General features: G+C 41.3%; 55 protein-coding genes and 4 pseudogenes (1 of these 59 running past the window's edge). 29 read left to right on the top strand and 30 right to left on the bottom strand.

The genetic code is table 11. The annotated features are described in order from the left end of the window. The first annotated feature begins 331 nt into the window (after window positions 1-331). The 3 genes from H6G26_RS07105 to H6G26_RS07115 are packed head-to-tail and all read left to right on the top strand — an operon-like array spanning window position 332 to window position 1,327. On the top strand, window positions 332-592 hold the full coding sequence (locus H6G26_RS07105) for a hypothetical protein (protein ID WP_190728587.1): 261 nt from the start codon (window positions 332-334) through the stop codon (window positions 590-592). A gap of 10 nt (window positions 593-602) precedes the next feature. After that, on the top strand, window positions 603-881 hold the full coding sequence (locus H6G26_RS07110; protein ID WP_190728588.1) for a hypothetical protein: 279 nt from the start codon (window positions 603-605) through the stop codon (window positions 879-881). Further along, complete coding sequence (locus tag H6G26_RS07115; RefSeq protein WP_190728589.1) at window positions 878-1,327, top strand: type II toxin-antitoxin system VapC family toxin; 450 nt, start codon at window positions 878-880, stop codon at window positions 1,325-1,327. Before H6G26_RS07110 ends, H6G26_RS07115 begins: the two co-directional genes overlap by 4 nt. A gap of 155 nt (window positions 1,328-1,482) precedes the next feature. On the opposite strand, the gene H6G26_RS07120 is transcribed toward H6G26_RS07115, so the two are convergent. The 4 genes from H6G26_RS07120 to H6G26_RS07135 all read right to left on the bottom strand — a co-directional run bounded on the left by H6G26_RS07120 (window position 1,483) and on the right by H6G26_RS07135 (window position 5,487). Beyond that, complete coding sequence (locus H6G26_RS07120) at window positions 1,483-2,277, bottom strand: DUF262 domain-containing HNH endonuclease family protein (RefSeq protein ID WP_190728590.1); 795 nt, start codon at window positions 2,275-2,277, stop codon at window positions 1,483-1,485. 314 nt (window positions 2,278-2,591) lie between these two features. Beyond that, window positions 2,592-3,998, bottom strand: a complete 1,407-nt coding sequence (locus tag H6G26_RS07125; protein ID WP_190728591.1) for an NAD(P)(+) transhydrogenase (Re/Si-specific) subunit beta — start codon at window positions 3,996-3,998, stop codon at window positions 2,592-2,594. Continuing rightward, window positions 3,995-4,288, bottom strand: a complete 294-nt coding sequence (locus tag H6G26_RS07130) for an NAD(P) transhydrogenase subunit alpha (RefSeq protein WP_100900811.1) — start codon at window positions 4,286-4,288, stop codon at window positions 3,995-3,997. Before H6G26_RS07130 ends, H6G26_RS07125 begins: the two co-directional genes overlap by 4 nt. Before the next feature lie 32 nt (window positions 4,289-4,320). Next, window positions 4,321-5,487, bottom strand: a complete 1,167-nt coding sequence (locus H6G26_RS07135; protein ID WP_190728592.1) for a Re/Si-specific NAD(P)(+) transhydrogenase subunit alpha — start codon at window positions 5,485-5,487, stop codon at window positions 4,321-4,323. A 761-nt stretch (window positions 5,488-6,248) separates the two neighbouring features. On the opposite strand from H6G26_RS07135, the gene H6G26_RS07140 reads away from it, so the two are divergent. The 7 genes from H6G26_RS07140 to H6G26_RS07170 all read left to right on the top strand — a co-directional run bounded on the left by H6G26_RS07140 (window position 6,249) and on the right by H6G26_RS07170 (window position 10,423). Continuing rightward, window positions 6,249-6,761 carry a DUF2808 domain-containing protein gene (locus H6G26_RS07140; protein ID WP_190728593.1) on the top strand — a complete coding sequence of 171 codons (513 nt, stop codon included), beginning with the start codon at window positions 6,249-6,251 and terminating at the stop codon, window positions 6,759-6,761. Between the two features lie 118 nt (window positions 6,762-6,879). Next, on the top strand, window positions 6,880-7,014 hold the full coding sequence (rpmH, locus tag H6G26_RS07145) for a 50S ribosomal protein L34 (RefSeq protein ID WP_099102484.1): 135 nt from the start codon (window positions 6,880-6,882) through the stop codon (window positions 7,012-7,014). Window positions 7,015-7,039: 25 nt separating this feature from the next. Further along, window positions 7,040-7,462, top strand: coding sequence for a ribonuclease P protein component (gene rnpA / locus H6G26_RS07150; RefSeq protein ID WP_190728594.1), 423 nt, complete (start codon window positions 7,040-7,042; stop codon window positions 7,460-7,462). Beyond that, complete coding sequence (locus tag H6G26_RS07155) at window positions 7,449-7,841, top strand: PH domain-containing protein (protein ID WP_109009000.1); 393 nt, start codon at window positions 7,449-7,451, stop codon at window positions 7,839-7,841. Before rnpA ends, H6G26_RS07155 begins: the two co-directional genes overlap by 14 nt. Window positions 7,842-8,010: 169 nt before the next feature. After that, the gene (gene yidC / locus H6G26_RS07160; protein WP_190728595.1) at window positions 8,011-9,162 is read left to right on the top strand and encodes a membrane protein insertase YidC; all 1,152 of its coding nucleotides are present in this window, start codon (window positions 8,011-8,013) and stop codon (window positions 9,160-9,162) included. After that, complete coding sequence (locus tag H6G26_RS07165; protein ID WP_190728596.1) at window positions 9,159-9,686, top strand: R3H domain-containing nucleic acid-binding protein; 528 nt, start codon at window positions 9,159-9,161, stop codon at window positions 9,684-9,686. The genes yidC and H6G26_RS07165 overlap by 4 nt, the downstream gene beginning before the upstream one ends. Before the next feature lie 209 nt (window positions 9,687-9,895). Continuing rightward, window positions 9,896-10,423: a DUF177 domain-containing protein gene (locus tag H6G26_RS07170; protein ID WP_190728597.1), complete on the top strand. Its 528-nt coding sequence runs from the start codon at window positions 9,896-9,898 to the stop codon at window positions 10,421-10,423. Window positions 10,424-10,606: 183 nt separating this feature from the next. Here the strand turns inward: H6G26_RS07170 and H6G26_RS07175 are convergent, their stop codons facing one another. After that, entirely contained in the window at window positions 10,607-12,775 is a 2,169-nt protein-coding gene (locus tag H6G26_RS07175; protein WP_190728598.1) for an NACHT domain-containing protein, read from the bottom strand. A gap of 9 nt (window positions 12,776-12,784) precedes the next feature. After that, window positions 12,785-13,237 carry a hypothetical protein gene (locus tag H6G26_RS07180; RefSeq protein ID WP_229560147.1) on the bottom strand — a complete coding sequence of 151 codons (453 nt, stop codon included), beginning with the start codon at window positions 13,235-13,237 and terminating at the stop codon, window positions 12,785-12,787. Between the two features lie 305 nt (window positions 13,238-13,542). On the opposite strand from H6G26_RS07180, the gene H6G26_RS07185 reads away from it, so the two are divergent. The 3 genes from H6G26_RS07185 (at window position 13,543) to H6G26_RS07195 (ending at window position 17,555) form a co-directional block, all read left to right on the top strand. Further along, window positions 13,543-15,054, top strand: coding sequence for an AAA family ATPase (locus H6G26_RS07185; RefSeq protein WP_190728599.1), 1,512 nt, complete (start codon window positions 13,543-13,545; stop codon window positions 15,052-15,054). A 119-nt stretch (window positions 15,055-15,173) separates the two neighbouring features. Continuing rightward, window positions 15,174-15,680 carry an SH3 domain-containing protein gene (locus H6G26_RS07190; RefSeq protein WP_190728600.1) on the top strand — a complete coding sequence of 169 codons (507 nt, stop codon included), beginning with the start codon at window positions 15,174-15,176 and terminating at the stop codon, window positions 15,678-15,680. A gap of 591 nt (window positions 15,681-16,271) precedes the next feature. Next, window positions 16,272-17,555, top strand: coding sequence for a peptidoglycan-binding protein (locus H6G26_RS07195; protein ID WP_347242440.1), 1,284 nt, complete (start codon window positions 16,272-16,274; stop codon window positions 17,553-17,555). Here H6G26_RS07195 and H6G26_RS07200 read toward each other — a convergent pair. Further along, window positions 17,552-20,578, bottom strand: a complete 3,027-nt coding sequence (locus tag H6G26_RS07200; RefSeq protein ID WP_190728601.1) for an SMC family ATPase — start codon at window positions 20,576-20,578, stop codon at window positions 17,552-17,554. The genes H6G26_RS07195 and H6G26_RS07200 overlap by 4 nt on opposite strands. 407 nt (window positions 20,579-20,985) lie before the next feature. Further along, a complete protein-coding gene (gene hflX, locus H6G26_RS07205) occupies window positions 20,986-22,755 on the bottom strand; it encodes a GTPase HflX (protein ID WP_190728708.1) in 1,770 nt (589 codons plus the stop codon). Between the two features lie 162 nt (window positions 22,756-22,917). Between hflX and H6G26_RS07210 the strand changes: the two genes are divergently transcribed. Beyond that, window positions 22,918-23,547: a Uma2 family endonuclease gene (locus H6G26_RS07210; RefSeq protein ID WP_190728602.1), complete on the top strand. Its 630-nt coding sequence runs from the start codon at window positions 22,918-22,920 to the stop codon at window positions 23,545-23,547. 58 nt (window positions 23,548-23,605) lie between these two features. Here H6G26_RS07210 and H6G26_RS07215 read toward each other — a convergent pair whose 3' ends face one another. From H6G26_RS07215 to H6G26_RS07235, 5 genes are all read right to left on the bottom strand, one after another. Continuing rightward, window positions 23,606-23,797, bottom strand: a complete 192-nt coding sequence (locus H6G26_RS07215) for a tetratricopeptide repeat protein (protein WP_242053633.1) — start codon at window positions 23,795-23,797, stop codon at window positions 23,606-23,608. Between the two features lie 3 nt (window positions 23,798-23,800). After that, the gene (locus H6G26_RS07220; protein WP_190728603.1) at window positions 23,801-24,010 is read right to left on the bottom strand and encodes a hypothetical protein; all 210 of its coding nucleotides are present in this window, start codon (window positions 24,008-24,010) and stop codon (window positions 23,801-23,803) included. 27 nt (window positions 24,011-24,037) lie between these two features. Then, a complete protein-coding gene (gene cofG, locus H6G26_RS07225) occupies window positions 24,038-25,015 on the bottom strand; it encodes a 7,8-didemethyl-8-hydroxy-5-deazariboflavin synthase subunit CofG (protein WP_190728604.1) in 978 nt (325 codons plus the stop codon). Between the two features lie 88 nt (window positions 25,016-25,103). Beyond that, window positions 25,104-25,868, bottom strand: coding sequence for a beta-carotene ketolase CrtW (crtW, locus tag H6G26_RS07230; protein WP_190728605.1), 765 nt, complete (start codon window positions 25,866-25,868; stop codon window positions 25,104-25,106). Window positions 25,869-26,174: 306 nt separating this feature from the next. After that, entirely contained in the window at window positions 26,175-26,366 is a 192-nt protein-coding gene (locus H6G26_RS07235) for a chlorophyll a/b-binding protein (RefSeq protein ID WP_190728606.1), read from the bottom strand. Window positions 26,367-26,697: 331 nt separating this feature from the next. Between H6G26_RS07235 and H6G26_RS42400 the strand changes: the two are divergent. After that, window positions 26,698-26,775 (top strand): annotated as a pseudogene (locus tag H6G26_RS42400) (short-chain dehydrogenase); the annotation flags it as partial. Between the two features lie 43 nt (window positions 26,776-26,818). On the opposite strand, the gene H6G26_RS07240 reads toward H6G26_RS42400, so the two are convergent. The 4 genes from H6G26_RS07240 to H6G26_RS07255 form a co-directional block, all read right to left on the bottom strand. After that, window positions 26,819-27,268, bottom strand: a complete 450-nt coding sequence (locus tag H6G26_RS07240) for an SRPBCC family protein (protein ID WP_190728607.1) — start codon at window positions 27,266-27,268, stop codon at window positions 26,819-26,821. Window positions 27,269-27,287: 19 nt separating this feature from the next. Next, the gene (locus H6G26_RS07245; protein WP_190728608.1) at window positions 27,288-27,476 is read right to left on the bottom strand and encodes a CPXCG motif-containing cysteine-rich protein; all 189 of its coding nucleotides are present in this window, start codon (window positions 27,474-27,476) and stop codon (window positions 27,288-27,290) included. Between the two features lie 91 nt (window positions 27,477-27,567). Further along, the gene (locus H6G26_RS07250) at window positions 27,568-29,223 is read right to left on the bottom strand and encodes a radical SAM protein (protein ID WP_190728609.1); all 1,656 of its coding nucleotides are present in this window, start codon (window positions 29,221-29,223) and stop codon (window positions 27,568-27,570) included. Between the two features lie 171 nt (window positions 29,224-29,394). After that, on the bottom strand, window positions 29,395-29,649 hold the full coding sequence (locus H6G26_RS07255; RefSeq protein ID WP_190728610.1) for a SemiSWEET transporter: 255 nt from the start codon (window positions 29,647-29,649) through the stop codon (window positions 29,395-29,397). 305 nt (window positions 29,650-29,954) lie between these two features. Here H6G26_RS07255 and H6G26_RS07260 point away from each other — a divergent pair, with 305 nt between their 5' ends. Further along, on the top strand, window positions 29,955-30,674 hold the full coding sequence (locus H6G26_RS07260; protein WP_190728611.1) for a Swt1 family HEPN domain-containing protein: 720 nt from the start codon (window positions 29,955-29,957) through the stop codon (window positions 30,672-30,674). 235 nt (window positions 30,675-30,909) lie between these two features. After that, window positions 30,910-32,730 carry a tetratricopeptide repeat protein gene (locus H6G26_RS07265; RefSeq protein WP_190728612.1) on the top strand — a complete coding sequence of 607 codons (1,821 nt, stop codon included), beginning with the start codon at window positions 30,910-30,912 and terminating at the stop codon, window positions 32,728-32,730. An 89-nt stretch (window positions 32,731-32,819) separates the two neighbouring features. On the opposite strand, the gene H6G26_RS07270 is transcribed toward H6G26_RS07265, so the two are convergent. After that, window positions 32,820-34,034: an FAD-dependent oxidoreductase gene (locus H6G26_RS07270; protein WP_190728613.1), complete on the bottom strand. Its 1,215-nt coding sequence runs from the start codon at window positions 34,032-34,034 to the stop codon at window positions 32,820-32,822. A gap of 262 nt (window positions 34,035-34,296) precedes the next feature. Here H6G26_RS07270 and H6G26_RS07275 point away from each other — a divergent pair, with 262 nt between their 5' ends. Further along, window positions 34,297-35,007, top strand: a complete 711-nt coding sequence (locus tag H6G26_RS07275) for a pentapeptide repeat-containing protein (protein ID WP_242053623.1) — start codon at window positions 34,297-34,299, stop codon at window positions 35,005-35,007. 293 nt (window positions 35,008-35,300) lie between these two features. On the opposite strand, the gene H6G26_RS07280 is transcribed toward H6G26_RS07275, so the two are convergent. Beyond that, window positions 35,301-35,999: a Uma2 family endonuclease gene (locus tag H6G26_RS07280; protein WP_190728615.1), complete on the bottom strand. Its 699-nt coding sequence runs from the start codon at window positions 35,997-35,999 to the stop codon at window positions 35,301-35,303. A 113-nt stretch (window positions 36,000-36,112) separates the two neighbouring features. Between H6G26_RS07280 and H6G26_RS07285 the strand changes: the two genes are divergently transcribed. The 4 genes from H6G26_RS07285 to H6G26_RS07300 all read left to right on the top strand — a co-directional run bounded on the left by H6G26_RS07285 (window position 36,113) and on the right by H6G26_RS07300 (window position 42,667). Further along, entirely contained in the window at window positions 36,113-37,687 is a 1,575-nt protein-coding gene (locus H6G26_RS07285; protein ID WP_190728616.1) for a type II CAAX endopeptidase family protein, read from the top strand. A gap of 748 nt (window positions 37,688-38,435) precedes the next feature. Next, window positions 38,436-38,711, top strand: a complete 276-nt coding sequence (locus H6G26_RS07290; RefSeq protein ID WP_190728617.1) for an NINE protein — start codon at window positions 38,436-38,438, stop codon at window positions 38,709-38,711. 795 nt (window positions 38,712-39,506) lie between these two features. Beyond that, window positions 39,507-41,966: a heavy metal translocating P-type ATPase gene (locus H6G26_RS07295; RefSeq protein WP_190728618.1), complete on the top strand. Its 2,460-nt coding sequence runs from the start codon at window positions 39,507-39,509 to the stop codon at window positions 41,964-41,966. Between the two features lie 203 nt (window positions 41,967-42,169). Next, complete coding sequence (locus tag H6G26_RS07300; RefSeq protein ID WP_190728619.1) at window positions 42,170-42,667, top strand: FHA domain-containing protein; 498 nt, start codon at window positions 42,170-42,172, stop codon at window positions 42,665-42,667. A 73-nt stretch (window positions 42,668-42,740) separates the two neighbouring features. On the opposite strand, the gene H6G26_RS07305 is transcribed toward H6G26_RS07300, so the two are convergent. Beyond that, the gene (locus tag H6G26_RS07305) at window positions 42,741-43,088 is read right to left on the bottom strand and encodes a hypothetical protein (protein WP_190728709.1); all 348 of its coding nucleotides are present in this window, start codon (window positions 43,086-43,088) and stop codon (window positions 42,741-42,743) included. Window positions 43,089-43,411: 323 nt separating this feature from the next. Between H6G26_RS07305 and H6G26_RS07310 the strand changes: the two genes are divergently transcribed. After that, window positions 43,412-44,332, top strand: a complete 921-nt coding sequence (locus tag H6G26_RS07310; RefSeq protein WP_190728620.1) for a TIGR01777 family oxidoreductase — start codon at window positions 43,412-43,414, stop codon at window positions 44,330-44,332. Between the two features lie 84 nt (window positions 44,333-44,416). On the opposite strand, the gene H6G26_RS07315 is transcribed toward H6G26_RS07310, so the two are convergent. The 3 genes from H6G26_RS07315 to H6G26_RS07325 form a co-directional block, all read right to left on the bottom strand. Next, complete coding sequence (locus tag H6G26_RS07315; RefSeq protein ID WP_190728621.1) at window positions 44,417-44,662, bottom strand: hypothetical protein; 246 nt, start codon at window positions 44,660-44,662, stop codon at window positions 44,417-44,419. A gap of 135 nt (window positions 44,663-44,797) precedes the next feature. Continuing rightward, window positions 44,798-45,220 (bottom strand): hypothetical protein, encoded by a 423-nt coding sequence (locus tag H6G26_RS07320; RefSeq protein ID WP_190728622.1) that lies wholly within the window; start codon window positions 45,218-45,220, stop codon window positions 44,798-44,800. A gap of 134 nt (window positions 45,221-45,354) precedes the next feature. Continuing rightward, entirely contained in the window at window positions 45,355-45,711 is a 357-nt protein-coding gene (locus tag H6G26_RS07325; RefSeq protein ID WP_012407303.1) for an iron-sulfur cluster assembly accessory protein, read from the bottom strand. Between the two features lie 328 nt (window positions 45,712-46,039). Here H6G26_RS07325 and H6G26_RS07330 point away from each other — a divergent pair, with 328 nt between their 5' ends. Beyond that, on the top strand, window positions 46,040-47,680 hold the full coding sequence (locus tag H6G26_RS07330; RefSeq protein ID WP_190728623.1) for a hypothetical protein: 1,641 nt from the start codon (window positions 46,040-46,042) through the stop codon (window positions 47,678-47,680). Window positions 47,681-47,926: 246 nt separating this feature from the next. Here the strand turns inward: H6G26_RS07330 and H6G26_RS07335 are convergent, their stop codons facing one another. From H6G26_RS07335 to H6G26_RS42405, 3 genes are all read right to left on the bottom strand, one after another. Continuing rightward, on the bottom strand, window positions 47,927-48,169 hold the full coding sequence (locus H6G26_RS07335) for a hypothetical protein (protein ID WP_242053624.1): 243 nt from the start codon (window positions 48,167-48,169) through the stop codon (window positions 47,927-47,929). Between the two features lie 86 nt (window positions 48,170-48,255). After that, the gene (locus H6G26_RS07340; RefSeq protein ID WP_190728624.1) at window positions 48,256-48,489 is read right to left on the bottom strand and encodes a hypothetical protein; all 234 of its coding nucleotides are present in this window, start codon (window positions 48,487-48,489) and stop codon (window positions 48,256-48,258) included. Window positions 48,490-48,573: 84 nt separating this feature from the next. Further along, the gene (locus tag H6G26_RS42405; RefSeq protein WP_242053625.1) at window positions 48,574-49,338 is read right to left on the bottom strand and encodes a hypothetical protein; all 765 of its coding nucleotides are present in this window, start codon (window positions 49,336-49,338) and stop codon (window positions 48,574-48,576) included. Window positions 49,339-49,592: 254 nt separating this feature from the next. Between H6G26_RS42405 and H6G26_RS07350 the strand changes: the two genes are divergently transcribed. Further along, complete coding sequence (locus tag H6G26_RS07350; protein WP_190728710.1) at window positions 49,593-50,720, top strand: succinylglutamate desuccinylase/aspartoacylase family protein; 1,128 nt, start codon at window positions 49,593-49,595, stop codon at window positions 50,718-50,720. Window positions 50,721-51,067: 347 nt separating this feature from the next. On the opposite strand, the pseudogene H6G26_RS07355 reads toward H6G26_RS07350, so the two are convergent. The 3 genes and pseudogenes from H6G26_RS07355 to H6G26_RS07365 all read right to left on the bottom strand — a co-directional run. After that, a pseudogene (locus H6G26_RS07355) lies at window positions 51,068-51,508 on the bottom strand (DUF4351 domain-containing protein); the annotation flags it as partial. A gap of 157 nt (window positions 51,509-51,665) precedes the next feature. Continuing rightward, window positions 51,666-52,125 (bottom strand): annotated as a pseudogene (locus H6G26_RS07360) (hypothetical protein); the annotation flags it as partial. Between the two features lie 384 nt (window positions 52,126-52,509). Next, window positions 52,510-53,592 (bottom strand): ATP-dependent 6-phosphofructokinase, encoded by a 1,083-nt coding sequence (locus tag H6G26_RS07365; protein WP_190728711.1) that lies wholly within the window; start codon window positions 53,590-53,592, stop codon window positions 52,510-52,512. Window positions 53,593-53,871: 279 nt separating this feature from the next. Here H6G26_RS07365 and era point away from each other — a divergent pair, with 279 nt between their 5' ends. The 3 genes from era (at window position 53,872) to H6G26_RS07380 (ending at window position 56,269) form a co-directional block, all read left to right on the top strand. Beyond that, window positions 53,872-54,846, top strand: coding sequence for a GTPase Era (gene era, locus H6G26_RS07370; RefSeq protein WP_190728625.1), 975 nt, complete (start codon window positions 53,872-53,874; stop codon window positions 54,844-54,846). A 105-nt stretch (window positions 54,847-54,951) separates the two neighbouring features. Continuing rightward, window positions 54,952-55,629, top strand: a complete 678-nt coding sequence (locus tag H6G26_RS07375; protein ID WP_190728626.1) for a response regulator transcription factor — start codon at window positions 54,952-54,954, stop codon at window positions 55,627-55,629. Window positions 55,630-55,636: 7 nt separating this feature from the next. Then, window positions 55,637-56,269 (top strand): YdeI/OmpD-associated family protein, encoded by a 633-nt coding sequence (locus H6G26_RS07380; RefSeq protein ID WP_190728627.1) that lies wholly within the window; start codon window positions 55,637-55,639, stop codon window positions 56,267-56,269. Between the two features lie 787 nt (window positions 56,270-57,056). Here the strand turns inward: H6G26_RS07380 and H6G26_RS07385 are convergent. Next, window positions 57,057-57,158, bottom strand: a pseudogene (locus H6G26_RS07385) (DUF3611 family protein); the annotation flags it as partial. A 144-nt stretch (window positions 57,159-57,302) separates the two neighbouring features. Between H6G26_RS07385 and H6G26_RS07390 the strand changes: the two are divergent. Beyond that, on the top strand, window positions 57,303-57,671 hold the 5' portion of the coding sequence (locus tag H6G26_RS07390; protein WP_190728628.1) for a TspO/MBR family protein. Its footprint extends 105 nt past the window's final position; 369 of the gene's 474 nt are visible here — the first part of the coding sequence; it begins with the start codon at window positions 57,303-57,305; its stop codon lies off the right edge, out of view.

Here is a 57,671-nt window from a genome sequence, read left to right on the forward strand (position 1 = left end):
AACACCTATTTTATCGTAGAGTAAGTTAGCGATCGCCTATTGAACCTAAATTCGTCAAACCCACTTACAGTAAGCATTTACGTTTTGCGGATGAGTCTAATGAAACTTTCCGGGTAAGGCGATTACCTATATAAGTTAAGTTCATTAATTGTTGGTGTAACTTAAGGTAGCGATCGCACCGTAGAGATTTAGCGATCACTCTTTTTAAAGAACTACAGAGGCGCAGAGTACACAGAGGAAGAAGAGGGGCATCGCACGCTGAAGATTTTGCAGGCGATCGCTTATTATAATTTTACTAGCATTAGTAATATAAGTTGCTCTATGAATTAATATGGAAACTAAAGAAATTCTCCAAGCACTCCCAAACCTGAGCATAAGCGATCGCCTGAAGATAGCTGAGTCAGCCCTGCAATTAGTTCTTCAAGAAAAACACTCACTTACCAAAGATGAGCAAAAACGCCAATTAACACTAGCTGCAACGACAGCTATTGCAGATTATGCACCTGGTAGTGAATTAAGTACATTCTCAAACTTAGAGGGAGAAGACTTTTGCTATTATCCAGATGAAAACTTCTACAACTCAGGGAATTAGGAGACAACAAATGATTATACAGCTACAATTAAAACCAGAAATAGAGGCTCGTCTCATTGCTGAAGCTGCTGCACAAGGTTTATCAGTAGAAGCTTATCTTGCATCTCTGATTGAAAACAGTTTAACGAGCCATGAAGAAAGTTTTCTTTATCAAGTATCAACTCATGAAGAATGGGAAGCTATATTAACAGATTTAATAAATAGTCCTGCTTTTTCTTTAGCGCCAGTACTTTCAGACGGAGCGATTAGTCGAGAGAGTATTTACACCAGAGAAGATGAAATGTTATGAGTTATTTGGTGGATACTAATATTTTGCTGCGTTTGGTGCAGAAGAATAGCCCAATGCACTTTGATACTCAAAGAGCCATATTGATGCTCAAGAGACAAGGGGAACTATTATATATTATTCCACAGAATCTCATTGAGTTTTGGGCTGTTGCTACAAGACCAATTAATAGTAATGGTTTAGGTTTATCCACGGCTCAAGCAGTAGAAGAAACTGATAAACTTAAGAAGATATTTATACTACACCTTGATATACCTGCTATTTTTAGTGAATGGGAATCTCTAATTATTAAATACCAAGTCATGGGAAAAAAGGTGCATGATGCACGTTTAGTTGCGGCGATGATAACACACCAGATTACACATCTACTTACATTTAATATTGATGACTTTAAACGTTTTTCTGAAATTGTAGTTGTTGATCCACGCAGTATTACACCACAATCTTAATTATATTGCCAGAGCGTTCGCACTGTGGATATTTGGCGATCGCTTTTTTTAACGAACCGCCAAAACACCAAGGAGTCAGATTTGAGGTGAGCGCATTTTGGCTAGTATGTGGCGATCATTTTTTGTATCACGCAAAGGTACACATACATATTTGATTAATGAGATAAACCTTCTTTTTTTAAGACAAATCCTATACCTAAAAATTCTATTTTTTCTTGTTCATTTCCTATGCTAAATTGCCATCTTTCTTCCATAAAGTTTAGTAAATCAATACCTCTTTTAAGTATCTCCTTAGCTGTCCAATGTTCATAATTGGCTACTTCATTTTCAGAAAAAGACCCATATCTATATCCAATAGTATTTATTTCATTACCTTTTTTTGCAAGGAAAGATTTATTACTAAAGCTAGAGTTTTTAGCTGATGAAAGAGGTAATAAGTTACCGAGAGAATTTTTTAATATATTTTTTTCTTTAGGTGTATAGTTTTGAAAGTTTGTCTTTAAAAATTCATAACTTGGATTATCTTTTTCATAACCAAAGATATACGATATAGAAATGCCGCCATCTTTTGAATCAGAAATATATTTTTTGCGAATCTCCTCAATGGTATTATAATTTAATTTAGTATTTTTATCAGTACACTCAATCAATCCTTGAATGAGAATTATTGAAGTTGTTAATCTCTGTTGACCATCAACAATATAATAAGCGTCATAACCTTTGGACTGTATTATCCATGAATCATTTTGCCACTGATTGATAACCTCATTAGAAACCTCTTCTAAAGTTAAAACTCCTAAATAATGATTTTTTTTATCTCCGAGCTGTTCTAAATCATTCCAAAAATCTTTAAGTTGCTTCAGATTCCAAGCATATCCTCTCTGGTAGTCTGGTATTCTATATAGTTTTTCTGTAAAAATTTTAGATAGTGAATATAATTCTTTGTCCATAAATTATTTATCCTGCACCAAGATAGGTAGTTAAATTAGTTAGCGGTTCTTTTGTGTAACTTTATACTTTATAAACTTAAAATTACTGTTTTGTCAAAATCCAAGAGATAATTTTGACTGCAAAATTATATTCAACATATGCATTAGCCTTTAATTAGTACAAAATTAGTACGTTTTTATTAAAGTCTTCTTTGCGTCTTTACGTAAAACAATCTCCAAAAAACTTGCCTCAGAAGCATCACACCCCCAAGGCAAGCCAACTCTCTAATTGTTTCTTTACTCCGCGCTCTCTGCGCCTCTGCGGTTCGTTTCTCTTAAAGTTGCTTCACTTCCGAAACCAACTTCGCCACCATATCCTTAGCACTACCAAAAAGCATCGTAGTTTTATCTTTGTAGAACAACTCATTATCTACACCGGCAAAACCCGTACTCATCCCGCGCTTAATCACAATCGTCTGCTTCGCCCGATCTACTTCCAAAATCGGCATACCATAAATCGGGCTATTTGTATCACTCCGCGCTGCCGGATTTACTACATCATTTGCCCCAATTACTAAAGCCACATCTGCTTGATCAAACTGGGGATTAATATCATCCATGTCGTACAACTGCGTATAAGGCACATTTGCCTCCGCCAGCAACACATTCATGTGCCCCGGCATTCTACCAGCAACGGGGTGAATGGCATACTTGACATCAACGCCCATTTTTTCTAACTGATCTGACAATTCCCGGACGCTATGTTGCGCTTGGGCAACTGCCATACCATAACCAGGCACAATTACCACAGAACGGGCATAACCCAACATCATCGCTCCTTCTTCAGGATCAATGCTGCGGACGCTTTGATCGATCGCACCACCACTAGCAGCACCACCACCAGAACTAGAACCTGTACCAAAAGCGCTGAACAGCACACTAAATAAGGAGCGGTTCATCGCCTTACACATAATTTCGGTGAGGATTAAGCCAGATGCTCCTACCAAAGCACCAGCGATGATTAACATATTGTTCATCACCACGAACCCAGCCGCCGCCGCCGCAACACCTGACAAGGAGTTCAACAGCGAAATTACCACCGGCATATCGCCGCCACCAATGGGGATGACGAACATCACACCCAGAACCAATGAAACGCCAACCACTCCCAAGAATATGGGTAAGCTATCGGGTGTGATGATTAAGTAGGCACTACCTACTATATAAGCACCCAGAAGCAACAGGTTAAATGGTTGCTGGAATGGAAATGTAATCGGCGAACCGCTAATTAAACCTTGCAATTTAGCAAAGGCTAAAAAACTACCTGTGAAGGTAACGCCACCGATTAACACGTCCAACAGGATGGAAATGTTGACATCAAGGGGTATCGGCTGAGAACTATCTAATAACCGCCAGAATTCGGCAACGGCTACTAATGCCGAAGCCGCACCGCCTAAACCGTTGAGTAATCCCACCATTTGGGGCATTTCGGTCATTTGGACTTTGTAGGCAACGATCGCACCAATTCCCGATCCAATAGCCAAGCCCAACAATATCATCTCGTAGTTCAACACATGCTGATCCAGCATTGTCGCTGCGATCGCCAGTAGCATCCCTACAGCCGCTACGATATTACCGTTTCTCGCTGTAGCAGGTGATCCCAGCTTTTTCAAGCCCAGAATGAATAACGATGCAGCGACTAAGTACGTCAGCTGAATGCCAGTTGGTAAAAAGTCGCTCACGCTTTAATCTCCTTCTTCTTGAACATTTGCAACATTCTATCTGTCACTAAAAAACCACCCACAACGTTGACTGTTGCTAATACCACAGCAATCAAACCGAGAATTACTGACACACTTGTGTCTCTCGCGCCAGCAGCAACTATTGCTCCAAGTACCGCAATGCCAGAAATCGCGTTTGAGCCTGACATTAAGGGCGTGTGTAGAGTCGGTGGGATTTTGTTGATGACTTCAAAGCCGATAAAAGATGCCAAAACAAATACAAACAAAGCAGCAAGTAATGCCTCTGTCATGCTTGAAAAACTCCTTATGTTAATTTGGGCTACTAACCTGCTCCAACGCCGCTCAAAGCTTGTAGTGCATCCCGCACTCGTTGATTGCGAATTTCACCAGCGTGGGTAACGCAAGCTGCATCAACGATGTCGTCGCCAAAGTCAACCTGCAAAGTTTTGTCTTTAATTAGCAGTTGCATCAATGACGTAACGTTCTTGGCATACAATTGGCTGGCGTGAATTGGCATCGATGATGGGAGATTAATGGGGCCGATAATTGTTACGCCGTTCCATACAATATCTTTACCGGGTTCGGTGCAGGCGCAGTTACCACCCTGTTCAGCGGCCAAATCTACAATCACTGAACCTGGTTTCATCTGTGCCACCATTTCTTCTGTGACGAGCCGTGGTGCTTGTCTTCCAGGAACTTGGGCGGTGGTAATTACGACATCAGAATTTTTGATGTGTTCAGCAACAACTTCTTGAGTACGTTGTTTGCTAGCTTCAGAGATTTCCTTGGCGTAACCACCTGCGGCGACGGTTTCTTCATCTAATTTGACTTCAACAAATTTTGCCCCTAAGCTTTGCACTTCTTCTTTGACGGCGGGACGGATATCAAAGGCTTCTACCACTGCTCCCAAGCGTCTGGCAGTAGCGATCGCTTGCAATCCGGCTACACCAGCGCCCATAATAAATACTTTCGCTGGAGCGATCGTACCTGCGGCTGTGGTTAACATCGGGAAATATTTCGGTAATGCAGCTGCGGCAATTAATACTGCTTTATAACCTGCTAATGAAGCTTGCGAGGACAAAGCATCCATACTTTGCGCCCTGGTAGTACGGGGAATCATTTCCATACTCAAGGCTGTGACTTTCCGATTTGCTAGTTGCTGTGCAACAACAGGATTTCCCAAAGGATTGAGGAAACTGACTAATATAGCCCCTTCCTTTAACAAATCAACTTCTGAGCGTCCATCTTCTCGTTCTTGAGGTGGACTGACTTTCAGCAAAATATCTGTTTCGCCCCATAATTTGGCAGTATCGCTGATTATTGTGGCTCCTGCCGCTTCATAGTCAGGATCGTTGAAAAAAGATCGTTCTCCTGCACCTGCTTCTACCCAAACTTCCAAACCTTGTTTTACCAATCGAGCAACGGTGTCAGGAATTAATGCCACACGACGTTCACAAACTTCAATTTCTTTAGCAACTGCTATTCTCATGAAATCTCCTGAAGATAAATACCTAATCTCTGCCAAGTAAGCGATTGCCTAGATGAGGGATATCCCGCACTCATAGTACTTAGACGGCAAAATCACCCATGACTTTTACTTGTAGATTGAACCTTGAAACTTTCCTCTCCCACTCTTAACTATCCAGGCAAAGCCTGGCTTTGCCGTTCGCAGATGTCATATTCTCAGATAGTTGCAAACAGGGTTACGTATTGCACATCCTAAATTGATTCCCAAATTTTGCATCTTTATCTTCAGCTTGTTTTCGGGATTGAGAAATTTTGGTATTCCTTTCTTATAGAGCAATATTGACCAAATTTTGAACGCTTTATAATTTCCCAATCAAATTTTAATGATTACGACTTTGATTCCAACTTATTTTAATCAATTTAGCCCAACTTAACTGGCGATCGCTGATGCCACACCTCAATTTTTATAACAAAATTCTCAAATTTAGATACACTTATACATATTTAGAAACACAATCCAATCCCAACTGTATTTCTATTTAGTTCAAAATTTTACCAACCTAATCATCAAATCAGCAGTCTGTAAGAGTAATAAAGTAAATAAATTATATGTTAAATTTGCAACTAAGTAGTATTATTTGCCACCCAAACATCAAGGAGGATGGCACTTTTTATTGTTACTGAACGTCAATTGTTAGGAAGTGAGTAGTAAACTTTAGTAACGAATACTAACACACGGTTATTTAGATAACAGATTTATATTTTGGTAGAGGAAGCCCAATTATGCGACGTTTACTTTCCGCTTTAGCCGTGACTAGCTGTTTAATGACTGCATTTCCAGCGCTGACTTGGGCGCAAAGTTTACCTGGGTTTACGCTGTTTAGCGGCATCAAACAAGAAAATCAACTCCCCTTCCGGTTAGATTTTGGTGGACAAGCTAATGGTTGGGATAGATACATATTGAGGATTCCAGCCCAAAGAATGAAATTGGCTGTTGGTCAATTTGCCATTACCTATCCTGATTATTACAAAGGAACTTTTGACCAGAAAAACATTCAAGTCCGAGTCAAAGGCAAAGCAGTTCCGCTTTCTGAGGTGAAGTGGGACAAAGAAGGTAAGCTGATTAATATTTTTCCCCAAGAGCCGGTACCAGCAGGTAGTGGAGTTGAGGTAGTCTTATCTAACGTGAAAAACCCAGCCTTCGGCGGAATTTACTATTTTAACTGTCAAGTTCTCTCGCCTGGCGATGTGCCACTACTGCGCTATATGGGAACATGGATTTTAAGCATCACTTAAGAGTGCTGAGTGGGTCTAAGCAATTCCCTATGCTCAATTCCCAATTCCCAATTCCCAAATAAAGTGATAAAATTGGAGATTGTGAGTTTTTATAAAAATCACTTAAGAGGAGAACAGTATGAAAAGAACACTGGGCGGTACTAGCCGTAAGAGAAAAAGAACCTCTGGTTTTCGCGCTAGGATGCGGACACCAGACGGCAGAAACGTGATTAGTGCTAGGAGAAAAAAAGGGCGTCACCGTCTGAGCGTTTAGGGCATATTAAGCTATAAGAGCATCTGTGGCTTTGCCTAAAGCAAATCGGCTAAAATCCCGCAAGGATTTTCAGGCAGTTTTCCGGGAAGGGATTCGGCGTCATGGTTCTTATTTAACATTGAGAGCCTTAAAGCCTCTATGTTTGACAAAACCTTCTTTGGACACTGCCACCCAAACAACACAAGCAACTGACTCAGCAGATATTGCCAGCACCCGCATTGGCATTTCTATAAGCACAAAAGTAAGCAAAAGGGCAGTGGTTCGCAATCGAATCAAACGGCAAATTACTTCTGCTTTACATAATTTGCTGCCTAAATTATCACCAGGATGGCGGCTAGTGTTCATTGTCAAACCCACAGCAGTAGAATCTAAGTGCGTAAGCCCACAATTTCTGCAAGAATTAGAGCAGTTGTTGGCACAAGCTGAGGTGTTCGATGGGAATTCGTGAAGATGTTTATTATGAAGGTGGCCCCCATATTGGGGATTTGATTGTTAACCTGTTGATTGGACTAACCATTGTCGGGATACCATTAACAGTTGGGGCAATTGTCAGAGCATTGTGGCTGCGTTTCCGCATCACCGATCGCCGGATTACCGTGACGGGAGGTTGGCAGGGACGCGATCGCACTGACATAATTTATTCAGAAATCGTTAAAGTTGTCACAGTTCCCCGTGGCATTGGCTTATGGGGAGATATGGTGCTAACTCTAAGAAACGGCAGCCGTCTCGAACTGCGTGCAATTCCTAAGTTTCGAGAAGTCTATGACTACATTAACGAAAGAATTGCTGCGAAAAATCCCGAATATAGCGCTGCTGCTAACAAGTGATGGGAGCAAGCAAGGGGAGAAAGGGAGAAAAACCAATGCCCAATGCCCAATGCCTAATGCCCCATTTGAATGTGCGGCTATCCGTAGCGAAGGGTAGTCGCACATAATTTATGATTTAGATAAACTTAGATTCAGTCAGTTTACAGTACCTCAGGTTGAATTCAGAATAATGGATTTTGGTATCGGCTTTCTCTCGAACAACGTGATGCTGCCAATCATAGATTTTTTCTATGGTATTGTGCCTAGCTACGGATTGGCGATCGTTGCTTTGACCCTGATAGTCCGCTTCGCGCTCTATCCCCTGAGTGCTGGCTCAATTCGCAATATGCGGAAAATGCGAATTGTACAACCTCTGATGCAGAAGCGGATGGCAGAAATTAAAGAGCGCTATAAGGATGAACCGCAAAAGCAGCAGGAGGAAATGGTCAATGTTCAAAAAGAATTTGGCAACCCCTTAGCAGGCTGTTTTCCATTACTAGTGCAAATGCCGGTTTTATTAGCGCTGTTTGCTACTTTGCGGGGTTCGCCTTTTGCAAGTGCGAACTACAGCGTTAACCTGCAAATTCTTCCCGCAGAACAAATCGAACAAATTCAACCGCAAGCCTTTGCCACTGCTCCCCAAAATATTTATATTGCTGATGGAGAACACGTTAAAGTAGCTGCAATCCTTCCTAGTGGTAACAAACTAGCGGTGGGAGAACAAACTAAGATCCAATATCAGACCGTTCAGGGCAAACCATTTCAGGTACTCTTAGCAGAACACCCCGAAAATAAGTTGACTCCTGATTGGAAAGTCACCAAAGGTGAAGATAGGGTAAAAATTGATGCCGACGGCAATGTAGAAGCTTTGCAGCCTGGAGAAGTCACTATTCAGGGGACAATTCCTGGACTAGCAGCAGAAAAAGGCTTTCTATTTATTGATGCCTTAGGCAGGGTTGGTGCAACTGATCCAGATGGCACAATCCATTGGGATATCGTTGCTATGATCGTGTCCTTTGGAATCAGCCTTTATGTTAGCCAAATGCTTTCTGGGCAAAATTCCAGTGGTGGCAATCCGCAGCAGGATACAGTTAACAAAGTCACCCCAGTAATCTTTTCTGGGATGTTTTTGTTCTTCCCCTTACCAGCTGGGGTGCTGATGTATATGGTGATTGGTAATATTTTCCAAACTGCACAAACTTATCTGCTCTCCCGCGAACCTCTACCAGAAGAACTGCAAAAAATCGTAGAAACCCAGGAGAAAGAAGCAGTAGTCGCAGAACAAAAGGCATTGCCTTTTGAACCAAAAAGTGCCAAGAAAAAGGCGACAGGGGGATCATGAGCAATATTCCCATGCAGCGAGGTCAGCAGTGGTTAAAAACCCTGTTGGAACTCACTGGAATACCTGCCGAAATTCAGGGTCATTTAGAAACTGCCCAATCTCAAGAGGGTGATTCCCCAGAACCAGATAACTACTGGTTAACAATTGACCAAACTAATTTGACAACAGAACAAATCCAGGTATTAATTGGTGCTGATGGTTCTGTATTAGATGCAATTCAGTATCTAGCAAATTCAGTTTTAAACCTAAGCCAACCACCGGAGGAACAAGCCTCTTACACTATTGAGTTGAATGGCTACCGAGTTAAGAGAGAAGCCGAAATTCGCGCATTAGCAGAAGCAGCAGCTGATGAAGTGCGCTTTTCTGGTAGAGAAGTGGAAATTAAATCCCTTAGTTCTGCTGAAAGGCGGCAAATCCATACATTCTTGAAGGATTTTGGAGATTTAGAAACTTTCAGTCGCGGTAAAGAGCCGCATCGTCATTTGGTTGTACGAGCAGCTTCGTTGGAAGAAGTTAGGGATTAGGAGTTATTCAATTTTAGATTTTAGATTTTAGATTTTTCTTTCAATCCAAAATTCAAAATCTAAAATTGGCAGAGTTAAGAGTTAACTGAAGCTCATAACTATATAATTTCACAATTCCTCTTGTTCCTAAAAGCTAAAATAAAGATGTAGCATCAGTATAATTGCTGCTAATAAAGATAAATTTTTAGTGAGGATGTCTCACAAATCCTATGGACGCAATTTTTATTCCGCAGCTAACTAAAGCCCCGGAGCGGACAGAGGAAGTTCAGGTTCAGGAATTTCTGCCTGGTCTAGAAACGTTGACACCAGTTCGCGGTCATGTGCGCGTAGAGCATCATGGCAATTACCTGGAAGTGTCTGCTCAAGCAGAAACAATTATTACTTGTACTTGCAACCGCTGTTTGCAGCAATACAATCGCCGCTTAGGGCTTGATACGAAAGAAATCATTTGGTTAGACGAAAATGCAAATCAGTCAGATGACTTGCCCCTAGAGCGAGAAGTGACTATGGAAGATTTGCTAGAAACCCTACCGCCCGATGGTTATTTTTATCCCAACGAATGGCTGTATGAGCAAATGTGCTTGGCAGTACCTCTGCGCCAGCTGTGTAATCGCAATTGTCCAGGTATTCCTGTAAGTAGTACTGTTGATAATTCTGATAATTCTGATAGTTCTGAAACTCCAGTTGATAACCGTTGGGCTTCTCTGGAAGCTTTGAAAAAGCAACTTCCGGGATAGACAGGTGACTTTCAACTTCGTTAACGCGCTACTAACTAATAGCGCGTTTATTTTAATGAGTCGGTTATCATAGCTTTAGGATACACAGTAAAGCCAGAAACTGAAAGCATTGAGCCGTAATAATAAACACAAACTGGCAAATAATGTTCTTTATTTATCATTATGACCTTGCTTAACTTAGTCTCAGCTAAGTGGTTGATTTAATCGTTTCCCACACTTGGTACAGAAGTTGAAAGTAACTGGATTAGTGCAATCACAATTGGTACATACTATATTTTTTTCAACTGGAGTTTGAGATGGAATGTCTCTCTTAAAATTGTTGGTTGAACTAAATTCAGTGAGTGCATTATTCCTATCAGTAGACTGATAAATTGGTTGTGAACTTGCTTGAATAAATACTGGCTCCATTTGGGCAAAATGCTCCAGCAGCATTCGATGGATAAAAATGTAACTACCTCCAACCTTTTGCAAAAAGATGTGTTCAGTCGCATAATCAAGAAAGCGGACATAGTTTCGAGGTATGCAATTCTTGGTGTAAAGAATGAGGCGTAAAGTAAAGTGTTGTAGGCAGGCTTGACCACCCCCAAACACAAGCCCAGATACAAGCCCAAACACTAAACACAATTGCAGCCATTCTTTTTTTCCGAAGATTTGTTCACCAATAAATCTCCCAAATAATCCCCCAAGTAATCCGCCAATCAATCCCATTATCAGGGCATTCTTCGCTGAGTTCCATATCCCTTGGTTAGGAATTGTTCTTATCACTATATCTGGGCCTCTCAATCCACATAACAATCCTAAAATCAGTCCATCAATTAGCCCATATAGTAAACCTAATTGCAGCCCAGTTAGAAGATCAAATGTTGTAGCGTTAACTAGTTGCAACCCAGTTTGGAGAACAAATGGAGTCTTAACTAGCTTAAAAAATAGTCCTACGATTAGCCCCAAAAGCAATCCACCTGGTAGTCCACTCTTCAAAAAGTTTTTGGCTTCTTGCCAAGACCATCTTAAAGTTTCAACTGGTTTGATTTCTGCCGTATTCCACGCTAAAGGTAGTGCAGCCGAAATTACACCAATTAATGCCCCAGGTGATTTGTGTATTTGCCAGCCGATTAACCCAGAAATGATTACTCCAATCAAAAAATTTGCAAATTTATAAAGTATTTTTTGCACTCGATTTGACAAGGATATAGGCTGTATTCTTTCGATAAAAAAGACCGTTTGAGACTTCTGAAACATCTGCTGTGCTAGCCAAATTAGCCAGCGCATTGCTTGCACTTTTGAGTATCTTGGCTCATATTTACGGCGCTTAAACATCCGTTCAATATAAGTATTAAAAAGGTGCTTTCGGCGTTCTTCTTTAGAACCTGTATTAGGTAAATCTTCAAGTTTCTTACCTTTATAAGCTAGAGTCATGACGCTTAAAGTCAGGGGAGACTTAGCTAATTCTTGCAATGTAGTGTCTTCTTGAAGCAATGTTTTTACTGCTTCTAGTTGTTCACCAGCCCTATCTAAATATTGGTTAACTTGCTGAAATGTCAAAGATTGGATGCAGATAGCACCTTGCAATTGTAAACGAGTAGAGAGAGCTTCATAATCTCGAATACGGCTTGTCACCACAATCTCAATCAGCCCATGTTCTTGCATGAATTGGTTGATGGCTTGGATGCCGATTTCCCGACGATCAATTTTCACCTCATCTAAACCATCTAGCAGCAGTAATAGTTGTTGATCTTCAATCCAAAGTTTAGCAAGTGCTTTAGAAACTTGATATGTACTATTCAATTCCTCAATCAGCCAATCAGCAATTGTTTGCTGTTTATTTCCCCAAGAAGATAAGTTCAGCACTACTGGAATAGGTTGGCTCAAATCTTTTTCGGTACGAGCAATTAATTCTTGTGCCAGCTTCAGGAGAGTGATCGTTTTACCCGCGCCGGGTTCTCCTAGAATCAATAAGGTTCGTCCTTTTCCCATCTGATTGAAGACATGAGTGACACTTTTCCCTTCAGGTAAGGTTTGCCCAGACTCATTAGGAATTTCTTGGATAATGTTAGATGGGCGCTTTACTGCGTCTAATCGTTCTTCCAGTCCCAAATCAATTAGACTTTTAGTATACAAAGATTTTTCTAGTACACCTTTAATCCAATACTGTTTGACTTTATTAAGTAAAACTTCTCGGAAACGGTACTCCTGTTTCCCTGAAGGAGGTTTTACCTGTCTTTGACCTATTAGTTTAGCTAGGCTGAAGCTTTCATTCACAGTTAGGTACTGAATTTGGTGCAAGTCCCGTCCAGCCTGTCCAACTTGAGCTTCCCGAATCAAAGCACCATCAATATTAAGATTTTGAGTCATAACCTTTTTTTATGTAAAAAGTAAAAGACTTTTAGCTGCAACTCCTAACCAAGGAGCTAATTGTTTGGCAATTGGCTCTAACTTTTTCCAAATCCCTTCGCCTGCATTAAACGTTTCGTTCGCTTCTTTGAGGACTTTACTAGCTTTTTGCAAACTTGTTGCCGCAGTGTTTTTGTCTGGTTCTTTTTCCTTAACTGCGTCGGTTGCATAATCCAGATGTTTCAGTGCTTGTTTCTTTTGGTCTTCTGGTAAATCTGAATTACGAAATATGGATTCAATTTGTGCCATTAATTCTGCAACCTCACATAAGGTCAATTCTTTCTCAGCCCCACCCTGAGTATTTTGCTGATTTTGGGTCATGTCGCCAGCTGCTTGTCCAACTTGAACACCTGAAAATTGACCACCGCCAATGTTGAGGGACATTCCTCCAGGATTTTTGGGCTGTGAATTATTTTCTGTCATTTCATTTGCTTGATAAAAACATACTTTTATTTAAGCTCTAATCCAGATTAAGCAGATAACTTTCACGAATATTAAAAAAATTTGCGTATATCGTAAGCAAATTACTACATTCATGGATGCTAAGTAAATTGATTTATTCTCAGTTTCTACCTGTAGATACAAGCTTTGCGGCAATTTTTATGTAAGTAGGTTCTTCAAGTTTCATTGCCTAATAGAGCTAGTTAAGGAGAGATATATTCGTTTTTAGTTGTGAGACACAATACAAACCTGAACAATGAGAGAAGAACAAATAACCACAGCTAAATATGAATTTCCGTGAAGAGTTTAAACTGCTGCTACGCGCCCGCTACCCTTTGATTTATATTCCTACTTATGAGGAAGAACGGGTAGAAGCAGCTATCCGGGAAGAAGCAACCAACCAGGGTAATCGCCCAGTATATACTTGGGATTTTGTCGATGGCTACCAAGGAAATCCCAATGATGTTGGGTTTGGGCGACGTAACCCGTTGCAAGCTTTGGAATTCATCGAAAAATTACCAGCCTCTGCACCTGCGGTATTGATTCTCCGAGATTATCATCGCTTTTTAGATGATGTAGCGATCGCACGCAAACTCCGCAACTTGTCCAGACTTCTCAAATCACAACCAAAAAATATTGTTCTACTATCGCCACGCATCGCCATCCCTGACGATTTAACCGAAGTGCTGACAGTAGTCGAATTTCCCTTACCCACCGCCCCAGAAATTAAAACTGAGGTGGAACGGTTACTACAAAGTACTGGTAATTCCCTTTCTGGCAAAGTTTTAGATGACTTAGTGCTATCTTGTCAAGGGCTTTCGATGGAACGGATTCGTCGAGTCTTGGCAAGAGCGATCGCTACCCACGGTGAATTGCAACCAGAAGACGTGGATCTGATTTTGGAAGAAAAGCGTCAAACTATCCGCCAAACCCAAATCTTGGACTTCTACCCCGCCACTGAGCAAATTTCTGATATCGGCGGGCTGGATAACTTAAAAGACTGGCTGATTCGCCGGGGAGGTTCATTTACCGATCGAGCGCGACAGTACGGATTACCGCACCCGCGTGGTTTAATGTTGGTGGGTATTCAGGGAACTGGTAAATCGTTAACGGCAAAAGCGATCGCTCATCACTGGCATTTACCCTTGTTGCGTTTGGATGTGGGAAGGTTATTTGGTGGTTTGGTGGGTGAATCAGAATCTCGCACTCGGCAAATGATCCAAGTAGCTGAAGCTCTTGCTCCTTGTATTTTGTGGATTGATGAAATAGATAAAGCCTTTGCCGGACTAGGTAGCAAAGGTGATGCAGGAACAGCCAGCCGTGTGTTTGGCACTTTTATTAACTGGCTAGCGGAAAAAAGCTCACCCGTGTTTGTCGTCGCCACCGCCAACGACATCCAAGCTTTACCGCCGGAAATGCTGCGTAAAGGGCGATTTGATGAAATTTTCTTTGTAGGATTGCCCACCCAAGAAGAGAGAAAAGCAATTTATGATGTTCATTTATCCCGATTGCGCCCCCATAATTTGAAAAGTTATGACATCGAAAGGTTAGCATACGAAACGCCCGATTTTTCTGGGGCAGAGATTGAGCAAACTTTAATTGAAGCGATGCATATTGGATTTAGCCAAAACCGCGACTTTGCTACTGACGACATTTTAGAAGCAGCCAGTCAGATCATCCCCTTGGCGCGAACTGCTGTAGAGCAAATTCAGCAACTCCAAGAATGGGCCGCGGCTGGGAGAGCGCGTTTAGCATCAAAACACAATCCTTTAAGCGAACGCCTCCGGCGTACTACGTAAACGCATTCGGCAGTAGCTACAATAATGAGTTAGTTAATAAATGCTAGTCAGTAGTCAACAGTTAATCATGAATTATTATTGACTACTGACTATTGACCACTGGTGATCAGGTTTTAACTATGTTGTCTGGATTAACAAAATTTATACTTGGGTTTTTCTTAGCGATCGCTGTACTAATAGGTGGCGGCGCTGCAATTGCACTCTATTTTATGAATCGTACCGGCATACCCCCTGCCAAACCCGTTTATTCTAACGATAGTCCTTCGGTGAAAGCCCAAGCTCCCAAAGCAACTGAGCCTGGAAGTAAATCTACCCTTACACCCGAGACAAAGGCTGAATCTTCTCCAAGCTCAACCTCCGCCCCCACAGAATCACCAAAGGCTACCCCATCACCAAAACCATTGCCATCAGGAGCTTACCGGGGGCGTGTTAATTGGGCTGAAGGCTTGAGTTTGCGATCGCAACCAAATCAACAAGCTGAAAAGATTGGTGGGGTGGGTTTTAATCAAAAAATTATTATCTTGGAAGAAAGCGCGGATAAAGGCTGGCAAAAGATTCGTTTGGAAGGTAGCGAACAAGAAGGTTGGGTGAAAGCAGGTAATACTGAAAAAGTTGATGAACAATAGGCATAGGGCATTGGGAGGTGGAATAGCATCATTCTACTTGTTCATAAATCTCACCAAATATCGAAACTCGCCAAAATACTATCAGTCATTGGCGAGTTTTGCCGAGATTATTACTGGATTCCAACCTGCTCAAAAACCTAGATATGTAGCACTTGCAGCTTTTTTATTTAAATAAGTTTTTATTTATTCTGATTTAGTAATTTATGAGCAAGAATTTATTTGGAAACCGATATCGTATGAGTCAGCTTTTCCTTCAAAGATGATAGTCTTGACTCATTTTATGTAAGTGTAATAATTTGTTTAGCAACCCGATCATCCCTACCGAGATTAGGTGTGTCCGTAGTTTCATCTGTTTCCCTAAGCCAGACACGCATTTCTAGAGCAATTACTTGTAAAGGATCATACATAAAACAAGCATAATACAGAGTAGCTGGTATAATTCTGTATAGCCATAACTAAAAAAGCAAGTGAAAACAGGGGTAGATAGCTACTTAACTAAGCTCGCCTCAGTCTATGAGGTATCCGAAAGCGTCAAGGGTGTTCCTGTCGTAGTTAATTTCAAATTTTTGAATTGGAAAAATATATCTACAGGTGCTGCAATGCGTCTTTTGTAGTGGGGCTAATGTTACCAGTAGCCAGAGATGTTTAAAAAAGTTGGGTTACTTTAACGGCCCGGTGACAGGTAAATTTGCTAGTTTGACTCAAAATGCTGTGATTAAATTCCAGCAAGCTAATAGAATACCTGCTGATGGGGTTGTGGGTACTAATACGCAACAAGCCTTACAACGAGCATATCAAAGTAGAACTACTAGTAGGAATACTCGTGGCGCATCGCGATCGCCAGTTGGTCAATACCCTACTCTCTCTCAAGGCAAAACTGGTGCAGCCGTGACAAGGTTACAACAGCGTTTGCGGCAGTTAGGCTACTTGAATGCTAATGCCACTGGAAATTTTGGCCCAATGACTAAAGATGCTGTAATTGCATTCCAGCGAAAGTATCGCATATCTGCTAACGGGATTGTAAATCAACAAACTTGGAACGCACTACTGGGTTATCCTCCGACTTCAGCCAGATCAAGTCTCTCGACTCAACAAGTAAAAGAACTACAAGCCCGTTTACGACAGTTAGGTTTTTTTAATACTAATCCCACTGGGAATATTGGCCCATTGACCAGAGAAGCTGTCATCCAATTCCAGCGAAATTATCGTCTACCTGTTGATGGCATCGCCAATGCCCAAGTTTTGGAGGCATTGCGTAGAGCCTCCACAGGCGGATATGCTACTCAACAACCAAGCAGAAATTATCTGACTTTAGGGGATCAGGGAGATAATGTCAGATTAGTTCAAGAGCGTTTGTCGCAGTTGGGTTTCTCTAATACCAATCCTGATGGTTTTTTCAACGATTACACCAGAGAATCTGTAATTGCATTCCAGCAATATTCTCGACTTAATTCTACTGGAAATGTAGATTGGCAAACTTGGCAAGCATTAGGGTTGAATAACTCGACTGGTGGCAATTATACTGAGGCTAATGGTTATATATTACCTGAGACTAATCGCTATGTAGTGCCTGTTAATACTGGCTATGTATTACCTGAGACTAATCGCTATGTATTACCTCCAACCAATGACTATATAGCACCTCGGATTAATGGCAACACATTAGTTGCTAATAATCCTTACAGAGTAATAATACCAATTTCTAATAATGATACTCTGATTAAAGTGCAACAATATATACCCGATGCCGTTACAGAGCAATCCAGTCTAGGAGATTATGTGAATGCTGGAGCATTTAACGATCGCGCACAAGCAGAAGCGCTAACGAAAAAGCTCCGCTCTTATGGTCTCGATGCACGGGTTAAATACAATTAAATTGACAAACTCAACTGCGAACCTTGCTGAGTTTTATTCACTTCAATCCTGGCTTGGAAAGCTTCTTTGAGGTGGGGCATATGCGTGACAGTGAGGATGCAGGCAAAATCGGAGGCGATCGCATTAATCGCTGCAATCAAGCGATCGCATCCTTCGGCATCTTGTGTACCAAAACCCTCATCTACAATTAACAATTGCAAAGCTGCTCCCGCCCGTTGTGCTAATAATTTCGCCAGGGCTAAACGGATGGCAAAGTTAATTCTAAAGGCTTCTCCACCAGAGTAAGTTTCATAAGATCGCGTTCCTCTAGAATCGGCGATTAGAATATCTAGGGTGTCTATCAGCTTGGCATTTTTCTTAGTTGATTTAGCACTACGCCCAGCTTTTTGAGTAATAAATTGTACATGAAACTGATTGCCACTTAGCCGCGAAAGCAGTTGATTTGTCTCAGCTTCCAGTTGCGGTAACACATTCTCAATCATCAGTGCTTGGATACCATTTTTACCAAAAGCTTGTACTAATTCCTGATAAACACGGCATTCCTGCTTGCAAGATTGTAATTGCTGCTGCTGTTGTTCATACTGAATTTGCAGCGTTTCTAATTGATGCGCCAACTGTTCTAAACGCCCTAATTTGGCTATTTGCTCATCGAGTTGCCGTCTGCGTATTGCTAACTGCTGCTCTAAAGCTTGAATTTGAGCAGATGGGTTAGCTGTTGCTTGTAATTGCTGGATAATGCTTTCGATTTGTCCGCCGAGTTTTTGCCGCTCCGTTACTCTGGCGCTTCTGGAATCCTCTAAGTCTTGCAATCTCGTTTGGAGTTGTGGATATTGCTGCTGGGCTGACAGCAGTTGTTGATACCGCAAATGCCAAGATTGAGCTTGGCGGACAGCCATACGCAGATTATTGTGCTGTTCGGAGCTGTAGCCAATTTCAGTAATGTGACGCTCAAGAGCCGCGATTTGTTTAGCACATTCAGAATCAGTCTGATCTTGCTGTATTTTGGCTTGTAATTGAGCAATTTGGGATTGTAATTCTGGTTTTCGGGCTAATAGTTGCGCTTGTCGCTTATTAGCATCCTTAATCTGCCCTTGTTTAATTTCTGCCCAACGCCACCGCTCAACTTCGCTGCGGGCGAGGGCGTGGTCTTGTTCATTATAATTAGCTTGTTGCAGATATTGGTCTAGCTGCCGGAGTTCGGCTTGTTTATCGGGAGCGTAATCACCAGCTTGGAGCGATCGCTCTAAATGTTGTTTTTCAGCAGCAATTTGTTGTAACTGTTGTTGGACATCAGTTGTAGCTTCTAACTGGGCTGCCAACTGTCCCCGTTGTTCCCGTAAACCATCGTAGCCAGCTAATTGTTGGGAAATTTCCCGATATTCCTGCCTAAGTACCTGAATTTCTCTGTCTGACACAGCCATTTGTTCCCGCACTACCCAAAACTGCCCTTGGGTATCCTCTAACTCAGCCTGAGTTTTTTCCACTACTCGGCTCCAGTGATGTTCGTCTAAAGGACGTTCGCATAATGGACAAAGAGCTTCAGGATTTTGCAGCATTTGCAATTTTTGCTCTAATTCTCCCAGCAGTTTTTCATAATCGCGTTGATGAGCTTGCAGGCGTTCGATAAAGTGCCGCCTTTCTTGCCCTTTTTCCTGCACTCGTTGCAGATAAACCCGCTTTTTCTCCAGTTCCTCAATCTGGATTGCCACATCCATCACTGCTTGTTGCAGTTGCGGTTGGCGGCGGTGCTGGCGTTGCAATTGGTTCTCAGTACTTTGGAGTTGTTCGAGTCGCGCTACTAAACCAGCATGAGTGCGATCAAGTTGGCTTTGTAAAGTTGCTCGTTGTTGCAACAAGGGAGTAACTTGCATTTGCAGTTGATCTAAACGAGCAACATGGTGACGGGCTGCGGTTAGTTGTGACAAAGCAGCTTCTACTTCACCTGATTTAGTCAGAGTTTGCTGAATATCTCGCTCTTGTTGCTGCAAAGCTTCGATTTGGGCTTGGGCTTGTTGCAGTTGCCGTTCGATTTCGTGAATTTGTTTAGTAAGTTGTTGTTGCTTTTGTTGGCGAGTCTGCCCAGCGCGGGTGTATTCTTCAAATTTAGCAGCAAAGGCTTCTTCTTGAGATTGGAGACTTTGATATTGGGCATATCCAGCTTTAATTTCAGCTTCTTGGCGTAATATTTTTTCTAAATCTGATAACTGAGAGTTAATAGCTGATTGTTCTTGTTGGAGGCGATCGCAATCTTGGGTAAGATTTTGGTATTGCTGCTTTACAAAGCTGAGTTGTTGTTCCCAGTTTTGGCGCTGGTGCTGGACAACTTGCAAACTTTGTAATTGAATATTATCAAAGGCTTGTACTTGTTGCAGTTGGTTGAGTTCGGCTTCTAACTCGACTCTTTGCGCTTCGGTTGTCTCGCGTTGTTGCAACTGAATTTTAATCGACTCCAAAGAACGCTCTAACTCTACTGCCCTAGCTTTGAACTGACGAGAAGATTCCTTTGCCCGTTCTTCCAAATCATCATACTGATTGAGTTTCAACAACTCCGCTAAAATTTCTTTGCGTTCCGTCGGGCGTTTGAGCATGAACTCATCTGCACGACCTTGACGTAAGTAAGCAGAATTAATAAATGTATCGTAATCGAGCTTAATGTGTTCTAGAATCAAATCTTGGGTTGCTCTTACCCCTTTGCCAGTGAGTGAGCGAAACCCAGATGGTATTTCTATTTGAAATTCAAGAACGCTAGTACCTCCCCGAATTCGGGTACGAATCACCCGATATTTTTGCTGGTTGCTTTGAAAAGTAAAATCAACTCGAACTTCTTTTGCGCCAGAATAGATCACATCATCTTCAGCAGTGGCGCGGCTTTCACCCCAAATGGCCCAAGTGATTGCTTCCAAAAGTGAAGATTTACCCGCACCATTGGAACCCGAAATACAAGCCGTATGCAAACCACGAAAATCTAAAGTTGCATCACGGTAACTAAGAAAGTTTTTGAGGATAAGTTGTACTGGGATCATTCACGCTATAGCGCCACATCTACTTTTAATAGTTAACAGTACAGATGCACTGTTTGTTAGTTTAGCTATCTAGATATCAGGTTTCTAGTTTTGAAGACTTCAATTTTACAAAATTTAACAATAGGTTGAGTCAATTTTTCTTGTTGCGTGAAGAAGTTTTGCTATCTTTAGAGAAAAATGAAACTTATGTGGAGGTTTGTTGTTATTTTTGCTCTTATCTGAAAGAAAAACATTCATAGAAGAGTGGCAATACTGCGTAGGTTTTGCCTAAAGAATCATTCTGATGTAGGTTGGGTTGAGGAATCAATACCGTTCGGTTAAGAAGAACCATAGATATTTAGGGTAAATGCCGTAGTTAACATAACCACGGCATTCTTAACTATATTTCCAAGATTTATTGTCAATCTTTACCCACAGTCAACAGCATATTCAATCAGCTGGGCAAGGCGCTGACGTAGGGTTTCTAATCCCAAGCGCTCACTGGCTGAAATAAATACTGCTAAAGGAAATTCTTCCCTAGCTAGAGCTAGTGTCTCACTATTGGCTTGATCAATCTTGTTAAAAATAACTAGCGCGGGGCCAGGAGTTATTGGCATTTGTGCCAAGATTTCTCTGACTGAGCGAATATGACGCAACCAAGCGGGGTGAGACAAATCCACCAAATGTAGTAGGGCATCAGCTTCTGTGACTTCCTCCAAAGTGGCGCGGAAGGCATCCATTAACGATGCAGGCAGTTCATGTATAAACCCTACTGTATCTGTAATCAGAATTTCTTGGTGTTCATTTGTTTCACCATAAGGAATCACCAGGCGGCGCGTTGTGGGATCAAGAGTCGCAAATAACTGGTCGGCTGTATAAACTTCTGCATTCGTGAGAGCATTCAATAAGGTAGACTTTCCAGCGTTGGTATATCCAACTAAAGCCACTGAAGGAACTTCTCGATGCTGTCGTCGCTGCCGTAACCGCGAACGATGGGCTTGTAACTGGTTCACTTCTTTTTGCAGGCGGGAAATACGCTGCCCAATGGCACGGCGTTCAGTTTCCAGTTTAGTTTCACCAGGGCCACGAGTCCCAATACCACCACCTAATCGGGACATGGTGCGACCTCTACCAGCCAGTCGCGGTTGCATGTATTCTAACTGGGCTAGTTCTACTTGCAACTTACCGGCACGAGATTGAGCGCGTTGGGCAAAGATATCCAAAATCACTTCGGTGCGGTCAACCACCCGAATACCAATTAGCATTTCTAAATTGCGGACTTGGGAGGGTGAAAGGTCGCGGTCGAAGACGACGAGATTAACTCCTAGGGTTTGAGCAGTTAGGGCAATTTCTTGCACCTTACCTTCACCAACTACTGTCTGGGGATGAATGCGCGATCGCTTTTGTTGTATTGTCTGTAATACATCTCCTCCAGCAGTATCAACTAAACGTGCCAATTCCATGAGGGTGTCCTGGAATTGTAGGGGAGTTATTTCACTGGTCATCAGCCCAACAATTAGCACGCGATCGTGATCAGAATCTACTTCCTGGGCGATAAATTCGCGCTGAAATTCCGCTTCCAGATTTTCTACTAAGTCTACTAAATCCTGCTCTGCCAGATCATCCAAGCTCAGAGGTGGCGATATATTCCAACTTGGGGATTGGATTTGTTTAGAGTGAGCGAAGCCGAATTGGCTTTCCTCTACTTTGACGGCAGCAGGACTAGGAATCAGGGTGCGAGAGTCTTGGGGTGTCAGATGAGCTAGATAAGTTTCTTTGACATACCCGGTAGCACCGCCTCCCCGCCGTGTAAATCCCGTTCCGGTAATGTTTAAAACAACTAGCGCATCTAAGCGTTGCAGTGCCATAGCCGTGAGTGCCGCTTCATTAGGCGGTTCTGGCTTGAGATGTGTGGCAATACAACGAATACCACTGAGTCGTTCTGCACCGTAACGGGGCAATTCCATCGGTGGTATTTGCGTTTGACGTGGTGTGCCTACCCCAACGCGAATCACTTGTCCGCGACGGTTGACGTAAGTGCACACAGGCTGATTGATTTCTGTGCTAATTGCTGCCAGACGCTGGGAAAACTCGGACGTGGTGATGCGATCGCCCGGTATACGCTGGTGATACAGCCGCTGTAGTTGCTTCAGCTGGCTGGATTTCAAACCTTGAAGATTTCCAAAAATAGTTTCTATAGGCGTTTATGACCAGTAAAATGGCCCCCCGAATCCTTATATGTCTATTTTACAACAGGGTTTAGGCTCCTATCTATCTCCTTTGAGGGATGCATTGTGAATTAGTTCGCGGGGGGTATGGATTTGACGCTATTTTGGTGGTAGTAATCCACAAATCGAGCAATGGTAACAACACGCGCCGCCTCACAACAAAGGGCTGTTTTGAGAAATATCAGCTGGCAGACTTTTGAAACTATGCTAGCTGAAATTGGAGAGGATAGAGCCTCTCGAATCAGCTATGACCAAGGAACGCTGGAAATTATGACCCCACTGATGCCGCATGAACATTGGAATTGTTTGTTGAAACTGCTCATTTTCGTTTTGGGTGAAGAGTTGAATTTAGAGATTTTTCCTACAGGTTCAACGACTTTGAAACGGGAAGATTTGCGGCGTGGCGCGGAACCAGATAGCAGTTACTATATTCGCAATGAAGCGTTGGTGAGGAACAAATCAGAAATTGATTTGAACCATGACCCAGCACCAGATTTAGTAGTAGAAATAGATTTAACGAGTTCTTCGCTGAATAAATTCGATATTTATGCGTCTTTAGGTATTATAGAAATTTGGCGTTATGACGAAGGTGTGCTGTATATTTACCAACTGCAACAAGGGCAATATATAGAGTGTAATTATTCGCCAATTTTTGCACAATTGCCTTTAATTGAAATTGCTCGATTTTTAGAAGAAAGCCAAAGTATTGGCGTGATGAAAATGACGCGTAATTTTCGAGAATGGGTGAAGGAACAAATCTAAGTATTTAGTACTGTATCGGCATCGCTACATTAATTTAGTATTTATAGCATTTATTGAATCAATGCTTGAAACCGCTCATCTTCACGGATACATCAAAATCAGAGTCGGTTTTTGCCCATTCACGATATTCATTAGGACTTAGATTAATTGCTTTTTGTAAATTTTCTAATATCTGTTCAATATTACCTTGAAGTGCATAAATGTAAGCTTTGTTGTACCAAGCTTCGTGGTCATCTGTTTTAAATTTCAGTGCTTAGTCGTAGGATGCGATCGCTTTTTTGTAATCTTGTCCAGCAAACTGAGAAATTTGTGCTTCTACATTTAAACTTTCTAAAGATACCTCAGCCAGCGCCAAATCTTTTAAATCATGCCAACCCTCTTTTAACCAGTTGAGCAAAATTCTGGGAGAGGCGCTATCTTTATAATAGCTAAGAGAATATCTGTATACTGCGCTCAGAGTCAAGTCCGGTGCTACACGGATAAAACCTACCTACAGAAAAACTGGTGTTAGAGTTTTTCGCCAGCGCTTCACTGCTATTTGTAATTCAACCGACAACCAACTATCAAATTGCGGGTAAACTGGCGATCGCGGCACCAATTCCCACCCAGCAGGTTGTAAAATTTCTCTCAATGCCTGTTCCTGAATATGGGGATAATCGGGATTTACTTCATCTCTTGGCCCAATTCCACCCAAGTCTCGCGCACCAGCTTCGATACAAGCGAGTAACCATCGGTCATCCTTAACTAAATTAGGCGGAATTTGAATAGTAATATCTGGCGGTAAAATCTGGCGCGCCCTAAAAATGACTTCTGGTAACTGATGAGGATCAAAAGGAGGTGCATCAAAAGTTTGTTGATGTCCAGGACTATGAGGTTGCAGGATAACTTCTTGAATGTGATGGTAACGTTGGTGCAAGTTAGATATAGCTTCTAAAGTTTCCCACCAATCATTTACAGTTTCTCCAATTCCCAAAAGTAACCCAGTTGTAAAGGGAATCTGCAACTCTCCCGCCCATTGTAATTGTTGTAAACGAACTTCTGGTAATTTACTGGGTGCGTGGCGATGTACAGTATTTAACAATGTTGGTGTTAACTGTTCCAACATCAGCCCCATTGAAACATTCACACGTTTCAGCTTTTGCATTTCCTCAAAACTCAGGGGGCCTGCATTCGTATGCGGTAAAAAACCCATTGAAAGCGCTAACTTGCACAAATCATAAATCCGCGCAAACCACGCCTGACGCATTGGCGAATAGGGATGCACTTCACCGCAGAGGATGAGGATTTCACAGACTTTTTCTCTTTGAAGTGGTTGTAAAATACTTTCTGCATCTGAAAGACTCATCCAGGGGCTTTTACCCGGTTCGGTACGAAAGTTGCAGTAACTACAGCGATTAAAGCACTCGTAAGTAGGAACGATTGTATAAGCGGGGCTATAGGTGACAAGACAGCAATTATTAATTGGCATAAGCAGGATAATCTATTAGTAAAAATAATGTCTTGTTTAAACTATATAGATTACTGTGTGACTGTTGCTGCCATTTGCCACTATTATGCTAGTATTTTGCTTTGTAAACTTCTGGTAACTGCCACCAACAAACATTGGGATATTCGTGATGTTCTTCGTGGTAGCCAAAATGATAGCACGTGATAAATGACCACCAAATAGGACGGCTAATTGTTCGGGCACGATGAGGTTGAACATAACCCCCTATTGGTTCACTATGGGGTAAAAAAGTCCCGAAATAGAATAATTGTAATGAACTTAAAAGGGAGGGTAGCACCCAAAAGTAAGTTAAATTATCACTTGGTATATGGAGTATGTAGTTAGCAAAGTTATAAATACTAGTCAAGGCTATTATTTGTCCCCAACTCCAGTAACCTTTCATAAAATGAAAATACCAAGCAAAGAAATTTTGGTGTTTTCCATTATGAAAATCCGGGTCTATTTTACTTGCTGGATTATGGTGGTGTAACCAATGTTTTTTCAATAATTTTTGATATGGTAAAAGACCATAAAGAGATAGGGTCAATGTTCCAATAAAATGATTGATCTTGGGGTTCTGAGGAAATACTACCCCATGCATGGCATCATGAGATGTGATAAATAATCCCGTATATAAAAATGTCTGCCAAAGTATAACAGGCAATAACATCCAAAATTTTAGCTTGGAGATGTCAACAGAAAGTAATAAACTCAGGCTAATTACCCATGTACTAACAATGACAATAGCAATGAAAAGTCCCTTAAACTGAAATTTACTTTTCACTACTGGAGACTGTTTTGTTTGATGACTGGATGGTTCTTTTAACTGGATCACGCTTTTACTTTGCCTAGTATTCAGGTGAAAATTTCAAAAATATAGTCATGACAAAAACAACTAACCGATAAACTCTGTTAGTGATCAATTTTTTACATTCGACAACGCTAATGCTCTAAGTATATGTAGAAATATTAAGATACTTTAACTAGTATTGCACAAGCAACTGTATTTTAAAAACTGTTTACGGTTGGAAGGCTGTATTATATGAGTAATGGCACCGGACAGTTTAGTATTTAATATAACCAGTGGCTTGATACTTTGAAAGTCCTAAGCCTGCAAAAAGATCGCCAATAGGCAGGGAGTTTAGGAAATGAGGTGAAGTACGTCCCGCACTACGCTATAACCATTGAGATCCCAAAGTAGGTAAGCTAGAAAACCAATCATAGCCAAGCGACCGTTCCAAAGCTCAGACTGAGGAGTTAGCCCAAGTTCACCAGCATTCCGGTCTTTGCCATTGTATGCAGTTTCTGTTTTATCACTAGGAGAAAGTGGCATTGTTAAATTTCCTTAAGTAGGCTAATTACTTTGTTTATATTACTTAACTTACCTGTTTGGCGCTATCTGTCTATAGTTTCAAAGTAGAAGCAACTCTAAAGAATGAGATTTTAAGGCAGTTCAGGAAATACTTATCTAACAAAAGTTTAATGATAGATTTTATTAGACTGTAGAGTAGAGGTATTTTTACCAAACAACTGCTCAAGAAGACTTAATACTATCAGTCAAAAAGTATTTTGGATATGATAAAAAATCTAACGAAAGTTAGATAGTTTCTAGAGTGTTATTACCCAAAGTAATAGACAGTAAAGAGGTTTTTCAAATTTTAAGTATGGCTACTACGGTACTGATTACAGGTGCTTCTAAAGGCATTGGCAAAGCAACGGCTCTTTTATTTGCGAGACAAGGGTTGAAGAGTCAGGATAATCAATTTTTGCTACCAGCACATTGTGCTATTGTGATTCACATTCTCGTTTCGTTACATAGTGGCGATAGCGAAACATTGCTTCTAGTTGCACTTGCACTAACCAACCACTGGCAAATTCAACTGTTCCTCCGCCAGGCATACAGAAGGAGATAGCATCAGTCAGCCTAGTTTTGCCAGCTTCAGGTTCAAATTCATGTCGATGTACCCAAGACTCAAAGGGGCCAGATATTTGTTCGTCGGTAAACAGGCGATATTTTTCATATTCAGTATGACGCGCTAACCAAGTTAAGGGTAATGGGCCGAGAAACAGGCGAAATTCTGTGATAGCGCCTACATTTAGCCCACCCTCACGACGAACCACTTGGACTGGTTGCCAAGGTGGATTCAACAGTTGCAAAATATCTGGCCGTTCGTGAAATTTCCAAACTACTTCTGTTGGCGCATTAATTACTGAGGAATGTTTAAAGTGCAACATGGAAAGAAAAACCTAAAATTCAACTTTCGGATTCTGTATCAATTTCGATATCTAAGGTATCTTCATCAACCCGGACATACAAAATATTTGGGTTACAGCAAACTTGACAATCTTCAATATAAGATTGCTGTCCTCCAGCACTCAAATCAATAAAAGTTAAGTTCGGTTCGCCGCAATAGGCGCAGTAATACTCAGCTGTGTTTTGCATCAAGTTTTCAGGATTGGGAATTGGGCATTGGGCATTGGGAATTGGGAATTGGGCATTTTAATCTTAGTCCTTAATCCCCAGTCCCTAGTCCCTAGTCCCTACTGCCCAGTAACGGCTGTAATTCCTTTGGAGATGGATTGATATAACTCTGAGCATCAGCCAAATGCTTTAGTAGTGTAGACTGTGATAAAGGCCCTTGCAAGTGACTCCAGGGTAATATTTGGTCTGTTGACCATTCGGCGTGGACGTAGAAATCTAAGTCGGGGATTTGTCCCTTGAGTTGTTTGAAAGCACGTTTGTAGCTACCCAAGGAGTCGCCAAAGTCACGAGTCAGTTGAAGAAGTTGGGATACTCTGCGATCGCCTCTCGACAACAAAGCTTGTATAATCGACCAATTATAGCTTTCTGGGCGAAATTCTATACCCTGTGGTTTTAGCTGTTTTTGCAAAAACTGCAACCGCTTTTCGGCTTGGCGATTCACCCCAAACCATTGAAACGGTGTGTGTGCTTTGGGTACAAAGGTACTGCATCCGTATGTTAACCGCAATCCCGGCGCAGCTTTTTTGATATTACGCATCATCACCACAGTTTGCTCTAAATCCTCTGTTTCTTCACCGGGGATTCCTGCCATTCCGTAGAGTTTCAAGCTTTTCAATCCGCCAGCTTTAGCATTTATCGCCGCTTGGATAATTTCGTCGTTATGCAGCTTTTTGTTGACGATTTGGCGGATTTTCTCGGAACCACTCTCTACAGCAATGGTAAGCGATCGCGTGTCTCGTTTCGTCAAAATTTCTGCTAACTTGACTGTTACAGTATTGGTTCGTACTGAGGCAATACTGAGACGGACGTCATCGTACTTCGGTTGACTAATATAATCCAGCAAAGTCTCAAATTCTGGGTGCTGAGTTACAGAAGCGCCCAATAATCCTAGGCGATTTGTGACTTCTAAACCTCTTTCAATGGCTGGAATTAATGAACTTTCAAGACTAGCTGTTCTAAAAGGCAGTGTGAGATAACTCGCCAAACAAAAGCGGCACATTTCTGGACAACTTCTCACCACTTCCACCATGTAAATATTTTCCCATGCGGCTTTTTCGGTGACTACAGTCGAAGCTGATAGAGTATTTCCCCGATAAGTCTGCTTTTGCACCACTGCGGGAATTCCAGGGGAAATTGGTTTAATTGACTTTACTGCACCATCTACGCTGTGATATTCGACTGCATACAAACTGGGAATATAAATTCCTGGGACTTGTGCAAGTCTTTTTAGTTGAGTTTGTCTAGAAGCATTTCTGACTTCTTTGTACGCCTCAATGAAATTTCCTAGGAGGTCTTCGCCATCCCCCAGTAAAATTACATCAAAAAAATCTGCAAAAGGTTCGGGATTCGCTGTGAGAACGGGCCCACCACCAAAAATTATCGGATGAGAATCATCACGAGAAGTTGCCAGAATGGGAATTTCTAAAGATTCCAGCAAACTTAGGATATTCACATAATCCAGTTCCCAGGAAATTGAAAATCCCATAATTTCCGGGGTTCTGGGGAGTTGTTCGTGAGTATCTGTAAACAGGCGACTAACCTGCACATCATCACGCGTAGCCAAAGTTGCCCAAACTACCTGATAGCCGAGGCTAGTGATGCCTACGCTGTACTCATTGGGAAAAGCGAAGATGATGGGGATAGCGTTGGTATCTGGGTTAGCGGGGGTGAAAAGGAGGCGTTCAGAGGTAAATACAGATGATGTCACAGATGTTGTTAGGGGTGTTTAAATAATGGAGTCTCATAGAATTCGCACCTACACAGGCAAAAACCATTCCTTCTCTTTTCTACGAGATGGGACGCGAACGTGGGTTTTATTTTAGTCCGCGCAGGCTGACGAGAGTTTGTCTAGGCGAGATTTATAATCGCTAGGGTTTCTTTATCTATATTTAATTTTAAGCCATAAAATTATCAAGTTAAAAAACAATGTCACACTATTAGCCAGAATAATTGGTAAAGCTTGTAAATAAATTCCATAGATTAACCACAAAAAAACACCAATTATGAATGTAATCAGCGTCACCATAGAAACATCTTTTGCTGATTTTGTTCGCCACGTTTTAAACATCTGTGGCAAAAAAGATATTGTGGTTATTGTGGCAGCCGCTAATCCTATAATTGTTAAGAAATCCATATTTAACTATTTATATTAAGTTGCAGCAATACAATATATAACAATCATATCTTATGTTTAAAAAATACTTGTTTAAACGAACTGTAAAAAACCAAGATAATCAAATATCACAGATAAATAAGTACTTAAATAAGGTTGATATTAGCTCATGAAAAATTTAAGTTTCTATAAATTAAAGAAATAAGTTTATTCTGGATTAATGACCTCATTTTACTTGGCTTCAATATTTATATATTGCTAATATAATATTAATCAATGTTTGTTTAAGCCTTATGAAACATAAACGATAACTCATAGAAGCATTATTGTCTGGTTTATCTAGTATGGAGGATTTTTATGACTCTCCAGATGTTATTTGTCGGCACTTTTCAAATTGGATAGATAGTATTAGACAAATACTTGCTGGTGCTGATATGAATGATGAATTAAATAGTTTTAACAAAGCACTAAACGGTACAGTTTATTCAGATGATGGGTCTTTATGGGTAGCGATGTCAATTGCAAAAGCTACACTTATAGGAATTCTTAATAAGTTAGAAACTACTGAAATATTTAATACACCCTATCTTAATGATGAAGATGTATTAGGTGCCGACAAAATGTCTAGTTTGTATGTAATTCTCCACTGTTACGAAAATTCAGTTCGTTGCTTTATTGAAAAAATACTTTCAAAGGCACTTGGAGACAATTGGTGGGAAAAAGTTGCAAATACAGAAATGTTAAAGAAAGTACAAAGAACCAAAAATAAAGAAATAAAAAACAAGTGGGTTTCCCCAAGAGGAGGTACTTCACCACTTTATTGCATTGATTGGGGTGATTTGGCAACATTGATTAGAAATAATGACAAATTATTTTTACCTTACATTGGAGACATTCATTTTATTGATAATAGATTTGCACAACTAGAGGATTTGCGGAATATTGTTGCTCATCATGGTATTTTACCATCTGAAGATGATTTCCAAAGAGTGTTTATTTCTTTCAGAGACTGGTGTCGTCAAATAGGACAGCATAAAAATTTGTAAGAGGATACCTGAAAAATAAAAATTTTATGCTGAAATAATACCTGCGGTTGCTCTTATTTGTAGTGCTTACTGCTGTTTAATTCGCCTGAAATACGTCGCATTGATCTGGGCTAACAGAAAATCAGGAATTAAAATCTTAGCAAGAGGCACAATAGTAGCTGGAACGATTTTCAAAACATATCGTACAAAATCTCGTTGCCTGAAAGCTAGAGAATGTCGAAATCCAAAAAATTATATGAATGCTGAAGAATTATTAAACCAAGGATTAAATCACAATTCGCAAGGGGATTATCAAGGGGCGATCGCAGCTTATACGCAAGCAATCAAACTCAACCCTAACTATGGCGAAGCCTACCATAATCGAGGCATTATTTTAAGTAGTCAACTTAAAGATTATCGTAATGCGATCGCTTCTTTCAACCACGCTATAGAAATCAATCCCAATTTTGCCACAGCCTATTATCACCGAGGTAATGCACGTTACTTTTTAGCCGATTACGAAGGAGCGATCGCTGATTATAACCAAGCATTACAAATCGATCCAAATCTCGCCCAATCTTACCACAGCCGGGGTAATGCCTACTTTGCCTTAGAAAAATACGACAAAGCGATCGCTGATTATATCCAAACAATAGAAACTAGTACCCAGTTAGCTGATAATATCAATATTGATATTGCCAATGCTTATCATAATCGGGGTGTAGCTTGTTTTGAGAGCGGCGATTATCAAGGAGCGATCGCTGATTTTCAACAAGCTTTACAGTGGCATCCCGATTTTGCCGCAGCCTACAGCAATCGAGGTAATATTCACCATATATTAGGAAATTATCACGAAGCGATCGCTGATCACGACCGGGCATTACAATTAAATCCGAACTTGGCAGAGGCTTATCATAACCGAGGTAACGCTCACTACTCTTTAGCAGAGTATCAAAGTGCGATTGCAGATTACAACCGCGCCTTAGAAATTAATCCCAGGTTTGCCGGAGCATATTACAATCGGGGTTTGGTTCTTGCTTATCTTAAAGAATATCACCGAGCAATTGAGGATTTTAACCAAGCATTAAAGTTCAATCCTGATGATGTGCAAGCCTATTCTGAGCGAGGTCTTGTGCGTAGTACTCTTGAAGACTATGAAGGTGCGATCGCAGATTATGACCAAGCATTACAAGAAAATCCGACTTTAGCTTTAGTATACGGCTTTCGGGCGAATGCTCGTCGCCGACTAGGAGACTATCAAGGCGCAATTGAAGATAGCAATCGCCTATTACAACTCAACCCTAGTTTAGCTGAAGGATATTGCGATCGCGCGGCGGCTCGTCGTTCTTTAGGTGATCATAAAGGAGCAATTAAAGATTACGATCGGGCATTGCAATTAAATAATAACTTAGCCGCAGCTTATTATGGGCGGGGGATTGCCCGTGAAGCCCTGCAAGATTTACAGGGAGCAATTGATGATAACACCCAAGCAATAGAGTTGGTTCCTGAATTTTCGCAAGCGTACTGCAATCGAGGAAATGCTCGTCGTCTTTTGGGGGATGAACAAGGAGCGATCGCAGATTATAATCAGGCATTAGAAATTAATCCCGATTTAATTGAAGCATATTACAACCGAGGTTCAACCCATTATGCTTTAGAAGAATATGAAAGTGCGATCGCAGATTACACCCAAGCGTTGCAAATAAATCCCCAATCTGCTGCATTTTACAGCGATCGTGCTAATGCCCGCTATGCCCTAGAAGATTATCAAGGGGCAATAGAAGATTACAGTCGGGCGATCGCGATCGACCCCAGCTTTGCTGAAGATTGGTACAATCGGGGTCGTAGCCGTTCTTTATTGGGAGACTTGCAAGGAGCGCTTACAGACTTGAACCTTGCTTTACAGCGTCAGCCTCATTGGGCTTCAGCTTACATCCTTCGGGCAGATGTCTACCGAAATCTGGGAGACTCCCAAAGAGCAATTGCGGATTTCCAGAAATCCGCAGACTTGTATTACCAAGAAGGAAATATTCAGTATTATCAACAAATTATTGACCTAATTGAACAGCTTCAATAAAGGTATTGGGCATGGAGCATGGGGCAGGGACATCATTATTCTTCCCCTGCCTCCCCTGCTCCCCTTGCTCCCCCTGCTTCCCCTACTCCCTACTCCTCAAACCGAAAGCGTTCCATGAAGCGGCGGTCAATCCAATCTTTGTAACGCCACAATAGTTTGTGAGGTGGTAAAGTAAAGATGCCTTTGGTTGCGTAGGCGTAGCCCATCGCAGATATCGCTCGTCCGTCTCCTGTACCAATTAAACTTAAATATTGTTTCTGTGGCTTATAGGGTTTGAGCGATTTACCTAATAAAATTCGTTGCAAATTCTCAAACAAAGGTTTACCTTGTCTAACAGCAAACACTCCAGCTTTTGGACGCGGATGATTTACTATTGTGGCAACGTCACCAGATGCAAATACCTGGGGGTGCGTTTGAGATTGCAATGTGTCCTCTACCAAAATAAAGCCTTGCTCATCAGTTCCTAGTCCAGCCGTTGTTAACCATTCGGGTGCTGATGCTTGTGTTACCCAAAAAATTTTATTACACTCTATTGTCAAGCCAGATTCACATTTAATCTCAAATATTTCTTTAGTTTCTTTGTGAGTTGTAGGTGCAAGTTTACACACAGTTTCCCTAAGATGTAGCTTAATACCTCGCTCGGTTAAAATTTGCTGAATTTGATGGCGTACTGATGAATGGTAATTGGGCATTAGTTCCATGCCACGCTGGAATAAATGAATTTCCAGATTTTGAATTGGTTGTTGAGTTTGACGTAAAATGCGGTGTATATGAGATTGCATTGACAGAGCCAATTCTACACCACCAGCACCACCACCCACGATCGCAATGCTAATTGGTTTTTGAGGATTTTTACCTACAGCTTCAATTAATTCATACCAATGTTCCAATAGGTGCGATACTGGTTTAGCTGCGATCGCATATTCTGCTGCACCTGATACAGACACTGTGGCCGGAGTGCTGCCAATATCAATAGACAGCACATCAAAATCTACCACAAGCCCGTTAGCACACAGAACTTTGTGATTTTCCAAGTCTAGGGCAACTACTGTGTCAATATATAACCGTGCTTGAGCAAAGTTCGCTAAAGGTCGCAAATCAATATGACAATCATCGTGGCTATAAAATCCAGCAATGTGTCCTGGTAACATTCCAGAGTAGGCTGTATTTTTTGCTGCGGTAATCAACGTCAAACGGATACCGGGTAAAGGCTTTCTCCCAAACATCTTCAGCGCAATTGCATGGCTGTGACCGCCACCAATCAGCACTAGGTCTTTAACTATAGGCTGTAATTTTAGCTGCATTGAAGTAGTTAATAACAATAGTATTCGAGTTATGAGATTTTTCGTCTTCGCGTAGCGTCTCTGGTAAAAGAAGGCTATCCTTTATAATTAGTGGTTTTCATAAATGATTCTGAATGCTCTATCACTAATTAGGTATCAATCAAATTAATTACGATTAGGGTTAATTGATAGTGAAGATGAAGAGTAGTGAGTACAAGTAATTTTTGAAACCTAATTTCATCACTTAAAAATGTTTACAGGAATTATTAATGCTTTTCATAGCATGAAAAATATTTTACAGACAAATAATAGTCAGATATCAAGAATCTGTCTGAGGATATATGATTTACAAGAAAAGGTTCAACAAACTCAGCATCAGTCGCTAAAAGAGCGTTTAAAAATAGCAATTGAACAACTAGGGAATAAGACAATAGAAATCAGTCTAGCTATAATTAATGATTTAGAGCAAATTGCCCAAAATCATCCACAGTATCACTGGACAATCATGGACATACTTACTACTTTTGTCCGAGAGAACGCTCCTTCTATACCCCAAGAGAAATTAACGAGCAACCTGTCAACAAAAATTCGTGTAGATATTCAAGCAGCCCTTACCGTTATCGCTAGAAGAGATGTAAACAAAGACCCAGAGAATGAGCAACTTGATTTGAGTCATACGGATATGAGAGGCGCAAATCTCAATCAGGCGAACCTAAAACAGATAAATCTCTATCAAGCTAATCTTGCAGGAGCTAACCTCACAGAAGCTAATCTTGCAGGAGCAATTCTCAGTGCAGCTAATCTAGAAGGTACTAACTTATATTTAGCTAATCTAGAAGGAGCAATTCTTAGCGCAGCTAGTCTAAAAGGAGCTAACCTCTCAGGAGCTAACCTACATTGTGCAAGCTTATATCTAGCTAGGCTGAATGAGGTAGTTCTCAATGATACCAAACTCGGTGGGGCAAACCTTAGAGAAGCTAAATTCTCTGATTAAAAAATTAGTCTTGCAAGACGGAATTCAAAAGTAAAAAAGTTTATAGCTTAGGTTTTTACCGATTTTAAATGAGTGCCCACTTTTCGCTTTAATGTACTATAGCGGTTTCAATACAATCTGAACCTCACTCCGTATTTGCTAAAACAAACACTCCTCTCTCCTTAATAAAGCTATGATGTACACACAAGTATTTTAGAGTTGTCCGACAGCGTTTATATCCTTCTAAATACCCCGATAAATTGGGGAACTTTAAGAGGTTTTTGCCCCCTTTAAAACGATCGCACCCCACAAAATCAACTCAAACAATCTGGATCTATCCCCAACTTTCGCAATTCTTCTGCCAGCCTTTGAATGCGTTGTTCAGCAGTGGTAGCGCGTTCTTCGGCAGCGATCGCTTGTTCTTCTGGTGTTAAATATCTGACTCCTTGTTTATCATACCAATACAACCAATCCCGCGTAATTCCCTGATAAGTTCCCCGTTCATGACCGATTGCTAAACCTATCTCTGTTAACCAAACAGGATTTCCTTGCTGCAAGACATATTCCCCATTTACTAACCGATAAACTTCTAAAGGTGCTTTTCTACGGCGTTGGGGATTGTAAACAACATAATACAAAATCTCCATCTCAGCATACATTTTCTTTTTGGTGGTGTATTCCCCACGCCTTTTATGAGAAACCACCTCCAGCGCCACGATTGGCATAACTCTTTCTTCCCACAACACATAACTCAAGCGCAAGTTCTCATCAAAAACTCGCTCGACTCCTAAGCTTAAAAACCCATCGGGTACAATCGGCGGTAATTCGGGATCGTAATATATCCCCATATCAACCCCAAAAAACCAATCCATCCGGTTTGTCCATAACCAAGCGAGGATGGCTTTGAGTAAACTGGGAATTAAATCTTGTAGCTCATTGTCCACAGGTGTATAGTCCGAATCGGGCAGATCCTCGGCGGAGGGTAAGCAGTGCAATGGGTTGTAATTTAACATGGTGGGTGCAAGCGCAAACTTATAATATTGATGATATCTATCCACCTCTGACTTTTTATTGCGATAATTCCCAAGGGGGACGCGCTCTCTACTGGTCAGTTAAAGGGGGATAGATGACACTCAAGCGATTGGTTTTATTTTTTGTACTAACGCCGATAGCAGTTCTGTTGGCAGTTTCGGCTTTATTCGGTAGTTGGCAAGAACCTCAGTTCCAAAGTCGCCTGGAATTGTACCAAACCAATATTGCTCTACAAGCTCAAGCTTGGCAATCAGAAGATAGCAGTGATGACAATCTCCAGGGGATTCGGGAAGCGATACTTGGTGAGCAGCCCCTAGAAAGCGCTACAAAACAATATCAGGAGGCGCGTCAATCTGTTCAAGCTAATTTAGACAAAGTTAACAATAAACTTACACAATTACGTTCTCAAACTGAAATAACTCCCATACCTCCGAAACCTCTACCGGATGTTCCTCCCACTACTAAAACTTCTAAACAGGGACAGCAACAATTACAGCAATCCCTCAAGCAACTCCAAAAATTACTGGCGGAATTAGACTTGCGCCTGGGAATTTTACAAGCACAGCAAGGAAAAACGGATACAGCCCTCAAAACTTGGAGCGAATTACAACAACGCTCAGATATCAATCCAGAGTTTGGAGAAACCGCAGATGTATTGAGTGGACTGTGGAGCAATCCTCCCCGTCTGCTGCAAAATTCTCAAGAACGGATTCAAAAGAATTTAGAAGGTTGGTTTCGCTCTACTACTTTGGTCCAGCTATACCAACTTCAGCAACGACAAGACGCTTTATCAGCACTTAAAGCTACACAACAAGAATCTGCTGCTCAAGCGGTGATCAAATTAGCAGTTATTGGCACTATCCCCACCTTGGCAGCTTTAATTGGTCTAATATTGCTGATTTTCTTATTTGCTCAACTCTTGTTGAAAGGAAAAGCCTCGTTATTAGCTCAAAATGCTGATGTCCCTTGGTCAACACCTTGGGATGGGGAAACGATTTTGCAGGTTTTTATCGTCGGCTTTTTCTTCATGGGGCAAATTTTTGTCCCTTTATTGCTATCGCTACTCCCCATCCCGCGTCCTGTGGGTGATGTACGACTTCAGGCTTTTTATGTTCTAGTTAGTTACTTTCTAGTAGCATCGGGTGCGCTGTTAGTGCTGTATTTTTCTCTCAAGCGCTTTTTTCCATTACCAGAATTTTGGTTTCGCTTCCATTTTCAAGATAAGTGGTTTTTGTGGGGACTGGGAGGCTATTGCGCGGCTTTACCTATAGTTGTGGTGGTATCTTTAATCAATCAACAGCTATGGCAAGGACAGGGTGGTAGTAACCCCCTGTTGCAACTAGCGCTAGAAAGCCAAGACGGTATAGCACTTGGCATATTTTTCTCCACAGCTGCGATCGCAGCTCCATTTTTTGAAGAAATTCTGTTTCGCGGCTTTTTGTTACCTTCTCTAACTCGCTACTTACCAGTGTGGGGAGCGATTCTGATTAGTAGTTTGTTGTTTGCGATCGCTCACCTCAGTTTGTCAGAAATTATTCCCCTAACTGCATTAGGGATTGTCTTAGGAGTAGTTTACACGCGATCGCGCAACCTCCTTGCTCCTATGCTCCTCCACAGCCTTTGGAATAGTGGTACATTATTAAGCTTGTTTGTCTTAGGTAGCAATTAGCACTTAATGACTACTGTTGCTAAAAACAAAAACATTTGTTTTTATCTTCATAAGTAGGGAAAATTTACTGATTATAATTGGTTTTTAAGCATAAATACTAGCTAAAAACCCAATTAAGATAATGGCAAAAGCAAATGAAATAATGCTATTAACATAGGCAAAAAACTATCTAGTTAAGCATTGATTCTTATCCGGGCGATTTTAGCTAGCAACTAGTCTTGCAACTGGTGCGATCGTGTTTCATGTCCACTGGAAGCGATGTCTACGACGGGCTACGCCTACGCAAAAAAATCCGGAAATAATACTGATGGACTTGTAAAAAGTGGTATAGCAGTTTTTGCTGATTCTTTGGGTTCATTCTTCTCAAGATGAATGTTTTACCTAAAAATCTGCAAAATTGCTGCACCAGGGTTTGCAATCATCAAATCTAAGCTGATGCGCGCTAAAAAAGTATAAACACTCTTTATGGTCGTTAACTGTTAACTGTTGACGGTTAACGGTTATCAATGATCAGTCATCTCAAGTTAAATGCGTAACAGCTTACCAAAGTGCTAGATTTTCTGGCTATGCCGCAAAACATTTTAGCGTCCCCTCTGGAATAGAACTACGCTGATTTTGGTTATTTCTCTTGAGACTTACTCGTACTGAAAAAATTAAAAATTTATTTATTAAGCAAGTAACTGTATTTGCTTTGATTACAATAAAGACTTTATTTTTATACCTCACCTATCAAGGAGCAGCACTTAATATGTCTAATTTCAACCCCAGTCACCCAACCAAACAACTTCTAGCTGGTTACTGTGGCATTATCCTTGGAGGGTTTGGGGTTCATAAATTTATTCTAGGATACACTCAAGAAGGCTTTATCATGTTGGTGATTTCTGTAGTCGGGGGTTCTTTCACCTACGGAATTGCCTTGTTAATTATGCAACTTGTAGGTTTAATTGAAGGCATGATCTACTTGAATAAGCCCCCTGAAGAATTTGTAAATACCTACTTTGTGAGTAAGCAGGGCTGGTTCTAATACTCGACCAACCCAAATATGATGGGTGAGGGCAGTAGGAGGAGCAGCACTTCTCTACGGCATACTGCGCGTAGTTTGGTTCCCTAAAGGGGTACGGCTACGCTCAGTAACCAGGGAGCAGGGGAGGCAGGGGAAGAAAAGAACTTGAATTTCTTACCATAAACTCAGAAAAGTTCCCTTGCCAAACCACTAACTCTAGACTAATTTAATTTGATGCTGAGTGCAATTATTACTTTTTTACTCAGTACTCAAAACTGTTTCGGTGCAATAGGGCATATTGCCAATACGTCACGGCGAAAATAGAGCAACCATTAAATCAGTGTCAAACAGTTTTATAACAGTTTTAGTCTTTGATAATTGATAACTAGAGTTTATTTCATAATCCTTTTGACTTTTGACTTCCGCCTTGCGGTACTAGACTGATTTATCATTGGCAGCAGTTATACAGCACTTCTACCTTCTATATTTCTTTTTATTGATATGCTCATTCTCAAACCTAAACAGCTTAACTGGGCAATATTCTTTTTGTTGGGTATAGGCTATTTTAGCGTTATGTCTCATTTGGAAATTAACTATTTCTTAAAAAGCCTGATTGCGATCATGCCAATGCAGGTTGGAGCTATTATTTATGTGACTTATCTCCGGTGGAGCCGTCATTGACCCTTAGCTAGGTACGATAAATTAATAAATTTAATAGGGTTGACATACAGTCGTAGTTCCATATTTAGCCTACGCTCAAATTAGAGACGCTTTTTGTCAGGCGTTGAATTTCTGTAGCGAATCTAAACACTTGCCATGCAACTTGTCCCAAAAACTAAGCTAGCCCCAGAATTTGACCCAATCCTAGAGAAAATTATTCTCGATGTTGGGGGTATGAAGTGCGCGGGGTGTGTGAACGCAGTAGAGCGACAGCTAACCCAACATCCAGGAGTCAAGAGTGCCTGCGTGAATCTGGCCACAGAGGTAGCAGTTGTAGAGTCAGAAACTGGTGCGGTAGATGCAGATGCACTAGCACAGCGATTAACAGCCGTTGGATTCCCGACTCAACCCCGAAAAGCTAGGGGCACAGTAGCAGGCGAGATATCTACCTTACCAGACCCAGCAGAACGACAACGCCGAGAAATGCGCTCTTCTCTATGGCAATTAGCGATCGCTGCAATGTTGCTGTTATTGTCGGGAAGTGGACATTTTGGTAATCTTGGTAGCTCAGTGCTGCCAGTGCTAAATAATATCTGGTTTCACTGTGGATTGGCGACAGTGGCACTATTAATTCCCGGCCGCCCGATTTTAGTAGATGGCTGGCTGGGCTGGCGGCGAAATGCGCCTAACATGAACACCCTGGTAGGATTGGGAACGCTGACTGCCTACATTGCTAGTTTAGTAGCGCTGCTCTTTCCCAAGATGGGTTGGGAGTGCTTCTTTGACGAACCAGTGATGATGCTGGGCTTTATTCTCTTAGGAAGGACATTAGAGCAACAAGCTAGAGGTCGCGCTGCCGCTGCATTTAGGAAACTGCTGGCACTCCAGCCACAGGTAGCACGATTGATTGCCAACCCAGAGAAAGCAGAAATAGGATCTTCTAGTGTAGAGATTCCTGCTGAACAGGTGCGTGTTGGTGAATGGTTACAAGTACTGCCAGGTGATAAAATTCCTGTCGATGGTGAAGTGGTGGTTGGTAAAACAACGGTGGATGAATCCATGTTGACCGGGGAAGCCGTGCCAGTAATTAAGCAACCGGGAGATACGGTGACAGGAGGGACGATAAACCAGTCAGGAGCGATCGCTATTCAGACAACCCGGACTGGAAGTGATACAACTCTAGCTCAAATTGTCGCCTTAGTAGAAGCCGCCCAAACTCGGAAAGCACCAGTACAAAAATTAGCAGATACAGTAGCTGGTTACTTTACCTACGGTGTGCTGACAGCATCCGTATTAACATTTGTCTTTTGGTACTTTTTCGGTACTCATATCTGGACTGATGTCAGCATGTCTGGTGGCATGGAAATGATGGGTCACGCTACACATGAAACTCCTCGCTCCCCTTTATTAATTAGTTTAAAACTAGCGATCGCAGTTATGGTAGTTGCTTGTCCCTGTGCTTTGGGACTTGCCACACCAACAGCCATTCTTGTCGGGACTGCTATGGGCGCAGAACGGGGTCTATTAATTAAAGGCGGCGACGTTTTGGAAAAAGTACACCAGTTAGATACCGTAGTCTTTGATAAAACTGGCACTTTGACCACGGGTAATCCTATCGTCACAGATTGTCTGTTGATTGAGGAATCGGGGACTGGGGACTGGGAACTGGGGACTAGGAATTCCCAATCTCTATTACAACTAGCAGCAGCCGTAGAAAGCGGTACTCACCACCCCCTAGCAAAAGCGATTCAGCAAGAAGCACAGGAGCAACAGTTATCTATTCCAGAGGCTGTGGACTTTCACACAGAACCAGGACTAGGGGTATCTGCTGTGGTAGAGGGCAAAGTTGTACTATTGGGTAACTGGGAATGGTTAAGTTGGCACGGCATTGCCATTAACGAAACTGCACAACAGGTAGCACAGGATTTGGCAACAGATGGTAAAACAGTAGTTTGCGTAGCTGTTGGGGCAACTTTAACTGGGTTAATTGCTGTTTCTGATACCCTCAGACCAGATGCCCAATCCACTGTAGACAAGTTGCGTCAGATGGGCTTACGGGTAATGTTGCTCAGTGGCGATCGCAAAGAAGCAGCTAACGCCATAGCCAAACAATTAGGATTAGATAGTACTGATGTAATAGCAGGTGTCCCCCCAGCTAAAAAAGCAGCTGCAATCCAGTCTCTCCAGTTAGAGGCGACAAGGGGACAAGGGGGACAAGGAGACAAGGGGACAAAGAAAACTGCCCACTTGGTAGTCGCAATGGTAGGAGATGGAATCAACGATGCTCCAGCTTTATCTCAAGCAGATGTGGGAATTGCTTTACACTCCGGGACAGATGTGGCGATGGAAACTGCTGAAATTGTCCTAATGCGCGATCGCTTAAACGATGTCGTCGAATCTATTCAACTTAGTCGCGCCACCTTCAATAAAATCCGCCAAAATTTATTCTGGGCTTTTGCATATAATACAGTTGGTATTCCTTTAGCAGCTGGTGTTTTGTTCCCTAGCCTGGGTTTTGTCCTTAACCCATCTGGTGCTGCTGCATTAATGGCTTTTAGCTCTGTTAGCGTCGTCACAAACTCAATATTATTACGGCGATTAGCTCATCACCCGTAGAATACTCTGTTGCAGCTAAAATCTCCATCTCAAGTTAAATTGGGTCGCCCCGTCAGCTTTTAACCTGATCGCAAAGCCTCTTGGGGCGCTTATCAAAGCTATCATAGCAACTGGAGTAGAACCACCAAGTTCTACTCTTTCAAGGTATTATGCAATTTTAAAGCTTATTTAGATCAGCACCACAGACTTATGGTGCCTTAAAAATGGCAAGATACGATACTAAACAAATCTTGATTAATCACAGTTCCACCGATTTGTCAATGGCAGCAGAAACCAATGAAAACCATCTACTGATTATTGAAGACGATCAAGGTCGCAAAGAATTTTCTCTGGATCACCCCGTCTACTCTATTGGTAGAGACCGCGAATGTAATATCCGTTTGATGTCGCAGTTTGTCTCGCGCCGCCATGCCACATTAGTGAGATTGCCACGAGATCATAATAGTCAAAGCTACTATTACCGGATTGTAGATGGCGATGCCAAAGGCAAGCCTAGTTCCAATGGTTTGATGATTAATGGACGTAAGATACCAGCTCACGATCTTAGAAATGAAGACGAGATCGTTTTTGGGCCTCAAGTACGTGCCATTTATTATCTTTTAAGAAATACTCAGCGTTTAGGGCAAACGGATTCGAGTGAGTATGACATTACACTAATAAACCCCGGTATGGCCGAGGATTTAGAAGATGCGGGAGAGTGAATTTATAACTACCAATAACAGCCTGAGAATCCCACGACTTGAAGGCGTAGGAGTGCCAATTCAATCCCTAAAGCTATCCTGCAATACTTTCGATCAAATGCCAATGGCGACTACTTTCAATAGCCTGCTTGATAACTTCAAACATTTGTCGGCAGTAATTATCTAGTTGAAGTGGTAGTTCTTCATTTTTAATCACAATGCTCATCCGGGTTTCTGTTTCAGTAGATTTTGATTTATCAATCAATACTTCTACTGTGATCAATTTAGGAAAAGGAACATTGCCCGGAACCTCACGAGCGATAATATAATCGCCAGTGTAGTATTGAATATCCAACTGAGAGCCCTGTAGAAGTTCTACAAGTAACGGCAACAGATGGTCACTCTTGACAGAAACGGTAAATGAACAGGTATAGCGAGCCATAATAGCCCCACGCCTTGCAACACTCTGTCCATCGTATAATACCGAAGCATCTAAACGAAAAGTGATTAAACCAATTCGCAATTCGCAATTCGCAATTCGCAATTACGTGTTCTAACGGGGATTTAGACCCCGCCACAACACTTGCGGCTTGATAGAAGCCGGGAACTTAAACCCCTACATTTTGTTAAAGAAGCAAATTTATTGAGTTTTGAAATCAAGCATTACAAGATATCACAATCACATTTGTTTTATCCACAAGCAAAGTACCGTAAGCTGAAAGTTTGATCAAAAACTTTACAATAAAGGTTTGGCTGAGGTAGAAAATGAAAGTCGCCATTACTGGAGCAACAGGATTTGTCGGTAGTCTTTTGGTACAACGACTCCACGCACAAGGTCATAAAATAGTAGTACTAACTCGGAAAACCGCCTTTGCTAAAAAGGTTTTTCCGTCTGAGGCTTTCCCAAATGTAGAAATTGTTGCCAATACACCAAATGCGTCTGGTTCTTGGCAAAGTGTCATCGCAAGTTGTGATGGCGTAGTTAATCTGGCAGGAGAACCCATTGGTGAAGGACGCTGGACACCAGAACGCAAACAAGAAATCCTCAATAGCCGGAAGTTAGGTACACAAAAAATAGTTGAAGCAATAGCCAACGCTAACCCAAAACCAACTGTTTTAATTAATGCTTCGGCTATTGGCTACTACGGCACTAGTGAGACGGCTACCTTTGATGAAACAAGCTTATCTGGCAACGATTTTCTCGCCCAAGTCTGCCAAGCCTGGGAAACAGAAGCGAGAAAGGTAAAAGATGCTGGTGTACGGTTGGTAATTCTGCGTTTTGGGATTGTTCTAGGTAATGGTGGTGCCTTGGGTAAAATGATTCCGCCTTTCAAACTTTTCGCTGGTGGCCCCATTGGCAGTGGTCGGCAGTGGTTCTCATGGATTCATGTAGACGATTTAGTTAGCCTGATTCTGGAAGCTTTAACTAAACCGGAAATAGAAGGCGTATACAATGCCACTGCCCCTAACCCAGTCCGAATGGCAGATTTAAGCCAAGCTTTGGGGCAAGTGATGAATCGCCCTTCTTGGTTGCCTGTTCCTGGTTTTGCGATCGAAGCTCTTTTAGGAGATGGGGCGATGGTAGTTTTAGAAGGTCAGCAAGTCCTTCCGAAGCGCACCGTGCAAACAGGCTTTGAGTACAAACATCCTAATTTACAGTCAGCACTAAGACAAATTCTTGCATAGATTAAAAGGGGGCAGGGGGCAGGGGAAGCAGGGGGAATAATAACCAATGTCCAATGTCCAATGCCCCAGTCCCTAATCCCTTAACTATTGACTAGAGAGAAATTTTCTGGAAACCCAACTGATAATACCGCTAAGAATAGCACCGCCCATGAGGATGCCAATCGCTGGGTTAAACACGGGTTGCCAAAGTTGATGCCACAAATCCAAACCCAGGTTTACTCCTATAGAATCACCGATCGCAGCGATCGCTAACCAGACAAAGCCAAACAAAACCAAAAAAACATCTGCGACTAAAATCGTGTTTAGCCAATTTAACAATTTATCTTTCATCTATCTTTTTGTATAACTGCCTAAAATTTTAGGGCACTGCTAATTAAGTAAGTTAGAAGTGAAGATTCCCTACTAGAATTTAACTCCTCACTCCTAACCGGAGCTTTCGGAGTCTCCGGCTTTGCTCTTAACTTCTCATTCCTCCAACAGCCAATTTCTAACTTTTGTCAAACTCTGCCAATCTGGTTTTCTACTTAAGCCATCTTCAATACTGGTTTTTATTTCATCGCGCCATTCTGGATTGACAAAAATTAGCTGCTGTGCTATATCAATATGTTCTCGTAAACCTTTTTGACCTGTTTCCAGCATTGCTAAGGCGAGATTGACTCTAGCCTGTGGGTCTTGTGGATTTAACTTGACTGCTTTCTGTGCAGCTTTGTAAGCCAAATTGGCTTTGTTATCGAGTAGATATAACCACGCCAAACAGACCCAAGCAGCACTAGTTTTAGGAGCGCGATCGCACACTTCTTTAAACACAGGGATTAAAGAATCTACTGCTTCTCCTGCTTTATAGCGTTCCAAACCTGTATCAAATAAGGATTCAACTGTATTAGTCATTGGTCATTAGTCATTTTTCATTGGTGAGCCAGTGCGGTCTTGGGGGTCTCCCCCATGAGCAACTGGTGAACCCGAAGGGTCATTAGTCATTTGTCTTTCGTTCAATAACAAGGGACAAATGACAAATGACAATATTACACCCCAAATGACTTGCCGCAACCGCAAGTTTGGTTAGCATTGGGGTTAGTGAATTGAAAGCCACCGCCAATCATGGCATCGCTGTAATCGAGCATTAAACCGTAGAGATATAATAAACTCTTGCGATCGCTGACAATTTTGAAGCCATCATAGTCAAAAACTTCATCCTGCGGGGTGATCTTGCTAGTGTCTTCAAAGTCCATCATATAAGACATCCCTGAACATCCACCCTGACGGACTCCTACCCGTAAGCAGAAATCTGTGCCTTGCTTGTCCCGGAGGGATTTTACCTGGTGCAATGCGGCTTCGCTCAACAGAATTCCGCGTTGTTGAGACTGAATTGCTTGTGTCATCTGCTCTTTCAACTCCTTAATTAGTATAAGCTTTACCCTATATCGGCTTATTAATGCCTTTGGGTTGCCCTTGATGTTTTTGTATTCATTCTAGCGGCTTAAATGTCGTTAGATACCAAATTGTAAACACTCCGTCAAAAGCAGCCAAACATTTTTATCCTAGAATTGAGAGACTCAGTGTATTTATAGATTCGGTATTTTTGGAGTTCAAGCGTGGCAGCAGTCACCAGAAGCAACTATCTTTCAGGTGCAGCCATAAAAACTTAATCCGAGGCTAGCTATCCCCCAAAGTCTACTTCCAAATTGCTTCTTTTGATTAACTTATTCTATGACAAGTTTTAATCGCTCTACCAGTCGTCGGTTGAAGAAACTAACTCAAATTCCTTCTGTATGGGAGGGCGATCGCCGTCCGTTGTCATCACCAAACCAGCACTCAGACTCCGAGGAAAAGGGAGAATGCATTCTTTGGGTAGATTACTCCCAAGGTGTGGTTCGAGGAATGGACGTGGTAGCTTCAGATATCGGCCCAGAAGCAATAGTTCGTACTTTAATGCGAGCAATGGAACATCCCCACAGTCCGGCAAGACCTGCCAGACCCCAAAGAATTGTAGTCAAAGACCGCGAGATCCAATTTTATTTGCGGGGGGTGCTGCAAGATTTGGATATTGCCATTGACTACGCACCAGAATTGCCTTTAATTGACGAACTGTTTCGCGGGTTCGCTGACATCCTCGATAGTCAAACCCCCGACTTACCCCCACAGTATGCACAAATCTTACGAGAGAAAGCATTTGCAATTTGGGAAGCAGCACCTTGGGAATTTTTAGAAGAACAGCAAATTTTGTCAATCGAGATAAATAAGTGGGATGTTGGCACACTCTACGCCTCAGTTATGGGAATGCTGGGAATGGAGTATGGGATTTTGTTTTATCGCTCAGAAGAGTCTTTAAAACAGTTTCGCGCCGCCGTTTTAAAAGATGAAGAATCAACGGAGCATCTAGAAGAAGCGTTCCTCAAACAAGATTGCCTATTTATTACCTTTGAGAGTGCTGACGAAACCGATGAAGATGAGGATGAAGAAAATGATTTGGCAGATATGCCATTATCAGAAATTGACCCAACTTTTGGGAATATCCACCCCTTAGAAGGACTACGGTCTGTTTTGTATGACGAAGAAGCATTGGTAATCTTTGTTGCGATCGAAAGCCTGAGTCGCTTTATTCGCGATCACCGTCGCCAGCTTCATGAGGACATTTTTCCTAGCCTCAGCCGTCGTTATCGCATTTCTCTGCCGCAGCCGGAAGAATCAACTAAATCTGTGGCTGTGACAGTCTCTACCATGCCGCAATTAGCAGCAGAATTAGAGGAAATGGCAGGCTTTGATCTCGATGATGAGGACATTGAAGACTTTGGCTCACCAAATTTTCAATCATTGCAAGATGACTTGATACCAGAAGATTCTTTCCTCAGCTTAGGTGTAGTGTCCTGGGAAATGTTGGAGTATCTCCGTAAGGGGACTAGCTACCATAAGGCTGGTGAAATCAAAGAAGTGGGTGATGGTTTACCAGTGATTTTAATTCAAACTTCCCGGCCCAAGGCTAAGGCTGTAATTGAAAGAATTGAAGCAATAGGCGGACTGAGAGCTATTTGCTTTAATCCAGGTGCCGACCCTTTCGATGGCGATCGCTACGACTTGGGTTTATTACAAACTCAAAATGGCGAATTGTTCCTATTCGGTGAATTTCTAGATGAAGATCCTATTCATGTAGAAGCCCGAAAAAAATGGAATCAACGGTGTAAAAATACTAAAGGCTACTGTGGTTTAATCATTGCTAAAGGATTAACCGGAGCCTCCCGTGGCAATCCTCAGTTACGAGATATGATGGCTTTGTTTGAAGCGCGATCGCTTTCGCCTAAAGATTTAGGTCTTGGCACTCTTCAACTGATGCCCCAACTCAAATTTGAATAGTTGCAAAAATTCTCGCAATTTTCAATCTCTAATTGTGGCTATAGAAATCTAGTTTAATTCTTTTGGGATTACTAGAAAGAAGCTGATGATTTAGTAGCTTTTACTAAATCTCAACTTCATTAAGAATTATTATCAAGGAAGGCAGGAGGCAGAGGGCAGTTCTTGCTGGAGGAAAACTGCACTTCGGCTACGCTCAGTGTAAACCTATGTTTCTCCCTCAAATATTCCCATTTAGCTTGGTCGGGGTCAAAATCTGAAGGAGTCGGCTCTGTACTTTCTAACCACTCTTTCAAAATAGGTATAGAGCATTCCACTATTCTTTTTTTGCTTTTCAGGCTGGGACTGAATTTGATTTTCTCTAGAACTTTCCAAGGATGGAACTGGTTGCAAAATAATTACTTCTACCGTCCCTGGAGCAATATTTAGAGGTTCGTGAATAATTAAATTACCGGATTCATCAATTGTGGCGTTGAGCTTATAGGCTTGCATATTGGTTTTCCTCATCTATATATAATTAAATAATATTTCAGGCAATTTCACAGATTATGTTTCTCCTTTAAAGCTTCCCATCGGGCTTAGTCTGGGTCAAAGTCTGGTGGTGTCGGTGGGGCATTTTCAAATAAACCTTCAAATGCTTTGACTTTAGACTTTCTTCTCGGCTTTTCTGGCTGTGACTCAGTAGAAGTTTCCAAGGATGGAACTGGCTGCAAAATAATCACTTCCACTTTTCCAGGAGCAATATTTAGAGGTTCGTCAATAATTAAATGACCTGATTCATCAATTGTGGCGTTTAGCTTGTAAGCTTGCATACTTTTGCTCCTTTTTGTTTCTGGGATAGAATACTGCGTAAATTAAGTCCTAGTTGGGTTTCGTCCCTCAACCCAACCTACATTCTATTTACCAGAATCGATATCTCCTAGAAAATTACCTAGAGATAATTTATTAGTTCTTGAATCAACGATCGCAGTTATAAGTGAATGTCTTGTCGTCACCAACATTACAACATTAAGTCTTAACGCTATAACATTAAGGCTTAACGCTATAACATTAAGGCTTAATGCTACAACCTTAAGGCTTAACCTTATAACATTAAGGCTTAACGCTATAACCTTAAGGCTTAACCTTATAACTTTAATCACCAGTATCATAAAATTAAGGCTTAACGTTACGACATTAAGCCTTAACATTACAACTTTTTGACAAAAGCTTGTGCGATCGCTCTTTAGGGTAGTGCGCTCTGTGCGATCGCAAGCACAGCTTAAATAAAACTTATGATCGGGGGAATATAGCAACTCCCAAGGCAAGTTCAGCACTTCGGCGTTATCAGAAATGATGCCCAGTTCACAGTTATCTAGCCCTTCCCGTGTCGCTTCTTGAAAAAACTCTCTTCCTTTCTCTGTACTGCGAAATACTAGCTCAAATAGCTGTTGTCCCCAATGCTGTAATTTTTGTTCAATTTTTACAGCATTATCAGGAAAAATACCGTAAGGAAACTTTAGATAATCTTCTAAATACCAGCGCAACTCAGCCGCGTTTTCTTCATCGAAGGGTTGCTGGAAGCCGACTTCTGGTGCAAGGCGAGGACTTTTATATCCGCGTTGCCAAGAAAGTTGGATTTTGTCGTCTTGATGAGTTATCCGCAACCAATTCTGCGCCATAGCTACCGCCAACACTAGTTAATGTGATGCTACTTTATCCTAGTCATTCACGCAGAGGTTAGCTGATTACGCAAATGAAATCAGCAAATTCTATTGGGCTAGTACCGCAAGGCGGAAGTCAAAAGTCAAAAAGCTTTTATTTTGGGCTTTTTGGCTGTAATGAAATGGTAGGTTTATTTCCGTTGGTCTATACTAGGCTTTTAATTCAGTACAGATACAGCGATAATTTACTCAAATCATTATTGAGTTGTTTCATGCTGCCAGTTATTGAAAGCATTGTATTACGTCAAATGGCTTCGGGCGATCGCCTCTACTTACAAGTATACAAATTCATCGGCGCTCAACCTGGTAAAAAGGTTTACATTCAATCTAATCTGCACGGTGCAGAAATTGCTGGTAATGCCGTAATTCACCAGCTAATTGAGTTTTTATTAACAATAAATGATACAGATTTAACTGGAGAAATTTGGTTAGTTCCCGTTTGTAACCCAATGGGGACGAATGAACGCGCTCATCATTTTTCCCCTGGACGACACTGCCTTTATGAAGCTAAAGACTGGAATCGCATATTTTGGGATTACGAGAAAGAAGCTGATGATTTAGTAGCTTTTACTAAATCTCAACTTCATATTGATCTAAAGGTCGTCCGACAAAATTATCTAACTATAATTAAGCAACAATTTGCAAAAATTTTAGAAAAAATTAATTCTTCTAGTGGTGTACCCTACACTGAGCTTTTTAGCTACAGGCTACAAAATCTCAGTTTAGATGCAGACTACTTAATTGACTTACATACTTCTACAAATCAAGCTTTAGACTACCTTTATTACTTCCAAAATCGAGAAGAAAGCGCAAAATACTTCCTGCTTGATTTCGGAATTGTACTTGATAAATACGATGGTGATGCTTTTGATGAAGCTTTTATCAAACCTTGGTTAGCGCTAGAAGCTTGTTTTAAAGAGTTGGGTCGAGAAATCAAGTTTGATGTAGAAGCTTGGACACTAGAATTAGGAACAGGAATGCAAATAAACCCTGATTCAGTAGCTAAAGGTGTACGGGGTGTGAAAAACTATTTAGTGCAAAAAGGTGTAGTGCAAATTCCTGATTTCTCATCTGACAAAAAAACTCATAACATGACTTTCGCATCTAGCAGCAACAGGAAAAAATATTATGCGATCGCAGGCGGTATGATTCAATCCAGAATTGAATTAGGTAGCACAGTCAAAGCTGGAGAGAAACTCTATCAAATTCTCAGTTTTAATAAAGAAGGTAAGTTACCTACTGTAATTGATGTCTGTGCTCAACATGATGGATTGGTTTATGATGTCGCAACCAATCAAGCTGTAAATGAAGGCGAGTTTGTATTGGGAATTGTTAGTTAGGGGATAGCAAATATATCAAGTAATTTTAACAATTCGCAATGGGCTACGCCCTGCTACACTAACGCAATTACGTTTTGTGATAGCGTTCGCGGAGCGTCTCGTAGAGAAGCGTTAGAGAGAAACGAGCGTCTGGGGATTTAGACCCCAACACAAAACAAGCTTTGGCATTGGGGTTGTCTGTAATTGATTACTAGACCTCTTCGATATACGCTTCAGGGTAAAAGTTATAGGTGTTAGGGACTTTTTGCAAGAGGTCTAGGGTTTACCGGAGTAGGTGGGGATATGGGCGATTGATCGCGTTTTGGGTTTTGTGGAGGTGCGATCGCTTTCTGAAAATCAATTTAACTTCAACTACTTTGTTGCTGTTCCAACCAAGTTACTAAATCAACCATCTCAGACATTCTTAAGAATGATCGACATAAAGCCTCTAATTGTTCAATGTTCAAACCTTAAACTTTTTGATCAATTGATTCATCAATCTCACCAAAACGTTCTTCTAGCAGAGAGATACATAAAGAAAAAGCTTCTTGTTGTTTACCCTGTTCTTGTCCCTTCTGCAAAATATCTTGATAAATTACTGATTCTTGCATAATATCCTCACTTAACAATTGACGAATCAAAGTTTTGTCAAATCGCAAACCAGCTAAAATTTCTGTATACCCGGCAATATTTTGTTTTGTCTCCCTATCTGAAATTGTAGCCACTTTTTCAGCAACCTGGGACAATAAACTTTGTGGGGAATCAGTACGACTCAGAGTAGCCAGAGGTAATAAATTTGCATTATTTAAGAGGTTGTTTGAAAAGTGGTTGGCTGTGATTTTAGGCACTTATTGATCCCCCCTAACCCCCCTTAAAAAGGGGGGAACCGGAATCAGAGTCCCCCTTTTTAAGGGGGATTTAGGGGGATCTAAAACGTTTTGCTACCAAGATAAGGACTTTTCAAACATCCTCTAAGAATACACTCGAATCTTGCTCCCATATCCGTATGACTTGATAGCGGTGTACTGTCGTATCATCCACATATTCTTGGGTAAAAGCAATTTCATCGCTTGTTTCTTGTAAAAAGATGACCCTTCGTGTTCGCCAGTTCGACGGGACGGAAACCGACACCGTCGACTGGACTCACTATCTGCACAACTGGACATTTATACTGATGCTTTAATCTCACGGAGTAATCTAGCATTCGGAAGGTAATTGCAGGGCTAGACTGTGTTAAAGTCTGAAACTCAATATGCAGAATCCTGTTTTTAGTTTGAATAAAAGTCACAGAATCTGCACGAATTGGTTCCAAGCTTAATTCAGTTTTTAGCACCTTTATATTTGTCGATTCTTCAGCAATTAACCACCGAACAAAATCTGCTGGATATTTTTCTGCCAGCAGCTTACAAACATTATCAAAACTCACAATATTAACAGACCTAATATTATGATTATATTACAGCTATTTTCAAGTAAATAGACTACGCGTTAAAGGCGCAAGGCTTTGCACCCCTACAATAGGGGTGGTTCAAATACATGAAATAGCATTTTTAATTTCCAACACCTGTACAATATCAAACTCTACTAAAGTTTGTACCTTGATAGGCACAGCTATGCTGTGCCTGTACCATTTATCAAAACAATCGGGTCTAAAACCGAACTTCGTCCCGCTACGCTAACGCCTTTGAAGGCGAAAAGTTTTGTCACGGGGTTAAAACCCTGTGATAAAACGTAATTGCGTTAGCGCAGCGTTAGCGACGTAGGAGCGTCATTGCGAATTGCGAATTGCGAATTGCGAATTGGTTTATGTTTAGTCTCCTAAATAAATACCCATACCATGAGCGGTTTTAACTAAAGTACCATTGGGATCGACAGCGCTATAGTGAGCGATCGCTTCGGTAATTGGTACACTTAATACTTGGCGATTTTGCCAAGTCACCATGCGATCGTATTTATCCTCTGCAATTAGATTAACTGCCGCAACACCAAAAGCTGTTGCAACTAATCTGTCTAGTGGTGAAGCAGTTCCACCCCGTTGAATGTGTCCTAAAACTGTGACTCGCGTTTCTACACCAATGTGCTCAATAATTTTATCTGCTAAATATTCGCCAATTCCACCGTATCGAGATTGACCTAAGCGATTTGTAATCGTCACATTTTCCCCATCGTGGGTACGAACCGCTTCGGAAACAATAATTAAACAATAGTTTTTGCCTTTCTCTTGGCGTTCTTTGATTTTGTGGCAAATATGCTCAACTGTATAAGGAATTTCGGGAATTAAAATTACATTTGCTCCCCCTGCAATTCCCGCAGCTATTGCTATGTGTCCTGCATCACGCCCCATGACTTCCAAAATCATGACTCGGCTATGACTTGCGGCAGTAAAATGTAATCTATCTAATGCTTCCGTAGCAATATTAACTGCTGTATCAAAACCAATAGCATGTTCAGTAACGCCAATATCATTATCAATGGTTTTGGGAATACCTACTAGATTAATGCCTCCTTGTTGGGCAAGACGGCGCAAAATTGCCAAACTACCATCACCGCCAATACCAATTAAAGCGTCTAAACCTAGCTCATGATAACCTGCAATGATTTCTTCGGAGCGATCGCATAAACTCCCATCCGCCATTGGAAAAGCAAAAGGGTCGCCTTTATTGGTTGTTCCCAACATTGTGCCACCCGCAGTTAACAGCGAGTCAACTTGATCAACTTCCAGCTTGGTGAATTGTGGGGGACGCGCCATCAATCCTAGAGTAGCTTGACGAATTCCCAGAACCTCCCAGCCGTAAGTATCTACAGCGCAGTTTACTACAGCCCTAATCACAGCATTTAAACCAGAACAATCACCTCCACTGGTAAGAATTCCAATGCGTTTGGGTTCTCCCATCTTTTTTATTGACATTTTGATCCAAATATATTGAGTAGTCGATGAAACTTAAGACATTAGCAGCAGATTAAACCTAAGCAAAAATTCTCCTTGTAAATGCCAAAGTAATTTTATGTTTCTTTTGTATCTAAAAACAAAACAAAGTTATCTCAGCTGTAAAATATAAGTGTAGAGCCAGTAGTAGATTAAACCTCGGCAAAAGCAATCCCTAAAAATGCCAGGGGAATTTTATGCTTGTTTTGTGTCTAAGAAAAAACCGAGTTATCCCAGCTGTAAAATATGAGGGTGGAGCCAAAGGTGACTAGTATTGATAATTACAACTTCTCTTTTTCAGGAGAAGTAGCAATCCCACAGGCTCCTCCTGAATTCAAATCAGGTTTTATCGGCATTGTTGGTCGTCCTAATGTCGGTAAATCTACTTTAATGAATCAATTGGTAGGGCAAAAAATTGCCATAACTTCCCCTGTAGCTCAAACAACACGTAACCGTTTGCGCGGCATTTTAACTACACCAGAAGCGCAATTAATTTTTGTAGATACGCCAGGAATTCATAAGCCCCATCATCAATTGGGGGAAGTATTGGTGCAAAATGCCAAAATTGCCATTGAATCGGTAGATGTAGTGCTATTTGTGGTAGATGGAGCGGTAGCTTGTGGAGCAGGCGATCGCTATATTGCCGAATTGCTGTGTCGCAGCAAAACACCAGTGATTTTGGGCGTTAACAAAATCGACCAACAACCGTCTGATTCTCAGTTTTTAGATGATAGTTACGCTCAGATGGCCCAGTCCCATGAATGGGAAATCGTGAAATTTTCTGCCAAGACCAGTACAGGATTACCGCAACTTCAAGAATTATTAATTGAACATTTAGAAATTGGGCCGTTATACTACCCGCCAGATTTGGTAACTGACCAACCAGAACGCTTTATTATGGGTGAATTAATCCGAGAACAAATTTTATTATTGACTCGTGAAGAAGTACCCCATTCAGTAGCGATCGCTATTGATCTAGTAGAAGAAACTCCCAGCATTACCCGGATACTTGCTACCATCAACGTTGAGCGCGATTCCCAAAAAGGCATACTCATTGGCAAAAGTGGAGCGATGCTCAAAGCAATTGGTAGCGAAGCCCGCGAACAAATCCAAAAGTTAATCTCTGGTAAAGTTTACCTAGAATTATTTGTGAAAGTTCAGCCAAAATGGCGACAGTCGCGGATCAGTTTAGCTGAGTTAGGTTATCGCGTGGAAGAATAATAATTGGTCATTTGTCATTAGTCATTAGTCATTGGCAAGTAAAAAAGCAAAGGACAAAAGATAAATGACAAAGGACAAACGACAAATGACTCTTAATTAATAAAAATGTCTTTAGATATTCGCTATCCCTTAAATTTACCAGCCAATGCTCCGCCGTTGCGGGTGTTAATTGTCGAAGATGATCCGATGATGCAACTGGGATTAGAGCAATCGTTAATGGCTCATCCTCAGTTGGAGATTGTTGGACAAGCAGAAGATGGTTATTTGGGAGTTCAAGCTGCACTGCAACTAAAACCTGATTTGGTGGTTATGGATATTGGGTTGCCGCGATTGGATGGCATTGCAGCGACACAGCAAATTAAGGCGGCGCTGCCAGCAACTCATGTGGTGATGCTGACATCTCATCAAACAGAGACAGAAATTATTGCAGCACTCTCTAGTGGTGCAGATGCATATTGCATCAAAGGTGCAAGTGTAGAACGATTGTTAAGTGCGATCGCAGCCGCAGTTGATGGTGCAGCCTATCTCGATCCTCAAATTGCGCGGCGAGTAATTGATAATCTCAAACCGCCCTCACCCACCACCAACAACGCCAATTTATCTGGGCGCGAGTTAGAAGTGTTGAAACTGATGGTAGACGGCTTGAGTAACCCAGAAATTGCCGAAAAACTTTATCTTAGTCCCAACACCATCAAAACTCACGTCCGAGGGATTATGAATAAATTAGCAGTAGACGATCGCGTGCAAGCAGCAGTTGTAGCGCTGCGTTCTGGGTTGGTTTAGAAAACAAATGCCGCAAAATCCAGAAACAAACCTCAACAAAAGTAACATTACTGGTGTATCCAAACTTAATAATGAATTCCCCACTTTCTGCCCTCAAAGCCGCGAAGAATGGCGGAGATGGTTAGATAAAAACCATCGCACTTATCTTGGCGTATGGCTTATCTACTACAAAGTAAAAAGTGGTAAGCCAAGTGTTCGATATAGCGAAGCGGTACAAGAAGCCTTATGCTTTGGTTGGATTGATAGTAAAGTCAAATCCTTAGATGAAGAACGTTATATGCAAATATTTACACCTCGAAAACCGAAAAGCGTATGGTCAAAATTAAATAAACAATATATTGAAGAACTTATAGAACAAGGCTTGATGATTACAGTTGGTTTAGAAAAAATTGAAGCTGCAAAACAAGATGGCTCATGGAAGACTTTAGATGCGATCGAAGCATTGATTATTCCCTCAGATTTAAAGCAGGCATTAGAAGCAAACACAACTGCTAAAGAGTATTTTGAGGCATTTAATAACTCATCCAAAAAGAATATTCTTTTTTGGATTGAGGGTGCAAAACGTCCAGAGACAAGGTTGAAGAGAATTGAACAAACCGTTAACTCAGCAGCAGTCAACAAAAACCCATTGATACGATAACAAACTCTATGTGATTCTTTAGAGAACGTATCTTTTGACGCGTAGGCATAGCCAGTCGTAGACATCGCTCTTTGACGTAAACAATATGAGTAAAGATTTCAATCCAGTTTATAATAAGTAAAGGCGTACTTGAGTACGCCTTTATAGTAGATTCATTTTTTGTCAAGATGTTTGAAAAATAGTCTAATTCAATGCATTTTGGTTAAAAGAGTTTGAGAGTTGATTAGGGTCTAGGTTAGTAGGAAATAACAAAATTTCCTTACCTTCTAAGTTTGCCTTCTGGTGAAGCAAAATTGCCTTTTCCAAAGAACAATATTTAATTGGAACCCATCTGTCGCTATAAAAGTAGACAGTTACTCGGCTCATTGCATACTCTTTCAACGGCAGTGGAAGAGACCAGGACGAATCCATAGTTTGAACCTTACCTGTTGAGTCCATGCTTTGAACCTCAGTTATTAAGTATATATACTTTCCCTCATTAGAATGATTTAAAGTAACTATCATAAGTAATAAGAAACTGCCTTGAAACTGAATCTATAGGTAAAATTAGAAGAATTACAATTAACCTAAAGACATGGAATAAGTCAGTCTAAAGTTATCATTTTTGGGTTAAAGGCTCACGGGGTTTAAAGACTCGTCAACGAGTATCTGAGTTGGATGAACGAGTCTTTGAACCTCGTTCACGAGTATTAAAAACTCATCAGCAAAATTTTGATACTCATTGGGATTTACTCATCAGTCAGAATTCACCACTCAGCATAAGCTTTTTAAATTTTGCATAGCGGTACTAGTGTTGATGCACTCGCAGCAACCATAACGAAGCGATAGTACCCACAAAATGAGCAGCAATCCCGTTGATGTTTGCCACAGCCACAAAAACATCCAGCGCCCAATGCCCATAATTTAAAATCCTGCCAAACGATGTGAAGGTTTCAAACTCAAGGATGATGAGTAATTAGCAACTAAATTGACAAAATCACACTATAAAGAGTGATATTAAGCGATAGATAGCGCTTGTAAAGGAATAACGGCCATGATTAAATCTTGGATGGTGATTGGGGCTGTGGCTTTCTTAGTTGCCTTAGCGGCTAACTTGATTACGCCTAGCGATCGCCAATGGTTCAAGCGCTTACAACGGCCGAGATGGCTAACTTTTGAGGGTGCGATTCCAATTATCTGGACTGTAATATTTATTTGCGGTGCTTGGTCAGCTTATATTGTCTGGGAAAAAGATCCAGGAAGCACCCCAACCTGGTTAATCATGGGTTTATACTTGCTTTTAGAAATTGTAACCATTGCCTATACACCTGTAATGTTTAGGCTTCGCAGCCTGAAAGTCGGTACAATTCTTGGTGGTACAGGTTTTATCATTAGTATTTTATTGATACTTGCAGTCTTAAGC

This window comes from Nostoc sp. FACHB-888 (assembly GCF_014696655.1).
Lineage (GTDB): Bacteria > Cyanobacteriota > Cyanobacteriia > Cyanobacteriales > Nostocaceae > Nostoc.

Excerpts from the sequence above, each read along its gene's own strand:
- H6G26_RS07120 (WP_190728590.1), bottom strand. The coding sequence starts at position 2,277 with ATGGACAAAGAATTATATTCACTATCTAAAATTTTTACAGAAAAACTA.
- H6G26_RS07255 (WP_190728610.1), bottom strand. The coding sequence starts at position 29,649 with ATGGATTTCTTAACAATTATAGGATTAGCGGCTGCCACAATAACCACA.
- H6G26_RS07380 (WP_190728627.1), top strand. The coding sequence starts at position 55,637 with ATGCCGCAAAATCCAGAAACAAACCTCAACAAAAGTAACATTACTGGT.
- H6G26_RS07290 (WP_190728617.1), top strand. The coding sequence starts at position 38,436 with ATGTCTAATTTCAACCCCAGTCACCCAACCAAACAACTTCTAGCTGGT.
- H6G26_RS07185 (WP_190728599.1), top strand. The coding sequence starts at position 13,543 with ATGAATTTCCGTGAAGAGTTTAAACTGCTGCTACGCGCCCGCTACCCT.
- H6G26_RS07295 (WP_190728618.1), top strand. The coding sequence starts at position 39,507 with ATGCAACTTGTCCCAAAAACTAAGCTAGCCCCAGAATTTGACCCAATC.
- H6G26_RS42405 (WP_242053625.1), bottom strand. The coding sequence starts at position 49,338 with ATGGCGCAGAATTGGTTGCGGATAACTCATCAAGACGACAAAATCCAA.
- H6G26_RS07165 (WP_190728596.1), top strand. The coding sequence starts at position 9,159 with ATGAGCAATATTCCCATGCAGCGAGGTCAGCAGTGGTTAAAAACCCTG.
- H6G26_RS07305 (WP_190728709.1), bottom strand. The coding sequence starts at position 43,088 with ATGGCTCGCTATACCTGTTCATTTACCGTTTCTGTCAAGAGTGACCAT.
- H6G26_RS07110 (WP_190728588.1), top strand. The coding sequence starts at position 603 with ATGATTATACAGCTACAATTAAAACCAGAAATAGAGGCTCGTCTCATT.
- H6G26_RS07325 (WP_012407303.1), bottom strand. The coding sequence starts at position 45,711 with ATGACACAAGCAATTCAGTCTCAACAACGCGGAATTCTGTTGAGCGAA.
- era (WP_190728625.1), top strand. The coding sequence starts at position 53,872 with ATGAGGGTGGAGCCAAAGGTGACTAGTATTGATAATTACAACTTCTCT.
- H6G26_RS07105 (WP_190728587.1), top strand. The coding sequence starts at position 332 with ATGGAAACTAAAGAAATTCTCCAAGCACTCCCAAACCTGAGCATAAGC.
- H6G26_RS07270 (WP_190728613.1), bottom strand. The coding sequence starts at position 34,034 with ATGCAGCTAAAATTACAGCCTATAGTTAAAGACCTAGTGCTGATTGGT.
- H6G26_RS07275 (WP_242053623.1), top strand. The coding sequence starts at position 34,297 with ATGAAAAATATTTTACAGACAAATAATAGTCAGATATCAAGAATCTGT.
- cofG (WP_190728604.1), bottom strand. The coding sequence starts at position 25,015 with ATGCCAATTAATAATTGCTGTCTTGTCACCTATAGCCCCGCTTATACA.
- H6G26_RS07170 (WP_190728597.1), top strand. The coding sequence starts at position 9,896 with ATGGACGCAATTTTTATTCCGCAGCTAACTAAAGCCCCGGAGCGGACA.
- H6G26_RS07135 (WP_190728592.1), bottom strand. The coding sequence starts at position 5,487 with ATGAGAATAGCAGTTGCTAAAGAAATTGAAGTTTGTGAACGTCGTGTG.
- H6G26_RS07310 (WP_190728620.1), top strand. The coding sequence starts at position 43,412 with ATGAAAGTCGCCATTACTGGAGCAACAGGATTTGTCGGTAGTCTTTTG.
- yidC (WP_190728595.1), top strand. The coding sequence starts at position 8,011 with ATGGATTTTGGTATCGGCTTTCTCTCGAACAACGTGATGCTGCCAATC.
- H6G26_RS07180 (WP_229560147.1), bottom strand. The coding sequence starts at position 13,237 with ATGACAGAAAATAATTCACAGCCCAAAAATCCTGGAGGAATGTCCCTC.
- H6G26_RS07240 (WP_190728607.1), bottom strand. The coding sequence starts at position 27,268 with ATGTTGCACTTTAAACATTCCTCAGTAATTAATGCGCCAACAGAAGTA.
- H6G26_RS07375 (WP_190728626.1), top strand. The coding sequence starts at position 54,952 with ATGTCTTTAGATATTCGCTATCCCTTAAATTTACCAGCCAATGCTCCG.
- H6G26_RS07115 (WP_190728589.1), top strand. The coding sequence starts at position 878 with ATGAGTTATTTGGTGGATACTAATATTTTGCTGCGTTTGGTGCAGAAG.
- H6G26_RS07140 (WP_190728593.1), top strand. The coding sequence starts at position 6,249 with ATGCGACGTTTACTTTCCGCTTTAGCCGTGACTAGCTGTTTAATGACT.
- rpmH (WP_099102484.1), top strand. The coding sequence starts at position 6,880 with ATGAAAAGAACACTGGGCGGTACTAGCCGTAAGAGAAAAAGAACCTCT.
- H6G26_RS07130 (WP_100900811.1), bottom strand. The coding sequence starts at position 4,288 with ATGACAGAGGCATTACTTGCTGCTTTGTTTGTATTTGTTTTGGCATCT.
- H6G26_RS07235 (WP_190728606.1), bottom strand. The coding sequence starts at position 26,366 with ATGCCACTTTCTCCTAGTGATAAAACAGAAACTGCATACAATGGCAAA.
- H6G26_RS07365 (WP_190728711.1), bottom strand. The coding sequence starts at position 53,592 with ATGGGAGAACCCAAACGCATTGGAATTCTTACCAGTGGAGGTGATTGT.
- H6G26_RS07245 (WP_190728608.1), bottom strand. The coding sequence starts at position 27,476 with ATGCAAAACACAGCTGAGTATTACTGCGCCTATTGCGGCGAACCGAAC.
- H6G26_RS07320 (WP_190728622.1), bottom strand. The coding sequence starts at position 45,220 with ATGACTAATACAGTTGAATCCTTATTTGATACAGGTTTGGAACGCTAT.
- H6G26_RS07300 (WP_190728619.1), top strand. The coding sequence starts at position 42,170 with ATGGCAAGATACGATACTAAACAAATCTTGATTAATCACAGTTCCACC.
- H6G26_RS07350 (WP_190728710.1), top strand. The coding sequence starts at position 49,593 with ATGCTGCCAGTTATTGAAAGCATTGTATTACGTCAAATGGCTTCGGGC.
- H6G26_RS07200 (WP_190728601.1), bottom strand. The coding sequence starts at position 20,578 with ATGATCCCAGTACAACTTATCCTCAAAAACTTTCTTAGTTACCGTGAT.
- H6G26_RS07330 (WP_190728623.1), top strand. The coding sequence starts at position 46,040 with ATGACAAGTTTTAATCGCTCTACCAGTCGTCGGTTGAAGAAACTAACT.
- H6G26_RS07210 (WP_190728602.1), top strand. The coding sequence starts at position 22,918 with ATGGTAACAACACGCGCCGCCTCACAACAAAGGGCTGTTTTGAGAAAT.
- H6G26_RS07285 (WP_190728616.1), top strand. The coding sequence starts at position 36,113 with ATGACACTCAAGCGATTGGTTTTATTTTTTGTACTAACGCCGATAGCA.
- H6G26_RS07315 (WP_190728621.1), bottom strand. The coding sequence starts at position 44,662 with ATGAAAGATAAATTGTTAAATTGGCTAAACACGATTTTAGTCGCAGAT.
- H6G26_RS07175 (WP_190728598.1), bottom strand. The coding sequence starts at position 12,775 with ATGACTCAAAATCTTAATATTGATGGTGCTTTGATTCGGGAAGCTCAA.
- H6G26_RS07265 (WP_190728612.1), top strand. The coding sequence starts at position 30,910 with ATGAATGCTGAAGAATTATTAAACCAAGGATTAAATCACAATTCGCAA.
- H6G26_RS07335 (WP_242053624.1), bottom strand. The coding sequence starts at position 48,169 with ATGCAAGCCTATAAGCTCAACGCCACAATTGATGAATCCGGTAATTTA.
- H6G26_RS07340 (WP_190728624.1), bottom strand. The coding sequence starts at position 48,489 with ATGCAAGCTTACAAGCTAAACGCCACAATTGATGAATCAGGTCATTTA.
- H6G26_RS07190 (WP_190728600.1), top strand. The coding sequence starts at position 15,174 with ATGTTGTCTGGATTAACAAAATTTATACTTGGGTTTTTCTTAGCGATC.
- H6G26_RS07280 (WP_190728615.1), bottom strand. The coding sequence starts at position 35,999 with ATGTTAAATTACAACCCATTGCACTGCTTACCCTCCGCCGAGGATCTG.
- H6G26_RS07155 (WP_109009000.1), top strand. The coding sequence starts at position 7,449 with ATGGGAATTCGTGAAGATGTTTATTATGAAGGTGGCCCCCATATTGGG.